This is a genomic window from Collinsella sp. An2, assembly GCF_002160065.1.
In the GTDB taxonomy this organism is placed as follows: domain Bacteria; phylum Actinomycetota; class Coriobacteriia; order Coriobacteriales; family Coriobacteriaceae; genus Limicola.
On the sequence record NZ_NFJW01000014.1, the window covers coordinates 1 to 51,492 of the forward strand.

Annotated in this window: 42 protein-coding genes and 1 tRNA gene; 12 read left to right on the plus strand and 31 right to left on the minus strand. The window is 62.9% G+C overall.

Features of this window, described 5'->3' with window-relative positions:
* Window positions 1–1,189 (minus strand): IS110 family transposase (locus tag B5F33_RS08490; RefSeq protein WP_087411381.1); only part of this gene is annotated, 1,189 nt, incomplete at its 3' end.
* Window positions 1,190–1,461: 272 nt separating this feature from the next.
* Between B5F33_RS08490 and B5F33_RS08495 the strand changes: the two genes are divergently transcribed.
* The 6 genes from B5F33_RS08495 (at window position 1,462) to hypE (ending at window position 7,589) form a co-directional block, all read left to right on the plus strand.
* Window positions 1,462–1,710, plus strand: coding sequence for a hypothetical protein (locus B5F33_RS08495; protein ID WP_087411382.1), 249 nt, complete (start codon window positions 1,462–1,464; stop codon window positions 1,708–1,710).
* 31 nt (window positions 1,711–1,741) lie between these two features.
* On the plus strand, window positions 1,742–2,155 hold the full coding sequence (nikR, locus tag B5F33_RS08500; protein WP_239284979.1) for a nickel-responsive transcriptional regulator NikR: 414 nt from the start codon (window positions 1,742–1,744) through the stop codon (window positions 2,153–2,155).
* A 6-nt stretch (window positions 2,156–2,161) separates the two neighbouring features.
* Complete coding sequence (locus B5F33_RS08505) at window positions 2,162–4,798, plus strand: carbamoyltransferase HypF (RefSeq protein WP_087411384.1); 2,637 nt, start codon at window positions 2,162–2,164, stop codon at window positions 4,796–4,798.
* Window positions 4,799–5,010: 212 nt separating this feature from the next.
* Complete coding sequence (locus B5F33_RS08510) at window positions 5,011–5,343, plus strand: HypC/HybG/HupF family hydrogenase formation chaperone (RefSeq protein ID WP_087411385.1); 333 nt, start codon at window positions 5,011–5,013, stop codon at window positions 5,341–5,343.
* Complete coding sequence (gene hypD, locus B5F33_RS08515; protein ID WP_087411386.1) at window positions 5,340–6,455, plus strand: hydrogenase formation protein HypD; 1,116 nt, start codon at window positions 5,340–5,342, stop codon at window positions 6,453–6,455. The genes B5F33_RS08510 and hypD overlap by 4 nt, the downstream gene beginning before the upstream one ends.
* 108 nt (window positions 6,456–6,563) lie before the next feature.
* Complete coding sequence (hypE, locus tag B5F33_RS08520) at window positions 6,564–7,589, plus strand: hydrogenase expression/formation protein HypE (RefSeq protein WP_087411387.1); 1,026 nt, start codon at window positions 6,564–6,566, stop codon at window positions 7,587–7,589.
* On the opposite strand, the gene B5F33_RS08525 is transcribed toward hypE, so the two are convergent.
* The 7 genes from B5F33_RS08525 to B5F33_RS08555 form a co-directional block, all read right to left on the minus strand.
* On the minus strand, window positions 7,586–8,563 hold the full coding sequence (locus tag B5F33_RS08525; RefSeq protein WP_087411388.1) for an AEC family transporter: 978 nt from the start codon (window positions 8,561–8,563) through the stop codon (window positions 7,586–7,588). The genes hypE and B5F33_RS08525 overlap by 4 nt on opposite strands.
* A 3-nt stretch (window positions 8,564–8,566) precedes the next feature.
* Window positions 8,567–9,013, minus strand: a complete 447-nt coding sequence (locus B5F33_RS08530; protein ID WP_087411389.1) for a hypothetical protein — start codon at window positions 9,011–9,013, stop codon at window positions 8,567–8,569.
* 63 nt (window positions 9,014–9,076) lie between these two features.
* Window positions 9,077–9,349 carry an HPr family phosphocarrier protein gene (locus tag B5F33_RS08535; protein WP_087411390.1) on the minus strand — a complete coding sequence of 91 codons (273 nt, stop codon included), beginning with the start codon at window positions 9,347–9,349 and terminating at the stop codon, window positions 9,077–9,079.
* Between the two features lie 144 nt (window positions 9,350–9,493).
* The gene (locus tag B5F33_RS08540; RefSeq protein WP_087411391.1) at window positions 9,494–11,032 is read right to left on the minus strand and encodes a glycoside hydrolase family 1 protein; all 1,539 of its coding nucleotides are present in this window, start codon (window positions 11,030–11,032) and stop codon (window positions 9,494–9,496) included.
* Window positions 11,033–11,133: 101 nt separating this feature from the next.
* Window positions 11,134–11,460, minus strand: coding sequence for a PTS lactose/cellobiose transporter subunit IIA (locus tag B5F33_RS08545; RefSeq protein WP_239284981.1), 327 nt, complete (start codon window positions 11,458–11,460; stop codon window positions 11,134–11,136).
* 188 nt (window positions 11,461–11,648) lie between these two features.
* A complete protein-coding gene (locus tag B5F33_RS08550; protein WP_087411392.1) occupies window positions 11,649–12,971 on the minus strand; it encodes a PTS transporter subunit EIIC in 1,323 nt (440 codons plus the stop codon).
* A gap of 93 nt (window positions 12,972–13,064) precedes the next feature.
* Window positions 13,065–13,397, minus strand: coding sequence for a PTS sugar transporter subunit IIB (locus tag B5F33_RS08555; protein ID WP_087411393.1), 333 nt, complete (start codon window positions 13,395–13,397; stop codon window positions 13,065–13,067).
* 338 nt (window positions 13,398–13,735) lie between these two features.
* On the opposite strand from B5F33_RS08555, the gene B5F33_RS08560 reads away from it, so the two are divergent.
* Both B5F33_RS08560 and B5F33_RS08570 read left to right on the plus strand, forming a co-directional pair.
* Window positions 13,736–15,727: a PRD domain-containing protein gene (locus B5F33_RS08560; RefSeq protein WP_087411394.1), complete on the plus strand. Its 1,992-nt coding sequence runs from the start codon at window positions 13,736–13,738 to the stop codon at window positions 15,725–15,727.
* 600 nt (window positions 15,728–16,327) lie between these two features.
* Window positions 16,328–16,987, plus strand: coding sequence for an HAD-IA family hydrolase (locus tag B5F33_RS08570; RefSeq protein WP_087411396.1), 660 nt, complete (start codon window positions 16,328–16,330; stop codon window positions 16,985–16,987).
* A 162-nt stretch (window positions 16,988–17,149) separates the two neighbouring features.
* Here B5F33_RS08570 and B5F33_RS08575 read toward each other — a convergent pair whose 3' ends face one another.
* On the minus strand, window positions 17,150–19,918 hold the full coding sequence (locus tag B5F33_RS08575; RefSeq protein WP_239284984.1) for an acyltransferase family protein: 2,769 nt from the start codon (window positions 19,916–19,918) through the stop codon (window positions 17,150–17,152).
* Between the two features lie 280 nt (window positions 19,919–20,198).
* Here B5F33_RS08575 and B5F33_RS08580 point away from each other — a divergent pair, with 280 nt between their 5' ends.
* Entirely contained in the window at window positions 20,199–21,179 is a 981-nt protein-coding gene (locus B5F33_RS08580; protein ID WP_087411398.1) for a ribokinase, read from the plus strand.
* A 289-nt stretch (window positions 21,180–21,468) separates the two neighbouring features.
* Here B5F33_RS08580 and B5F33_RS08585 read toward each other — a convergent pair whose 3' ends face one another.
* From B5F33_RS08585 to B5F33_RS08635, 11 genes are all read right to left on the minus strand, one after another.
* Window positions 21,469–22,023, minus strand: coding sequence for a hypothetical protein (locus tag B5F33_RS08585; protein WP_087411399.1), 555 nt, complete (start codon window positions 22,021–22,023; stop codon window positions 21,469–21,471).
* A gap of 57 nt (window positions 22,024–22,080) precedes the next feature.
* Window positions 22,081–22,764 carry an orotate phosphoribosyltransferase gene (gene pyrE / locus B5F33_RS08590; RefSeq protein WP_087411400.1) on the minus strand — a complete coding sequence of 228 codons (684 nt, stop codon included), beginning with the start codon at window positions 22,762–22,764 and terminating at the stop codon, window positions 22,081–22,083.
* Window positions 22,765–22,872: 108 nt separating this feature from the next.
* Window positions 22,873–24,063: an Nramp family divalent metal transporter gene (locus B5F33_RS08595; protein WP_087411401.1), complete on the minus strand. Its 1,191-nt coding sequence runs from the start codon at window positions 24,061–24,063 to the stop codon at window positions 22,873–22,875.
* Window positions 24,064–24,140: 77 nt separating this feature from the next.
* The gene (locus B5F33_RS08600; protein WP_087411402.1) at window positions 24,141–25,985 is read right to left on the minus strand and encodes a CBS domain-containing protein; all 1,845 of its coding nucleotides are present in this window, start codon (window positions 25,983–25,985) and stop codon (window positions 24,141–24,143) included.
* Window positions 25,986–26,321: 336 nt separating this feature from the next.
* On the minus strand, window positions 26,322–27,704 hold the full coding sequence (locus B5F33_RS08605; protein WP_087411403.1) for a polysaccharide deacetylase family protein: 1,383 nt from the start codon (window positions 27,702–27,704) through the stop codon (window positions 26,322–26,324).
* A gap of 57 nt (window positions 27,705–27,761) precedes the next feature.
* Window positions 27,762–28,523, minus strand: coding sequence for a hypothetical protein (locus B5F33_RS08610; RefSeq protein ID WP_087411404.1), 762 nt, complete (start codon window positions 28,521–28,523; stop codon window positions 27,762–27,764).
* Window positions 28,523–28,906, minus strand: a complete 384-nt coding sequence (locus tag B5F33_RS08615) for a YtxH domain-containing protein (protein ID WP_087411405.1) — start codon at window positions 28,904–28,906, stop codon at window positions 28,523–28,525. The genes B5F33_RS08610 and B5F33_RS08615 overlap by 1 nt, the downstream gene beginning before the upstream one ends.
* 173 nt (window positions 28,907–29,079) lie before the next feature.
* Window positions 29,080–29,778, minus strand: a complete 699-nt coding sequence (locus tag B5F33_RS08620) for a hypothetical protein (RefSeq protein ID WP_239284989.1) — start codon at window positions 29,776–29,778, stop codon at window positions 29,080–29,082.
* A gap of 22 nt (window positions 29,779–29,800) precedes the next feature.
* Window positions 29,801–31,213, minus strand: a complete 1,413-nt coding sequence (locus B5F33_RS08625) for a hemolysin family protein (protein ID WP_087411406.1) — start codon at window positions 31,211–31,213, stop codon at window positions 29,801–29,803.
* Between the two features lie 110 nt (window positions 31,214–31,323).
* Window positions 31,324–31,992, minus strand: a complete 669-nt coding sequence (locus B5F33_RS08630; RefSeq protein ID WP_087411407.1) for a hemolysin III family protein — start codon at window positions 31,990–31,992, stop codon at window positions 31,324–31,326.
* Between the two features lie 550 nt (window positions 31,993–32,542).
* Window positions 32,543–33,730 (minus strand): DUF362 domain-containing protein, encoded by a 1,188-nt coding sequence (locus tag B5F33_RS08635; RefSeq protein WP_087411408.1) that lies wholly within the window; start codon window positions 33,728–33,730, stop codon window positions 32,543–32,545.
* 496 nt (window positions 33,731–34,226) lie between these two features.
* On the opposite strand from B5F33_RS08635, the gene B5F33_RS08640 reads away from it, so the two are divergent.
* Window positions 34,227–35,816: a UDP-N-acetylmuramoyl-L-alanyl-D-glutamate--2,6-diaminopimelate ligase gene (locus tag B5F33_RS08640; protein ID WP_239284991.1), complete on the plus strand. Its 1,590-nt coding sequence runs from the start codon at window positions 34,227–34,229 to the stop codon at window positions 35,814–35,816.
* A gap of 215 nt (window positions 35,817–36,031) precedes the next feature.
* On the opposite strand, the gene asnB is transcribed toward B5F33_RS08640, so the two are convergent.
* The 8 genes from asnB to B5F33_RS08680 all read right to left on the minus strand — a co-directional run bounded on the left by asnB (window position 36,032) and on the right by B5F33_RS08680 (window position 45,967).
* The gene (asnB, locus tag B5F33_RS08645) at window positions 36,032–37,876 is read right to left on the minus strand and encodes an asparagine synthase (glutamine-hydrolyzing) (protein ID WP_087411409.1); all 1,845 of its coding nucleotides are present in this window, start codon (window positions 37,874–37,876) and stop codon (window positions 36,032–36,034) included.
* Between the two features lie 309 nt (window positions 37,877–38,185).
* Window positions 38,186–38,875 (minus strand): 4Fe-4S binding protein, encoded by a 690-nt coding sequence (locus B5F33_RS08650; RefSeq protein ID WP_087411410.1) that lies wholly within the window; start codon window positions 38,873–38,875, stop codon window positions 38,186–38,188.
* A gap of 6 nt (window positions 38,876–38,881) precedes the next feature.
* Complete coding sequence (locus B5F33_RS08655; RefSeq protein ID WP_087411411.1) at window positions 38,882–39,970, minus strand: nickel-dependent hydrogenase large subunit; 1,089 nt, start codon at window positions 39,968–39,970, stop codon at window positions 38,882–38,884.
* A 1-nt stretch (window position 39,971) separates the two neighbouring features.
* The gene (locus tag B5F33_RS08660; protein ID WP_087411412.1) at window positions 39,972–40,652 is read right to left on the minus strand and encodes an NADH-quinone oxidoreductase subunit C; all 681 of its coding nucleotides are present in this window, start codon (window positions 40,650–40,652) and stop codon (window positions 39,972–39,974) included.
* Window positions 40,653–40,662: 10 nt separating this feature from the next.
* Entirely contained in the window at window positions 40,663–41,106 is a 444-nt protein-coding gene (nuoB, locus tag B5F33_RS08665; RefSeq protein ID WP_087411413.1) for an NADH-quinone oxidoreductase subunit NuoB, read from the minus strand.
* Between the two features lie 13 nt (window positions 41,107–41,119).
* Entirely contained in the window at window positions 41,120–43,984 is a 2,865-nt protein-coding gene (locus tag B5F33_RS08670) for a proton-conducting transporter membrane subunit (RefSeq protein WP_087411414.1), read from the minus strand.
* Between the two features lie 279 nt (window positions 43,985–44,263).
* The gene (locus tag B5F33_RS08675) at window positions 44,264–45,457 is read right to left on the minus strand and encodes an FprA family A-type flavoprotein (RefSeq protein WP_087411415.1); all 1,194 of its coding nucleotides are present in this window, start codon (window positions 45,455–45,457) and stop codon (window positions 44,264–44,266) included.
* 117 nt (window positions 45,458–45,574) lie between these two features.
* Window positions 45,575–45,967 carry a helix-turn-helix domain-containing protein gene (locus tag B5F33_RS08680; protein ID WP_143757967.1) on the minus strand — a complete coding sequence of 131 codons (393 nt, stop codon included), beginning with the start codon at window positions 45,965–45,967 and terminating at the stop codon, window positions 45,575–45,577.
* 227 nt (window positions 45,968–46,194) lie between these two features.
* Between B5F33_RS08680 and B5F33_RS08685 the strand changes: the two genes are divergently transcribed.
* On the plus strand, window positions 46,195–47,844 hold the full coding sequence (locus B5F33_RS08685; RefSeq protein ID WP_087411417.1) for an amidohydrolase: 1,650 nt from the start codon (window positions 46,195–46,197) through the stop codon (window positions 47,842–47,844).
* 141 nt (window positions 47,845–47,985) lie between these two features.
* Here the strand turns inward: B5F33_RS08685 and B5F33_RS08690 are convergent, their stop codons facing one another.
* The 3 genes from B5F33_RS08690 to B5F33_RS08700 form a co-directional block, all read right to left on the minus strand.
* On the minus strand, window positions 47,986–49,407 hold the full coding sequence (locus B5F33_RS08690) for a glutamate synthase-related protein (RefSeq protein ID WP_087411418.1): 1,422 nt from the start codon (window positions 49,405–49,407) through the stop codon (window positions 47,986–47,988).
* A gap of 704 nt (window positions 49,408–50,111) precedes the next feature.
* Window positions 50,112–50,198: transfer RNA gene (locus B5F33_RS08695), tRNA-Leu, on the minus strand.
* 69 nt (window positions 50,199–50,267) lie between these two features.
* Entirely contained in the window at window positions 50,268–50,552 is a 285-nt protein-coding gene (locus B5F33_RS08700) for a PTS sugar transporter subunit IIB (protein ID WP_087411419.1), read from the minus strand.
* Between the two features lie 171 nt (window positions 50,553–50,723).
* Between B5F33_RS08700 and B5F33_RS08705 the strand changes: the two genes are divergently transcribed.
* A complete protein-coding gene (locus tag B5F33_RS08705; protein WP_087411420.1) occupies window positions 50,724–51,392 on the plus strand; it encodes a hypothetical protein in 669 nt (222 codons plus the stop codon).
* Window positions 51,393–51,492: the final 100 nt, after the last annotated feature.

Sequence of the window (51,492 nt, forward strand, 5' to 3'; positions counted from 1 at the left end):
CCCTCCCCGGCCTCGCCGGGTCGTACGGGACCCCGTCCCGCATCACCGCGAAGACTATGTGGCAGAGCTTCCGCGCCACGGCGGTCACCGCCACCCGGTGGCACTTGCCCTCGCGCCTCTTCCTCTCGTAGAAGGCCCTGAGCGACGGGTCGTGCTGCCGGGCCCTGTTCGCCGCCAGCCACAGCGCCCTGCGCAGGTACGGCGACCCGTGCTTGGTGATGGGGCCGCCCCCGCTGTCGAACCTGCCCGACTGGTTGACGGAGGGGTTGAGCCCGGCGTAGCCCACGAGCGCGGAGGCGCCGCGGAACCTGCCTATGTCGCCGATCTCGGCGACGATCTGGGCCCCCGTCGTGTACGAGACCCCGGGTATGGTGAGGACGAGCGGCTCCACGAGCTCGAGCAGCTCGCGCACCCTGCGCTCGACCTTCCCGCACTCGCCGTCGAGGAGGTCCATCTGGCGGACGAGCGACTGGATCTGCATCGCCGCGGCGTCCTCGCCGAGCCTGATGCCGACGGACGCGCTCGCGAGCGCCTTGAGCTCGGCGGCCTTGCCGTCCACGCGGCGGCTGCCCCGTGCCGCCGAGGAGATGTCGCGCTGCAGGGAGTCGACCCGCCTCCTGGCGATCCGCGACGGAAGCGGGCTCTTGGAGAGCACGGCGCGCCCGGCGGCGCCGAACATGTCGGAGAACGCGCCGGAGAACTCGGGGAAGTACGAGTCCAGCAGGCACGTGCACTGGGTCTTCACCTCGGCGAGCTCGGCCTTGAGGGACTGCTGGTAGCGCGTGAGGGTGCGCAGCGACTGCACCTCGTCGGTGGCGAGCCCCGTCGGGTCGTACCGCCCGATGCGCAGCGCCTCGGCTATGAGCGCGGCGTCGACGCGGTCGTTCTTGACCCTGTCGAGCCCCTTGAACCTGCGCACGGCGCTCACCTGCACCGGGTCGATCACCGCGACCGAGTAGCCCCTGGAGACGAGGAAGGCGTAGAGCGCCATCCAGTAGTGCCCCGTCGCCTCCATGCCGACGAGCACGTCGCCGGGCGCCTCGGCCACGCCCTCGAGCCAGGCCCCGCACCGCTCGAAGCCGGCGGCGCTGTTCTTGAAGGGCATCCGCTTGCCCTGCTCCTCGCCGCGGTCGTCCACGGCGCCTATCACGTGGTCCGCCTTGGCGACGTCCACACCGGCGTAGATCATCTCCCCGCCCTCCTCTCTGCTGCAGGGCGGCGGGCGCCTGCCCGCGTCACCCGGGACCGCAACCTCCTAGAAGAGATCCGAGGTGGCCTTGCGCCCCTCATCCAGCTAATCCGCGGAAGAGCCCGGGTGGGGCAGGACGCCATCCTCCTTGACGGGGTCGCTCCGCGCGCCCCAGGTCCCATGTCGGCGTCCCTGCCCGCCAGATTCTGCATTGCACCAAAGCATCCGGTATCCGGCTCTCTGATGCAACGACTTAAAGATAGGAGGCACCCATGCACGACGTGGGAATGAACATGGGACAGCTCGCCATGAGCGTCAAACAGGTCGACGACACCATTGCCCTCGCGCGCGACTGGAGCCACAGCCTGCTGCACGCTACCGAGAATTTCGACATGGAGCGCATTGGATCCAAACTCCAGGCGGCCATGAAGGCACTTGACGAGGCACGCGCGGCGCTCGAGGGCTACGAGGACGCAATCGAGGCCGACCACAACTCCGTCGGCTCCGTGCGACTGGTGTAGCGCCATGGGTTCCTGCAACGCAGGAGATCTTGTGCGGTTCTCCATCGCCGTCCCGGAGGATCTGCTGAATGCCTTCGACGCCCAGATCGCGCGTCGCGGCGCCACCTCGAACCGTTCAGAAGCCATTCGCGACCTCATTCGCTCTTCGCTCGTGCGCGAGGAGCTTCGCACGCCCGACGCGCAGGTCATCGGCTCCTTGACCATGATCTACGACCATCACACCGGCGACCTCACCCGGAAGCTGGACGAGGTGCAGCACGATTACACGCACGAAATCGTCTCGACCATGCACGTGCATCTTGACCATAGCAACTGCCTCGAGATCCTCGCGCTGCGCGGCCAGGGCTCGCGCGTCTACGAGCTTGCCGACAAGCTGCTGGGGCTGCGCGGCGTCAAGCACGGCGAGCTCACCTGCGCCGCCACCGACGCAAGCCTCGAACTGTAGACAAGCATGCGTGACGCGCACATCCATATCACCGGCATCGTCCAAGGCGTGGGCATGCGGCCGTTCGTGTATCGCGAGGCGATTCGCCACGGCATTGCGGGCTGGGTGCTCAACGCCGGAGATGGCGTGCACGTGGAGGTACACGCCGCCAGCGACGAGCAACTTGCCTCGTTTGTTGCGGCGCTGCGCGACGAGGCCCCCGCAGCTGCGCGCATCGACACCGTACAGGTAATCGAACTCCCTGCAGAGGCAGCCTCGTCCACCGTGGCCGACGACTCGCCCAGCAAATCCGGCGAGCGCCGGGCGCTGGCGTCGGACTCGAGTCCCGACGGCGCGTTTCGCATCGTCGCCTCGGACGACCAAACCGAGCGCACGACGCTCGTCTCGCCCGATATCGCCACCTGCCCCGACTGCCTGCGCGAGCTCTTTGACCCCGCAGACCGGCGCTACCACTACCCGTTTATCAACTGCACCAACTGCGGGCCGCGCTTCACCATCATCCGGTCGCTTCCCTACGACCGCCCGGCCACATCTATGGACGCGTTTCCCATGTGTGCCACGTGTGCGGCAGAATATGCCGACCCCGCGGACCGGCGTTTCCACGCACAGCCCGACGCCTGCTTTGAATGCGGGCCGCATATCACCTGGCGTGAACGCACCGACTTACCCGACCACCTGGCCGAGTGTATGCGCGAGGTGCCCGCCGCGCCGTCCGTTGGACAGACGCGCACGCAAAGCGACGCCATCATAGATCGCTGCGCCCGAATGCTCGCTGCCGGCGGAATCGTTGCCATCAAAGGGCTGGGAGGATTCCACCTTGCCTGCGATGCCTCGAACGAGCACGCCGCGCAGGAGCTACGCCGGCGCAAGCGCCGCAGCAACAAGCCACTTGCGGTCATGGTCGGGCGCCTTGAAGATGCCTGTGCGCTCTGCCATATCGACGACATTGAACGGGCGCTGCTCGAGGGCACGGTTCGCCCGATCGTCCTGCTGCGCCGTCGCGAGCACGGCGCGCGTGCCAGAGCTGCGGCTGACCAAGCGGCGAGCCCGGAGGCCGCTCCGAATGCGGCGGCGGAACAAATGACGCACGCGGCCGGCGCGACCACGGGCGACACGCTTGCGCCATCGGTCGCCTTCGACCTTCCCGAGCTGGGCATCATGCTGCCCTACACCCCGCTGCAGCACCTCCTGCTTGCGGCATGTTCGCTTGTCGGCGTCTCGGCCTTGGTCATGACAAGCGGCAACGTGAGCGAGGAGCCTATCGAGACCGACGACCGCCTGGCTTGGCAGCATCTCGTCGATGGCGGTTTGGCCGACGCCCTTCTGGGCAATGACCGCGCCATCCTCGCCCGCTATGACGACTCAGTCGTACGCGTTGTCGCAGGCACGCCCATGTTGGTCCGGCGCGCCCGCGGCTATGCGCCGCGTCCGCTGGCGCTGCCTGCCATGCGCTCTCCCTCTTGCGACGGGATCGAGCCCAGCATGCCCACCATCCTGGCCTGCGGATCGGAACAGAAGGCGACGCTCGCCTTTACGCGAGAGCAGGAAGACGGCTCCGCGGCGTGTCTGTTGTCGCAACATATTGGCGACGTGGAGAACGCCGCCACGTTTGACGCCTGGCACGAGGTGCGCCGCCGGTTTGCCACGCTCTTCGACCTTGAGCCGCAGGTCCTTGCCTGCGATTTGCATCCGTCGTACCTGGCAAGCCAGTGGGCGCGCGAAACCGCCCGCGAGCAGCATCTTCCCCTGATCGAGGTGCAGCACCACCATGCGCACCTTGCGGCCGTCATCGCCGAGGCGGCGGCGCGCGGAGAGCTTGCCCCCAACGCCCAGGTCATAGGCGTTGCGTTTGACGGCACCGGCGCAGGAACCGATGGCACCATCTGGGGCGGCGAGTTTCTCGTCGCAGGGCTTTCTGCGTGTAGGCGCGCCGCGCACCTGATGCCATGGCACCTACCGGGCGGAGCCGCCAGCGTGCGCGATGCGCGGCGAAATGCCTTCGCGCTGTTGCACGCTTGCAACCTGCTTGACCATCCCGGCGCGGCGCCACTTCTCGTGCGCCTAACCCCCGAAGAGCGCAGCATTACCGAAACCATGGTCGCACGCGGCATCAACAGCCCCCTCACCAGCAGCATGGGGCGCTTCCTCGATGCCGTATCGGCAATGCTTGGCATATGCGATAGCGCCACCTACGAAGGGGAGCCTGCGATCTTGCTCGAAGCGGCAGCAACGCGCGAGCAGTCGTGCCTCCCAGCCAGTCCCATTATCGACGCGCCATGCATGCGACGCAGGCAAGGTTCACTTGTGCTCGATCCGACCCCCCTGCTTTGCAGCCTGCTGGACAACCTCGCCGCCGGTGCGCGTCCTGAGCAACTCGCGCTCGGCGTGCACGAAGCCGTCGCTCGCATGGCGGCCGAGACTGCCGCGTTGCTGGCTCAACAAACCGGAATCGGCTTCGTTGCGCTATCCGGCGGGGTCTTCATGAATCGCTTGCTGCTGGGCATGACGCGCAGCCTCCTGGAAGACCAGGGATTGCACGTGTTGGTTCCCAGAGACGTCCCGGTCAACGACGGCTGCATCGCCTATGGCCAGGCGGCCGTCGCGCACGCGATTCTGGCGCAGCGGGATATGCGCGCTTCATGAATCCACGGGCTTGAGTGCGCCCTGCTCTCGGCAGGCGCTCCGCACCGCTGAGCGGCGGGCAAGTCGCCGCTCCTGCACAGCACCCCCCCGCAACCGCACGACATACCCACCTCGACGGAAGCGAGCTGCAGATGCCCCGCTTGCGTCATCGTTTGCCGAGCTGCCACCAGAGCGGTACCATCTTGCGCAACAATGCAGAAAAGGAGACCTCCATGTGCCTCGCTGTTCCAGGAAATATCGTTGCGCTTCACGATGATGTCACCGCAACCGTCGACATGCTTGGCGTGCAGCGCGATATCTCGGTCGCGCTGACCCCCGACGCCAAGGTTGGAGACTATGTGCTGGTGCATGCCGGCTTCGGCATCCAGGTCATCGACCCCGAGGAAGCACGTCTTACGCTCGAGATCTTCCAGGAGATTCCCGAGCTGGTAAGCGAAGAGCTCGATGGCGTGGTGCCGTTTGGCGCGGCCGCGGATGCCGCCGCCGAAAACGAGACGGACGAGACGCCGGCCGCTGGCACCGTCGCCGTCGGGGCCGTCGCATGACAGACGGCAGCGCGCGCGACGAGCACCGCATCGACTTCGAGGCCTTCCGCGACCCCGACCTTGCCCGCAGCCTCATTGAGCGCATCGACGAGCTGGCTGGGGACCGCGAGCTCAACTTCATGGAAGTCTGCGGCACACATACCATGAGCATCGGCCGCTACGGTTTTCGCTCCGTCATGCCCCTGGGCATCCACCTGCTTTCGGGTCCTGGATGCCCGGTCTGCGTGACCGCAAACCAGGATATCGACCGCATCATCGCGCTTGCAAAACTCGACGGCCTCACCATCGCCACCTTCGGCGACATGATGCGTGTTCCAGGGTCGACGAGTTCACTCGCCGCACAGAAAGCCGCTGGGCACGACGTGCGCATCGTGTACTCGCCGCTCGATGCCGTCCAGCTTGCTCAACAGCATCCCGAGCTCAACGTGGTGTTCGTCGGCGTGGGATTTGAGACCACCACACCCACCATCGCCGCAAGCATCCTTGACGCCGAGGCGCGCGGGCTCACCAACTTCTCAGTCATGAGCGCTCATAAGATGACGCCGCCCGCGCTGCGCGCCATCGCCGACGACCCGGAGACGCGCATCGACGGCTTCATCCTTCCGGGGCACGTGTCCACCATCACCGGACTTGCTCCCTACCGCTTCCTTGTCGACGAGTTTGGCATCCCTGGTGTGGTAACTGGATTCGAGCCTGTCGATATTCTGGAAAGCATCCTACTGCTAACCGAGATGGCGATTTCGGGCAGGCCGGCCATAGAAAACGCCTATCGCCGCGGTGTGAGCAGCGAAGGGAACGCCGTGGCGCGGGGCGTGGTCGACAAGGTGTTCGAGACCTGTGACGCCACCTGGCGCGGCCTGGGCAAGCTGCCTGCATCGGGCCTCGCTATTCGACCCGAGTACGCCCGCTTTGACGCCCGTCGTCGCCTTGACGTCGATGTCGAGCCGACTCGTGAGCCGCGCGGATGCCGCTGCGGAGACGTCCTGCGCGGAGCAATCGCGCCCACGTCGTGCCCGCTCTTTGGACGCGCATGCACGCCCGAGCATCCCGTTGGCCCATGCATGGTATCGAGCGAGGGCAGCTGCGCCGCCTATTTTCGCTACCACGAATAGTCCGGCCGCCGCGCGATCCCGACCCAAGGGAGAGGCGGCGCGGCGCGCAGTAACCCTTCAAGAACGGTCACCCCAGCAGATTGGACCATCGAGCGTAAGGAGACTTTCATGGCAACCGATACCACCGTCCTGCTTGGCCACGGATCGGGCGGGCAGATGATGAAGCGTCTCATCGACGAGGTCTTCCTTGATGCCTTTGGGTCCCCCGAGCTGCTGGCCGGCAACGACTCCGGCGTGGCAGCGCTGGCACCCACCGGCCGCATCGCCATGTCGACCGACAGTTTTGTAGTAACCCCGCAGTTCTTCCCCGGCGGCGATATCGGGCGCCTTGCCGTCTGCGGCACCGTGAACGATGTCTCCACCTCGGGCGCTCGCGTACACTACCTCTCGTGTGGCTTCATTCTGGAAGAGGGCTACCCGATGGACGACCTGCTGCGCATCTGCCGCAGCATGGCGGATACCGCGGCCGAGGCCGGCGTGCGCATCATCACCGGGGACACGAAGGTCGTCGGTCGCGGCGGGGCCGACGGCGTCTATATCAACACGGCGGGCGTGGGCGAAGTTCCTGAAGGCGTTGAACTTTCGGGCAGCGCCTGTCGGCCCGGAGACGTCGTGCTCGTGTCGGGAACCCTGGGAGACCACGGCATCGCGGTCATGAGCCAGCGCGAGGGGCTATCGTTCTCGACCACCATCGAGAGCGACGCTGCTCCGCTCAACCATCTTGTCGCCGCAGCACTTGAGGCGGCACCTCATACACGCTGCTTCCGTGACCCCACGCGCGGTGGCCTGGCAAGCACGCTCAACGAATTCGCCTCGGCCAGCAAGGTCGAGATCGAGGTCGACGAGCAAAATGTCCCCGTGAATCCGCAGGTCCAGGCAGCCTGCGAGATGCTTGGCTATGACGTGCTGCAGGTGGCAAACGAGGGAAAGATGGTCGCCGTCGTCCCCGCCGATGAAGCCGATGCCGCGCTTGCCGCCATGCGCGCGAGCCGCTACGGAGAGCACGCCGCCATCATCGGGCGTGTCTGCGAGCTGGCCCCTGACGCCAAGCCGCGCGTGCACGTGCGCACGCCCTGGGGCTCGACCCGCATCCTCGACATGCTCGTAGGCGAGCAGCTGCCGCGCATTTGCTAGCAGGCGCCAAGCAGCACCGAAACTACCGGGATGGTAAGGATCGACCCCACCACGCTCAAGAAGGTGATTTGCATCATTGGCGTGGCATCCATACCACTTTGCATGCAATACAGGGTGCCGTTGGTGGCTACTGGCATGGCGCATTCGAGCACAATCACCGAGCGCACCATCCTATCCACCCCGGCAAGCCCCAGCACCGTAAGGCAGGCCAGAGGGATTCCCAACAGCCGAAATGCTGCAGCGAAATAAGCGCGAGGATTGCCGACCATCTCGAGTGGATTATATTGGGCAAGCGAAGACCCGACAATCAACAGTGCCGCCGGCGTGGACATCTGTCCCACCACCGACATCGCGCTCCCTGCGACCCCCAGGTCACGCACGCCGGCTAGGATCAACACGAGCGCAGTCATACTCGCGATAATCGTAGGGGTCTTGAAGCTTGCCAAGGCAGACGCAAGCTTGCGGGCGCGGCCGGTGCCATGTCCCGCCTCGATATCTGGCTGCGCCAGGTCGCGTGCGCGAAACATGCCCGCGCCCACGGTAAACATGAAGATATTTCCTGGAACGCTTGCGATCACCGCAAGGAGCAGTGCTCCATCGCCCAAGACGGATGAGATGACGGGAAAACCGATGAACCCCGCGTTTCCAAACATCATGGCGAACCGATATGCCCCCTCGACCCCGCGCGGGACCCGCATGACGCGCGACGCCGCCACGGCGACCAACCACGACACCACCATAGCCACCGCCATGAGCAGTACGACCCGCAGCGTCTCGCCACGCCCAGGAAGCGCGTCCACCGTCGACAGCGAGGACAGCACGGTGCAAGGAAGGGCGATGTTGAGCACGAGCGTGGTGAGCTTATGGTCGAACTCTCCGCCTAGCACTCCAAGGCGATGCAGGACATACCCCAACACGATCGGAAGCGAGACCACCTCCATCTGAGAGATGACCCCGCCGATATCAAGCGACATATCCTAACGCCCCCGCACCAGATCGTGCAGGCGCAGCCAGCAGAACACCACGAGCACAACGGTTATACCAAGCTGCAAAAACAGCGGCTCCATACCCGTGCTCGACGCCCCCACCATGGCACCGCGCCCAAGGGACACCAGATTCATGGGCAAGCCTCCCGCAAACCACAGCGTCAACGCCAAAAGAACCTTGCCGCTGCCCTCGAAACGCTCTCCCACCCTGTTGCCAGCATCCTGCGCGCATGCGCTCACCGCGCGATACGCGCGCACCTCGAACAACACCACAACCACAAACAGCGCAAGGGCAATGACGGTGGAAACCACCGACACCGCCGTGAGGGCATCTCCCGAGAACGACGCGACCGTAACGTCCATAAGTACCGTAGCTGCCGCATACACAAGCGATGCGGCAAGCAGCTTGAGCAATGCCGACCGAACGAGCGCGTTCATGGCAATGGCACATCCTTTCACCGATTTGCCCCTGCGGTCAGCATGTCCGCAGGGGCCAAACGTCTACTCTCCGCAGCCGCTCTCGACGAGCTCGACCAGGGCCTGAACCGCCTGGGCCTCATCCGGGCCTTCGGCCGAAATCTCGATCTCGTGCCCCTGCTTCATACCGAGCGCCATCATGGTGATGATGGACTTGGCGTTTTTCGGCTCGCTTCCACTGGTAACGTTGCACACGGTCACATCGCTTTCAAACTCCATGGCCTTCTTCACAAAGACCGAAGCCGGACGGGCATGCAGGCCGCTGGGATTCACCACGGTCGTCTTTTGGGAAACCATTGCTGTCCTTTCCGCTCAGGGCCTGAGGCCCAGGCTTGCCGCTAGGGCGATGGGGGGCTAGGATGGCGCGGCGCCGCTGCAGGCGACGCCGCGCCGCGCATTCTCGGGCATGACGAGCCTGCGCAGGAAATGGGGTGGTGCTTCTCACTCAATCACGATATTGTCGGTCGACGTATCGGCACCATTTGAAGCGATGAGCTTCTTGTAGTAGTAGAAGCTCTTCTTCTTGCCGCGCTTACCCGTGCCGTTGCCATGGTCGTCCTGGTCCACCGAGATCTGACCGTAGCGCTTGGTCATCTCGGAAGTGCCGGAGCTAATGAGGTCGATGGGACCCCACCACGCATATCCGAACACGTCCACGCCATCGAGGAGCGCCTGGTGCAGCTGCTCCACATGTTCCTTCATGTAGGCGATGTGCGCATCATCTGCGCAATAACCATTTTCATCGCGCTCTTCGGTGATGCCATTGCCGTTCTCGGAAATGAAGATCGGCAGATGATAGCGGTCATAAATATGGTTGAGCGTGATGCGGAAGCCCACCGGATCGATCGGCCAACCCCACTCGGTCTGATCGAGATACTGATTCTTGATTTCGGTAAGGAGCTTGCCAGAGGGCTCAGGCGAGATCTTTCCCTTGTAGCGCATGATGTAAGTCATGTAATAGCTAATCGAGATGTAGTCGACGGTGCCCTTCTTAAGCGTCTCGAGGTCACCCGGCTCCATCTGAAGCTCCACGCCGTAGTCGCGGAAGAAGCGCTTGATGTAGTACGGGTACTCACCCTTGGCCTGCACGTCGGTGAAGAACCAATTGAAATGATCCTCGAACAGTACCTGAAGCTGGTCCTCGGGCTTGGAGGTCTCAGCGTAATTCTCCAGGCGGCAGAGCATGTTGCCGATGTAGGCATCCGGGTCAATCTCGTGCAGCTTGATGCAAGCCTTCGCTGAGGCGACAAGCTGGTTGTGCGCAACCTGGAACTTCTCGGGCCAACGGCCAGCATAAGGGTTGCCGCCATCTTCCGGCTGGTCCCAAATCACGCCGCAGCAGGTGCACGGGTTGGCATAGACATGGTTGATCTCGTTGAAGGTCATCCAGTACTTGACCTTGCCCTTATAGCGGCGGAATACAGTCTCGGCATAGCGCTCAAAGGCATCGACTACATGACGACTTGCAAAACCGTTGTACTCCTCGGCCAGGTGGAGCGGCATGTCAAAGTGATTAAGGGTCACCATGGGCTCGATGCCATGCTTGTGGCACTCGTCGAACACCGCGTCATAGAAGGCCAGGCCCTCCTCGTTGGGCTGAGCGTCATCGCCGTTCGGGAAAATGCGGCTCCAAGAGATGGACATGCGGAAGACCCCAAAGCCCATCTCGCCAAGCAGTGCAATGTCGTCCTTATAGGTGTGGTAGAAGTCAATGCCACGACGCTTGGGAAAGTCGTAGGCGTCTTCGTTCGCCTTGCGCTCGGCCAGGGACTGGCGCGTCACGGAGTTAAGCGGGCCACCCTCGACGATACCTTCACGGGCACATGTCTCGCGGTCAAGCAGAATCACGTAGTCGGACACGGCAGGACCGCGACCGCCCTCGTTCCAGGCGCCCTCGATCTGGTTGGCTGCCGTAGCGCCGCCCCAAAGGAAACCTTTTGGGAACGCGTCACCGAAGTCATAGGTATCGAGATCAATCATGATAAACATCCCTTTCTGTAGCGTTATCCAAATAAACGGTGATAAGTAGAGAGGTTCAGGCAATACAAGGCCTTGAATCCGGCAAGGCCTAAGACCTCGCGCTATTTCCCAGCAAGGGCACGCACCACTGGGAGCATCTTCTGCGTCATATGGAGCTCAGCGCTAATGGTCATGAGCGTATCCTGGGCATGGGTGAAGAGCAGCGAATACTCGACGTCCTCGCCGGCTGCCTGGCGCTGGATCGTGTCGGTCTGCGCGTTATGCGCCTTCTGAATCTTTGTCTCAGCTTCGGCAAGGTGCGCCTCAACCGCATCGAAATCAAGCTGAGCCATGCTCTCGAGAGCCTGGTCGATACAGGCGCGGCCGTCGCCAGCATTGAGGATAACCTCCATTGCAACCATATTGATATCCACGGTGGCATCTGCCATGACGTGCTCCTTTCTTTGGTGTCCCGGCGGCAGTCGGCCACCGGGACAGTTGAGGTAATCAGGGGCGCCGGTCCGCGGCGCTGCGGGATGCCAGCGCTTCAAACGGTGCGCGGCGACCGGCGGCAAAGCCTAAGCTGAGCCCAGATCACTGAGGGCCATTCCGGACGGCAGGCCATGCCGGCGTGAAGCTATGCTTCGGAAGCCTCCGCCTCGGCGGCAGCGCGACGGGCGGCTTTGCGGGCCTCACGTGCTGCCTTTTTGGCAGCCTTCTCCTCGGCCTGTTTCTCCTCCTGCTTGGCCTGGTAGTTGTCATAAGCCTTGAAGAAGGGGAACCACAGAATTGCAGCAATGACGAGGTTCACGCACACCAGAGCAACGTTGCCCCAGTTACCACCGGACATGAAGAAGGCAGAAATGGCATTGGGCAGGAAATTCATGTCGAAGTTCTCTACGTGCATGCCAGCCCAGCCCATGCTCATCCACAGATAAGCCATAGCGGGAAGGATGATGGCCTGCGCAACCATAGGAATGAACAGGAACGGGTTTGCAACAACGGTCGAGAACACAAGCGGCTCGTTGATGTTGAAGATCGATGGGACAATCGTGGCACGACCGAGCGTGCGGTTCTTCTTGGACTTGGCAAAGAGCATGTAGAACGCAAGCGGGAGCGTGGCGCCCTCGCCGCCAATCATGATGTAGCGGGTAATGCCATAGGCGTTGATGTTCACCGGAGCAAGGCCTGCGGCATAGAGCTCCATGTTCTCCGCAAGTGCAGCCTTCTGGATGGACTGCTGAACCGGCGAGAACACCCAGCCGGAGATGCCGAAGAAGTAGAAGGTATCCATGACAAGCGGGATGGCAATAGTACCTGGCAGGGTCTGCGCGAAGTTGGTCACCGGCGAGAGAATGAGGCCCACCATGGTGAAGACGTCCACCTGCGCAATATAGGTAACAATCCAGCCGATAAGAAGCGACAGCAGCACGGCGATGATGTTGTCGAACCAGTTTTTAACGAAGTCAGGAATGAGGCTGTCCTCGCTAAAGAACGTCATACGAGCCATGCGTTTGTAAATAAAGCCCACTACAAAGCCGACAACCATGGCGGTGAACATGCCGCCCGCGCCGAACTTGCTCATTTCAAAAACCGTTCCGGCATCGGTTGTCTGGGCGTTCATGCACAGCATGTAGGTGCCGATGCCCGTGAAGCCCGCAATCATACTACGGTCTTTGCGATCTTCCTTCACCGCCACGTTGTGCGGAATGATGAAAGCCATGAACAGACCGACAAGGCCGAATGAATAGGTGGTAATAGGTGAGATGTCTGGCAGCCAGGTCACAAATCTGCGAACAATATTCCAAAGACTGGGAATGGCACTCACCATTGAAAACGGAACGATGTAGAGGACAGCATCCGAAATGACGCCAAACCAATACGTCGCCTGCAGCTTGTTCACGACTGGCACGATGTGCTTCTCAATCCATGCCTGAACCGCTTCCATGATATGCTGCATAGAGGCTCCTCCTTCCAAGAGGGGTTAAGCGGTGCGTCCGCGACGCCTGCAAGCCATGCGGGCGCGCCGCGTCTTGCCTTGCTCGGAAGACCGTTACTCGTCTTCCTCAAGCAAATCGAAGGCATCTTCAAGGATGCTCTCACCATCGAGCGCGGCATAATAGTCCGGATCGATAGACATGACCTTTACGCCATAGGGCTTCATGCGCTCCCGCGTAGCCGGAACCTCAGCCGCGAAATGCGGACCCAGCAGCAGCACATCGATCTTGTCGGCGTAATCCATAATCTCGGACTTGCTTACAGCCGAAATCGAGACGTTTAGCCCCTCCTCCTTGGCATACTTGCGCATGTTCGCCGCCATGAATCCAGTCGAGGCGCCGATTCCGCAGGCAAGCAAGATCCGGATAGTCCCATTCGCATCTGCCATGGGATTCACTCCTTTCGTTGCGGACGGCCCATGCCGCCCGGTCGCCGCGACACCCGTGTCGACCCGGGCATCTCTGACCTTGTCTGCACTATACGGGGCCTGGTCACCTCGGCGCGAACACATTTCTTTCCGCCAGGCGGAAAACCTGCCGGGTTGCCGGCTCGCGGAAAACCGATGGGATTTCCGCCACTGCGGCAATCGGTCGGTTTTTCGGCATCCTGTTCGTGGGTTAGGATTGAATTCAAAGTACCAAGCATGCCAGGAAACATCGCACGATTTCGGGGGATCCGAGCCCCATCTCGACAACCCCTGGCCACAGTAAGCGTGAGAGGCGGGGCATGGCATCTGCGAAGCAGGACCGTATCAATCGGTTAATCTATATTCTCGAACATGCCAATTCATGGGTGTCATCCGCCGTGCTTGCCAAAATGCTCAACACGAGCGAGCGAACGGTGCGCAACTACATAGCCGAAATCAATCGTACAGGCAGCCGTCACATCGCCTCGTCGAAAGAGGGATATCGCCTCGATCGCGAGCATGCGGGAGCCACAGGGGAGGTCGCCGAGAATCGCCAACCCATAACGCCGTCCGCGCCTCCATCGCATACCCCGCAGAAGAGCGTCCGCGACACCCGTCGCGACTATGTGCTTTCACGCCTCATCAACGCGCAGGAGCCCGTCTCCATGTTTGACCTCGCAGACGAGCTCTGCATCAGCGAAAGCACGCTCTCTAACACGGTCATGCCCCAGGTGCGCAAACTGCTCTCCCAGTTTGACATCCAGGTAGAGACTCATGGCTTTGCCACGCGGCTCGAAGGCCGCGAGCAGAACAAACGACGCCTGCTGGGCTACATAGCAACCCAAGGCACCAATGGATACTTCACCTCTACCGACACGCTCAAAGAGCTGTTTCCCGGCTTCGATGTAGATGGCATCATGAACAAGCTCGCCGAAATCTGCCAGCACTCGGAGCTTTTCCTGAACAACTACGCCCTAAGCAACCTTTTGCTGCATATCCTGGTCATTATTATTCGACTGAAATCCAACAACGAGCTCGACGAGCGCGATGATGCCATTGATGCCGCCGACCTCGTAAACGCCTTTTCCCAACGCGATGAGATCGTTAAGTGTGCCGATGAGTTTTCGCGCTATTTTGAACGCGCCTTTGGCTGTCCCATCCCCAAAGCCGATTATCAGCAAATCGTACTTCTTATCGCTCTCTCCATTGAACGCTACAGCTATGACGAACTGAGCTTCGAACGTCTTTCCTCCATCATCGAACGGCCTTTTGTGCAAACGGTCTCGCAAATTGCTCGGGAAACATCAGAACGCTATGGCATCACGTCGTTCGATGAGGCCTTTATGCTGCAGTTCACGTTGCATATGTACAACGTCTATCAACGCGCCCTCTATCACGTGCGCTACCCCAATCCGCTCGTTCACCAAATCATGAGTGACTTCGCGCCCGTCTATGACATGGCGGTCTACTTTGCCCATCGCTTCTCCCAGGCACTCAATGTAGAGCTGGGCGAGAACGAAATCGGCTTTATCGCGTTTCACATTGGCGCGTATCTGGAGCGCTGTGCCGCACCCTCGAATAGCGTGACATGCATCGTCATTGTCGAGCAGTACCACGATTTTGCCCGACAGCTTGTATCCGACCTCGAGCACGCGCTGGCCGATGATATCGCAATCATAGGTGTCATGAGCTGCGATGCCTACCTCACAAGCCATCCAGAGAGCGACGTGGTGATAACTACCATCGATGTACCCGTGGCTAACGCGCTCAAGATTCTTATAGGCCCCATACTCACCAAGCAAAACCTGCGCAAGATCCGGGATAACATCGCTGGGGTTCTTGAAGCTAAGCGTCGAGGACAGGCACATCGTTTCCTGCGGCACGTGTTGCGGCCTGAGTTGTTCGCTCGAAATGTACAGCTGCAGGGTGGGCCGGATGCATACATCGACTACCTGGGATCGCTCTGCATGGCCGGAGGCTTTGCCGGCGACGACTTTGTAAGAGACGTCCATCTGCGCGAACGCATTTCCTCAACCGCCTTCACAGAACGATTGGCCATACCACATTCCATCGATACCTATGCCACGCGCTCCTTCATTGCGGCACTTCACAACGACACTGCCATTCCATGGGGCCGTCACGATGTTAACTTCGTGCTGCTCATTGGCATCGCACGTGAGGACATGGGGTATTTCCGCGATGTGTTGGATATCATCATCGAGCTCTTCTCGTCAGTAGACGACACCATGCGCATTATGCAGACAGACACCTTCGAAGAGTTCCTGCATGCATTTACCCAAGATCTAAGCTGAGGCCCCGGTGGCAGAGGGCCGTCAGGAGCGGGCGGCCGCCTTCCTCGACAGGGCGGATACAAGTGACCCCGAGGCCGCCCTCAGCCTCCAGGGGAGCCTGACAGGGGCTTCGGGGCAGGGTGCCGGCCATGACACGGCCGGGCTGAAGGCGCCCCACGGGCTGCAAGGGCCCCAGGTGGGCAAAAATCCCAGAAGTCTGTAGCCATAGGTGCACCCAGACGTACCTGTATAAGCATTTTGAGCTTGAAAGGGTGTTTAAAAATGCTGGATGCCCGCAATTCTTTATTTTCTGACTCCCTGTTGCTACAGACAACTCGAAAATTTGTCCACCACGCCGGCCCAGCAGGCGGCAGAAGCCGGAAACCAGCCCCTGCTGCAGAAAATCCTATCCAGATACACCGCCATTTTATGCATCTTGGGTTCTAGGCCACCTCCCGACAGGTCGACCCGGGACCGGTTCGCAGGCAGAACGGGCATGAAACCGATACGCAACCCCCGCATGACTCCACCGCACTGCAAATTCTTCGTGCAGCGATTGCGCACCAGTCGCAGACGTGGACAATGGATGCGAATCATTGGTACACGCACAAGGGAAGTTCCATGCCCTTTACCCACATCGTTTTCGATCTTGACGGCACACTCCTAGATACGCTGCAGGACCTCGCGCTCGCCTGCAACCACGTATGCGCCGCACACGGTTGGCCCACGTTTGAACTTGATGCCTATCGCTACAAGGTGGGCAACGGCATGCCCAAGCTGGTCGAGCGCATCACACCCGCCGAGTTTGCCGGCGACACCGCGGTCTTTGCACAGGTTTTTGAGGAATTCACCTCGTACTATGCCGCCCATAAGGAAGACCACACGCATCCCTACCCCGGCATCCTGTCCATGCTCGACGAGCTGCGCGCCGCCGGCCTTACCTTGGCCGTACTCTCAAACAAGGACCATGCGGCCGTGGCGCCGCTTGTCGCTCACTACTTTGACGACCGCTTTGCGCTCGTCCAGGGACGCATCGATGCGTATCCGCCCAAACCGGCAGCGCCCATCACGCTTCACGTGCTCGACCAGCTGCAAGCAGACCCTGCGACGACCCTCTATGTAGGCGATAGCAATGTCGACGTGCAGACAGGCCACAACGCCGGCCTCGCGGTAGCGGGTGCCGCTTGGGGCTTTAGGGGCAGCATCGAGCTCGAGGCGGCGGGGGCCGACCTGATTGCACACAGCGCCGAAGAGCTGACGCGTATCATCCTCTCTGAATAGCGGTAGACCCGAGCGCAGCCCCGCCATGCGCGCCACGCACCCCACCTGCCGCATGGCATGCGCGACACACAGCTGGCATACAGCACGGCGGGCGCCTCGCACCTCAGCGAGACGCCCGCCGTTTCATATCCAGTCGTTTCCGGCTGGCTGAGCGACCCCTACCTAGGCGGCCGATCCGGTCTCCTTCGGGTTGACCTCATGCGTCGCGAAGCCGGCAGCAAGCGCCTGAGCGAACTTCTGGACCGCGTTCTGCGCTGCCTGGGGCTGCGGGTCGTCTGCGTGGTCTTCGGGGTGCACCGGCAGGTCGTCCTTCACAGCGTTATAGATGAGGTTGATGTACTCCCGCGCACCCTGATTGTTGAGGTGCGTGCCATCACCGTCGAACAGGTCGTTACGCCCCGCACTATAGCCGTACCAGTCGATGACGCTCGCGTTCGAATAGCGGTCCGCCGCGCGGCCAAGCGCCTCGTTGGTGGCGCCCACCCACGGCTGCGGGCTACGTGTATTGACGAAGACCGCTTTGCGCTTATCGCCGACAAGCCCCATGAGCTCGTCGATCTGATCGTCGGTAACCAGGCCGTTGGTACCCAGCGCGAACACGGCCACCTTGCCGGCGAGGTTCTGGTCCACATAGCTGCGATAGGCTTCGATGCCGGCCGAGAACTGTCGACTCTTCGCAGCGTCGATATGACCATGAGGGAAGGTGCTGTTGAAGGTGTCCACGGCACGCAGCGACACCGAGTCGCCAACCATCACGATGTCATACGAACCCGCGGGGAAATCGCCGTCATCGGTATCCGACGTGTCGTCGGTCGCAGGCGTGGCCTGCTGCCCACCATCCGACTGCGCCGCCTCGTTGCCAGCGTTTCCCGCATCGCCTGCGCCGTCGGTGGCAGTCCCTGCGGTGCCGCCGTCGGTCAGCAGGGCCGCACCCTCCTCACTCAGCGCCGAGGTGTTCGGCACGAAGACAAGGCCGCCTACAGCGATCGCTGCCACAATCGCGGCCGCGATCACGGGCACGGGACGGGTCCGGATGAGTGCCGGGACGCTTACCTGACCAGCGCGCACGCGCGAAACGAGTTTGCCGAAGGCTCCCTTGCGGAAGGGGGTCTCGATGAAGCGATACGAGAACTCGGCGGCGGCAAGCACCACAAGCACCTGCACGATCATGAGCCACCACGGCGTATCGGTAACGTCTGCAACCGGATTCATGAGCAGCAGCAGCGGGTAATGCCACAGATAGATGCTGTACGAGCGCTTGCCCACCCAGACGAGCGGCGAGAACGAGAACACGCGAGCCACGATGCCGTCGGGCTGCACGGCCGCCATGATGAGCATGACCGTGAAGATCGAGCACAGAAGCGTGCCTCCCTGGTACTGGAAGGCGGTATAGCCGTTGGTGAAAACCACCATGAGCGCAAGGCCGATGAAGCCCACGAGTCCGATGATGTCGACCACATGGCGGGAAAGCGGCGACCGCTTAGCAGAGACACTCTCTTGGATGGAAGCGCCCGCAACCGTGGGCGACCCGTTCCCCTCGGCACCGTCCAGGCCCGCGGCCTCCCCTGCCACGCCCGCCGCGTCGTCGCGGCGCAAGAACGGCAGAATCCGATCGAGCCCCACCACATGCGCAAGCTCGCGGGGATGCATAGACCCCTCGGGGATGAACGCCAGCCAGGCGCCCAGCAGCAGCGAGAACACGCGGGTGTCCGTGCCGTAGTACAGACGGCTGGGATCGACCGCAGGATTGTAGAGCAGTGCCATAGCCAGCGCTGACACCGCTGCCAGCACAAGCACGACACGTCGCAGCGGGCGACGCTTGATGCCCAGATGCAGCAGCAGGAACAGCACCGGCGGCCACACCAGGTAGAACTGCTCCTCAATGGCGAGCGACCAGAAATGCGTAAGCGGAGAGGGGTCGCCGAGTGCATCGAAATACGACACGTTCTGAATAATCTGCCACCAATTGTTGAAGAACAGAAGCGACGGCAGGATGTCGGGACGCATCTTGGTGAGCATGACGTGATTGAACAGCGTACAGAGCGCACAGGTCACCACAACCACCGTCACGATGGCGGGCACAAGGCGCCGGACGCGGCGCATCCAGAAGCTCTTTAGGTCGATGCGGCCCGTCTGTTGGAACTCGCCTAGCAGCAAGCGGGTGATGAGGTAGCCCGATAGCACGAAGAAGACGGTGACGCCCAGAAGGCCACCCTGCGCCCAGGTGAGGTTGAGGTGATAGAGCACGACCGCGAGCACGGCAAAGGTGCGGATGCCGTCGAGGGCGGGAATATAGCGCGAGCGAGGCCGCTTGGGGGCAGCCGCCTCTGCTACCGCAGAGCTGCCGCCAGGGCCTGCAGGACCAGCCGGGCCGGCCGGCCTCTGCGCAGCGGACGTTGCTCCGGCGCGCGTGCCCGCAGGAGCGGAGGACGCACGACGAGCCGCAGCCTGGGGCTGCGCCGCCCGAACCCGCTGAGGCTGAGCGGCATGCTCGGGGCGGGCCTGACGGCCACCGGCAGCGCGGCCTGCCGCTGTGCGGGCGGTAAGCGGAACGACCCCGACGGCGTCGTTTCCGACGGCCGGCGTCGCAGCACGCTGCACGGGATGGGAAGCCGTCTGTGCGGGCGTTGGGGCCTGCTGCGCCTGACGGGCAGCCGTCTGTGCATGCGAGGCCTGCGCAGAAGAAACCTGCTCGGAGGACGTCCGCGCAGGCGACGCCGGCCGAGCGGCCGGCACATGCCGAGGCTGCGGTGAGGTCGCGGCATGCGCCGCCCAATGCGGCATCGTGCCACGCTCACCCGGCGCGGCAGAAGGCACAGAGGCGCCGCTCGCCGCTCCCGCAGGACGCGGCGCGGTCGTACCTCCCTCGCTTGCAGGCCGCGCGGCGCGGACTCGACGATCATGTTCATTCATATCGAAAGGAGTGCTCATGCTGCATCCCAAGTGCTACGATTCATTACTGCCATACATGCGCTTATTGTACCTATTGACGAACGGGTTGCGAAGAAGCCCTGCAGGCGCTCGCGGCGTTAACCGAGCCGTGCACATGTCACCAGCGCATTCGTCGCGGCACGCGCTGGCAAATCCTCAACTCCTCCCTGATGCCAGAACAAGTCCTCCATACCTGTCGAAACTGTATCGAGAAACGAGCGACCGCCTCGGCACAGGAGGGGCTACCATGAAGGCACGGAGCGGCCGAAGGGAGGCCATCATGGACGAAGCGGATAAAGAGCTCCTGCGAGACGGGCGAACCGTCGTAGTGTTCGGCAGCATGAATATGGATCTCTCGGTGGCCTGCGACCGCATGCCCCTGGCGGGCGAGACCATCCATGGGTCGGACTTTGTCACGGGCGCGGGCGGTAAAGGCGCCAACCAAGCCGTCGCCGCTGCGCGCATGGGCGCAAAGGTCCACATGATCGCAGCCGTGGGAGCCGATACCTTCGGCGACCAGCTCGTCGCCGGACTGGAACATGACGGCATCGGCACGGGCCAGGTCCGCAGGCTTGCCGACGTGCCCACGGGTGTTGCCGTCATCGTGCGTACGGGCGGCGACAACCGTATCGTGCTTGCCGCCGGCGCCAACACGGCGCTTGACGGCCGCGAGGTGATAGGCTCTATCGATGCACTCTTCGACCAAGGCGACGCCCGCATAGGGAGCATCTTCTTGGCGCAGGGAGAATGCGACCTAAAGGCGACCGCGCAGGCGATCGAGCATGCCCATCGGCGCGGTATGTTTACCATCTTCAATCCCGCCCCTGCCTGCAACCTGCCGCCTCAGACATGGCGCGAGGTCGACCTTGTATGTCTCAACGAAACCGAATGCGAGTCCGTGGTGGGCATTGTGCCAACAGATGAAGACGACTGTCGGCGCGCGCTCGAGGCGCTGTGCCGCCTTACGGAAGGGGCGGCGCTTGTCACCCTGGGCGCTGGCGGGTCCGCTCTGCTGTTCGAGGACGAATACGTGCACCTGCCCGCCCGCACCGTCGACGTCGTGGACACCACCGCCGCGGGCGACACGTATCTGGGCGCACTCGCCGCCATGCGCTCGCAGGGATTTCCGCTGCTGGACTCCGCCGGGGAGGCCACCTGCGCCTCGGCCCTTGCCGTCTCGCGCCTGGGAGCGCAGGCGTCGATTCCCACCGCAGAAGAGGTCATGGCCTGGCTCATCGAGCAATGGGAGAACGACCGGTAGAAGCCCGCCTCTCGGGCTTGAGGCCCGCTCTGGGCCGACCCGGAGCGCCAGCACCCTCGCGGCCGGGCGGCATCGCCTGGTCCCGGGGCGGCGCCTCCTGGTCCCGGTCGGCACCGCCCGCCACGCCCCCTCCAGCACGACCTTCATCCCCCACGGCCAACACCCACGCGGCCCTGCCGGCACAGCGCCGGCTTCGCAGCCTCCCACACAAAAGGGGCGGCGCGCCGTGGGTGTCCCCCGGCGCGCCGCCCCATGCCGCATGCGCGGCCGCATGTTATCTGAAGGTGCGCTACGAGAACAGCGCGTTCATGAGCTCGGTCTCGGCTGCATCGTCCTCAGACCACACGCCCTCGTCGTCGCACGAATAGGGCAGGTTGCAGGTAACGGTGCGCGGCTGCGCCTCCTGAACCACCTGCATGAGCACCTCACCCGCCATCGTATAGAGGCCCTGCTCATCCTCCTGAGCCGACAGGTCGAGCGACCCCAGCTGGTCTGCGAACTGAGTCTGGAAGTTGTTCATGATGTCCTGCAGGGACTTGATGGTGATGTCCACCGTCGCCGTAGCGGTCTTGTCGTCGACCGAGATGTCGCCGATCGAATAGTCAAAGCCGTCGAGATAGGCCTTCGCAAACTCCTTGGCATCGATGCCCAGCGTCTGGAAATCCTCGCCCGAGGCCTCGACGATCTCATCGAGGAAGTCGTCTCCCCCTTCTTTGATCTCGTCGAGCTGCTCGGTCAGGTCCTGGCGAATCAGGTCCTCCACCGACGGGCCGCCGCAGCCGGGCAGCACCGCCAGGCAAAGCGCCGCAAGCATCATGATCGGAACCAGCAGGATCTTCTTCATGGGTCCTCCCCCATACCACGGGCTACACAGCACACGCCGCAACAGCCCCGCTGATAGTTACTGCTTCACGCCATACTGCTCGTAGTAGGCATCGAGCGCCGCCTTCACCGCGTCGTCGATCACCACGCGGCCGTCGACCTCGCGCCCATACAGGTGCTCGACGACCTCGGCCATGCTCACGATGGACGCGACCGGGAACCCGTAGCGCTCGGTGATCTCCTGCTGGGCGGTCACGACGCCGCCCTTGCCGACCTCCATGCGGTTAAGCGACACGATAAGACCCTTGACCTCGACGTTTGCCGCACCGGTCACGATGGGATAGGTCTCGTCGATGGACTTGCCCGAGGTGGTTACGTCCTCGACCATGACCACGCGGTCGCCGTCCTGAAGCTCGTAGCCCAAAAGGTTGCCCGCATCGGCGCCGTGGTCCTTGACCTCCTTGCGGTTGGAGCAGTAGCGAACCTCCTTGCCGTACAGGTCATGCATGGCAATGGCCGTGACCACCGACAGCGGGATGCCCTTATACGCCGGGCCAAACAGCACGTCGAAGTCCAGCCCGAAGTTATCGTGAATGGCGCGGGCATAGTATTCGCCAAGCTTCTTGAGCTGATAGCCCGTCACATACGCGCCGGCGTTCATGAAAAACGGCGACTTGCGCCCGCTTTTGAGCGTGAACTCACCAAACTTGAGCACGTCGCTTTGGACCATGAACTCGATGAACTCCTGCTTGTAAGCCTCCATGAGAACTCCTATCTCGGCTTGACGATGCATATCCTGTCGACAAGCATAGCAGAGCACCCCCGGGGGCGACGCGCACGCATCGGTAGCCGCCGGCACGCGACGGCGCCACTAGAATCCCAAGAACTGAAGCACGAACATGCACACAGTGAGCACCGTGATGAGCACCACGGTCACCCAGGTAAGCAGGTTCCACACGCGCCCGTTGCGGTACTCCCCCATGATGCGTCGGTCGCTTGCGATGAGCACCAAAAACACCAGAAGCGCTGGCAGCAGCACGCCGTTGATGACCTGCGAGACCATCATGATGCCAAACAGGTCGACCCCGGGCAGGATGACGAGCAGCGCAGAGACCACGATCACCGCCGTGATGATGCCGCGATAGGCCGGCGCCTCCTCCCAGGTGCGGTCGGCGCCGCGCTCCCAGCCGAAGGCCTCGCAGATGGCCGAAGACGTCACGCCCGGAAGCACGCACGCGGCCAAAAAGCTCGCCGCCACCAGTCCGGCCGCGAAGAGCACCGTCGACCACTCGCCCACGATGGGTTCGAGCGCGCGGGCCGCATCCGCCGCGTCCGAGATCTGGATGCCTGCGGGAAAGAGCACGGCCCCGGTGGTGACGATAATGAACCACGCCACGATGCACGAGATCACCGAGCCCGAGATGGCATCCACGCGCTGCAGCGGCAGATCGTCGGCGTCGGCGTTCTTGTCCACCACGTTGTTCTGCGCGAGAAAGATCATCCACGGCGCAATGGTGGTGCCGATGGTCGCCACCAGCAGCGAAATATAGCTGGGATCGCTCTCAACCTGGGGGGTCACGGTGGCGCGTAGCACCTGGCCCCAATCGGGCCCCACCATGAAGGCGGCGACCACGTAGGTCAAAAACACGCAGCTCACCAGCAGCAGAATCTTCTCGATACGCTGGAAGCTGCCCGACATGGTGAGCAGCCACACCACAAGCGCCATGAGCGGAACCGAAATCGCAGGCGACACGCCAAAGAGCGACAGGCCGCTCGCGATGCCCGCGAACTCCGAGATGGTGACCGCGGTGTTGGCGATCAGCAGCGCCGCCATGGCGAGCGCACTCCGGCGCACGCCGAAGCGCTCGCGGATGAGCGATGCGAAGCCCTTGCCCGTCACGCAGCCGCAGCGCGTGGCCGTCTCCTGCACCACGATGAGCAGCAGCGCCATCACGGGCAGAATCCACAGCATGCCGAAGCCGTATTTCGCGCCGTCACTCGAGTAGGTCGCGATGCCGCCGGCGTCGTTGCCGGCAAGCGCGGCCAGAAGACCGGGGCCCATCGCCCCTAGGATCGCGGCAAGCGTCAGCTTATCTCTGGTTCCCCGTACCACGAGACCGTCCTCCCTACGATGCCGGGCTATCCCGCGATAAGCGAGACGACGGCGACGGAGGCGGCCGAGTACAGCGCGGCGGCTATGAACACGGCGAGAACGCTCAGCGCGGTGCCCGAGGTGTTGAGGTCGTGGTCATCGCGCCAGAACAGCACCTTGAGATAGCCCACCGAGCTGAAGCAGCTCAGCAGCGAGACGAGCGCCGCGACGCCAAAGCTCCAGGTGAGAAGCTGTGCCGGTACCGACGATGCGTCCGAGAAGGCTGCACCCACCACGAGCTGGCCGCACAGGTACACCACCAGCGCAAGCGCCACGCCCACGCCGGTGGTCTGCAGCCAGAACGCCAGGTACGGACGACCCTCGTCGTCGCGGTCGTTCTCCAGATACCAGTTGCGCACAAACGCGGTGGAGCGGCTCGCTGCAAGCAGCGCCACGGGCATGGCGCACATGGGATAGATGAACGCGTTCTCGAAGCTTGTAAGCCCGGCGGTCACAGAAGCGAGAATGCCCGAGGCGATCGCCCATACCAAAATCCAGTAATGGCGCTTGGAGAACCAGGTGAGCGCATGCAGCGACTCGCCACCGACGCTTCCCTCGCCCGAGCCCATGCCGGCGATCTGCAGGTCTTCCTGATGCTCCTCCGACATGACCTCCATGGCGTCGTCCACCGTGACGATGCCCAGAATGTGGCGGTTCTCGTCGCAGACCGGGATGGCGGCCAGGTTGTACTTGGACATCTCCTCGGCCACGTCCTCCTGGTCCACATCGGGCGCCACCCAAACGACGTCGCGATAGGCAAGGCTGTCCAGGCGCGCATCGTGGTCGGCCACGATGAGCGCGCGCAGCGAGAGCACGCCGGTGAGCGCACCGGCCGGGTCGGTGGTATAGACGTAGTAGACGCTCTCGAAGTCCTCGTCCAGCTTGCGCAGGCCCTCGATGGCGTCGTCCACCGTCGAGGTCGCCGGCAGCGCGACGAACTCCGAGGTCATGATGCGGCCTGCGGTGTCCTCTTCGTAGCCGAGCAGGTTACGAATCGCGCGCTCCTCCTTGACGCCCATGAGGCGCAGAAGCTTCTCGGCCTTCTCGTAATCGAGCTCCTCGATGAGGGCCGCAGCGTCGTCGGGGTCCATGAGGGCGAGCATGGACGAGGCGTCGCGGTCGCTCATGCCCTCGAGCATCTCGGCGACAAGCTCCTCGTCGTCGAACTCGCTGATGGCCTCGGCGGCCTGCGCCGTGTCAAGCTGGGCAAAGACCTCGCCGCGCAGCCGCGGGTCCAGCTGCTCGATGATGTCGGCGATATCCGCAGGGTGCAGCTCGTCGAGCGTCTTGTGCGAGACGGAGAGCTTGATCTGCTGGGTGCTGCGCTCAAGCAGGTCCATGTACGACCAGGCGATGATGTGCTCGGGAAGCGGCTTGCCCATAAGCTTGGCCGCCCGCTCTACGAAGCGTTCCAAGGCCGGATGCAGTGCGCGCAGCAGGCCGCGAATGCCCACCTCGGCGCCGAGCAGGCGAAGCTGGTTTTCGCCCGAGGCCGACAGCTTGAGGTCGTTGACGCGCACGACCTTGAGCCCCTGCGTGTCGACGATCTGCTTGTTCAGGATATCGCGTGCCAACAGCACCTCATCGGGCTGCAGATAGGAAAAGCGCACGTCGGCCTGGGAGGCCTTGAGATAGACGCCCGTGTTGTCGAAATGGTCGACATACTTGCGCCACGAGATCATAAAGGGTGTCTTCGCAGGGCCCTGGAAGGCAAGCGACGTCACATGGGGAAAGACCTCGCCGGTGGCGATGCCCAGGTCGTTCACGACGCCGAGCTCTTCCCCGTCCACATCGATGACGGGCAGCTTGAGCATCTCGGATAGGTAGTTCATGGTGCTCCTTCAGCAGCCGGCCGCAGGCCGTGCGACCAGGCAAAACGGCTTGTATGGAACGCGCACGCAAACGGCGGGTATCCGCATTTGGCGCAACGGACAACCCCGTACGCGCGCTCCAGGAGCACCCGCAGGGGTCAACGACTGTGAGGTCGAGGTTTTGATTTCACCTTGCATCCTTTGGTTGGTTGACCCTAAAAAAGGCGGCTGCCTCGTGGCAACCGCCCATACTATAGCAGGTGTAGGGAGTTTCTATCGGACCAATTTAACTCGTCGAATACGCTTCAAAGGTGTGCGTGAGCGCATCCGCCGTGTCGTAGGGCGCCCCGATGGCCGTCAGGACTCCTCGGCGATAGTGGGAAGCACGGCGTCCTTGGGCATGGACACCTTCGAGAGGTTGAGGGCCTCGGCCAGGCTCTCGTCGGTTTTCACCAGCTCCGAAAGCGTCACGAGCGTATAGCCCTTGTCCTGCAGCTGATCGATGAGGTCAGGCAGCGCTTCCACGGTCTGGGCGCCGGTCTCGGCGTTGTCGGTAAGCAGCACGACGTTGCCGTTGCGCACAGAGTCGCAGACGTCCGACACCACCTGGTCCGCTCCGGGCAGCAGCCAGTCTCCCGAGTCGACGTTCCACGACACGACCGCGCTCACCAGATCCATCGCCTCGGCCCAGTTCTCATCGGAAAAGGCCGCGTACGGCGCACGAAGCAGGCTCACGCTTGAGCCCGTCGCCTCGTCTATGGCGTCGAAGCCGCGCGTAAGCTGATCGCGCAGCTCGTCGCCCGCAAGCTTGGTGAGGTTCGTGTCGCTATAGGAGTTCGAACCCAGCTCGCAGCCGGCGTCGGCTATGGCCTTTGCGGCCGCAGGATTGGCCTCCACGGCGTCACCGGACAAAAAGAAGGTGGCCTTTACACCTTTGTCCTTCAGAATCTGCACGATTTGCTGGGTATAGTCGCTGGGACCCTCGTCAAAGGTGAGCGCGATATAGCTGCCCTCATCGGGCGATACCGAGGAAGCCGCCACCTCGCAGTTGACGACCTCCTTCACCACACCGCGATCGGCCGTGATGCCCGACTGCTTGCCCGTCCAGACCTCCGACCTGCCGGGCACGCCCCATGTCTTCACATATTGGAAGGCGCCCGTACCGCTTACGGTAAGCGTCGGGGCAATAGTCGTGGCCTGTACATCGTGCTCCTCGTAGGTGTCGGGACCGTCCTCGACGGTGACCTCTTCGCCACCTGTGAGCTCGGTCGTGGAGATGTCGTCCAACGACACGGACTTCCCGTTGAGCGTGATCGCATAGCGGTCGCCGCCCTCGCGCTCCAGCACCGAATCGTCAACGGCCAGGAGGTCTCCCGCCTGGGTCGTCTCATCAAGCCCCTGGTCCGAGATCAGCTGTTCTATCGTAGAGTTGATGCGCACAGACGCGCTCTCGCCGTTCAGCGTAATCTCGACCGAACGGTTCACATACCAGATGATGCTGGCGATAAAGAACAGGAACGCGCAGGCAACCGCAATGATGGCATATGGCCTGCGTGAATTGTTGCCGCCGGCCCGAAAGCCCTGACGACGGCGCCCGAATCCTTGCGAGTGATTGAGATATACGGCCCCGCGGCGGCGCGCCGTGCGCTGGCGGGCGCTCGGAAGCTGGTAGCCGGTGCCGCCCCTTCCCCGACGCATATGCGGCTTGGATCTCGAGTAGGAGGTGGTGTAGTTAGGCAATGGTTCTCCTCCTCAACATGCAGGCGGCAAGCCGGCGGAGAGGTCTCGCCGGCTATGCTACCTGTTGTTCTTTTTCTTGGGCGCAGGTCCCGCCGCCTTTTTGAACTCGTCTTTGAAGGCGGTGAACATGCCGCGCGTCTTTCCCAGCTGGCGGCCCAGGGCACGGCTGCCCTTATCGACGGCCGCAGAGCCCTTCTCGTCAAGCGTGCGGGCGCCCTTCTTGACCTTGTCGCCGATGACCACACTCGCCTCGGCGGCCTTGGCGGCCATGCCGCCCGAGACCTCAAGCGAGGCGGCCTCATCGGCCACGATCATGGCGCCGTCGCGGTAGCCGCGCAGGTAGCTCGCCGGCATCTCGACGTTGCCAAGCAGCGTGGTCGCAGCCGCCCCGGCCGTGAGGAAGAAGCTCTTCACGCGGCCCGTCTTGGGATTGAAGTCGGCGTCGGCGCAGTATCCCAGCCGCGTTCCCGACTCGGTGACCACGTCCATGCCGCACCAGATGATGCAGGCGTCCAAATCGATACCCAAACGCTTTGCAGCGGCCTTGTCGTAGGATGCCTTGTCGTCGGCCACCACAAACACGCCCTCGTACACCGAGAACGCGTCGAACGCCACGAAACGGTCCGGCTGCTTGATCATGCCCACCACGTCGGGCGGTGTGACCATGAAGCCAACCATGCGCAGGCCGTCGGGGGTGAACACCGGAAAGTGCACCTTGCCCAGCTTGCGAGGATCGCGCGGGGTTCCGTCCTTGCGCGTCTGCTTGTCCTTCGGTACGGCTCGATAGACCTTGAGGCCCTGGAAGTCCTGAGCGCGCATTAGGCCTCGGCGTTAGCTGCGGCGTCCTTCAGGGGATCGGCGAACTCGACCTCGACGTCGACGGCCGGTGTCACGGCGCCGCCAGACACAGCCTCGTTCAGGGTCTCGCGCAGCTGGTCCATGCGCTCGCGGGCAAGGTCGACCTTGGCACGAAGCTCATCGGTCTTGGCGTCGACCATGGGACCAAAGTCGTTTACAGCGGCGCGAGCCTGCTCGACGCCCTGGTCATACATATCGCGGGCGTTGTCCCACGCGTCGTTGGCCATGTCGGCGGCCATGGCGCGGGTCTCGGCGCCCGAACGCGGGGCGACCAGAATACCGATGATGGTGCCTGCGGCAGCGCCCAACGTGGCGCCCACAACGAAGCTAAAAGTCTTGCCCATGTCTATTCCCTCCCGTGTGAGGATTGGCGTTGATGGCTCCCCATTATACCCGGACGGCATGGAGACGCGCCGGCACCCCTGCAAACGGTGTGAACGGCGCGGTAACGGCCAGGGCTCATCGCGCTCGTCGCGACTTGGCCCGCATGGCCGATCGGCCCGTCACGCTGGCGTTTCTACTCCGTATAGCCTGCGGCAGCGCCGCCAAAGACCGGCTGCTCCCCGTCTTCCCGGTCGTCGGGGTCGAGGCTGGCAGTGCCTTCGACGTCGATGCCGCCCACCACGGGCTCGTCCGCGCCCGCGTCGAAGCCCGCCTCGTCTTCGGAGGTGCCGTCACCGGCTTCGTCGGAAATGCCTTCGCCCTCGTGCTCGTCGGCAGGCGACTCGTCCTCGCCCTCGCCGCGCAGCGAGAGCACCAGCCGACGCAGTGCCTCGACCGTGCCAGGCAGATCGGGTGCCTGCATGTCGGCATGCAGAAACGCCCAGTCCATCATGAAGATCGCCGACGAAAGCGACCCGATGGTCAGGGCGTCGTCAGGACAGGACAGCTCAATCTCGTAGACACGGGGATCGTTCTCGATGGCGCGCGTGCGCCCGCACGAGATGTCGCCCGCCAGGCCCGTCTCGTTCATGATCTCGACCGTCAGGTGCTCCAGCAGGTGCGCGATCTCGGTGTCGCCCATGCAATCCTGGAACTCGCTACCGGCATCGCCCAGGCACACGTGCTTGGCGATAGCAGGCGCCAGGTAGTACACCCGCGCGGTGGCCTCGATATCCTCCGACGTCCGAAGCGGCATGTCAGGGTTCACCAGAACCCGTACGCGAGCCTTGTCCTCGTCCACGGTGATCTTCAAGATGTTGAACAGCTCTGCCATGACTCTCCGTTCCTCGACCGGCTTACTTGTCGGCGCGCGCGTCCTGCGCGTCCTTGGCGCGTGCGTCCGTGCGACCGGACTCCGTGCGCTGCTCGGCCGACGCATCGTCGTCGCTTCCCGCCGGGTCGTCGGCCTTGTGGTCCTCCTCGGCCGGAGCGATCACACGGATGAGCGAGATGCGTTGGCCGCGCATGGACTGCACCTTGAACTTGTACCCCTCGGCTTCGATTATCTCTCCAATATTAGGTACGCCGTCGCAGACTTCCAAAATCCAGCCTGCAATGGTCTCGTAGTCATCGGAAAGTTCAATGGGCCAGCCCAGCTCCTTGGCGTCGTCGCAGGCAAAGCGGCCGTCGACCAGCCATTCGCGGCGCGAGAGGCGGGTGAGGTACTTGTTGTCGGGGTCGAACTCGTCCTCGATCTCGCCCACGATCTCCTCGACGATGTCCTCGATGGTGATAACGCCGGCCGTGCCGCCGTACTCGTCCACCACGACGACCATCTGCTCGTGGGCGGTCTGCATCTCGGAAAGCAGCGGCAGGATGTCCTTGGTATCGGGCACGAAGGTGGCGTCCCTCAGGCAGGACTTCACCGGGCGCTTGCCCTCGCTCGAAAGCGCCAGCTCGATCAGGTCCTTGATATGCGCGATGCCCGTCACGCAGTCCGGGTCTTCATGGAAGACGGGAATGCGCGAATAGCCCGTGCGGCGCATGACGTCAAGCACTTCCTCGATGCTGTCGGTATCCTCTGCCATGGTCACGTCCACGCGCGGCACCATGACCTCGCGCGCCACCGCGTCGCCCAGGTCGAAGATCTCGTGAATCATGCGCTTCTCTTCGTCGAGCAGCGTGTCCTGCTCGGAGACCATGTATTTGATCTCTTCCTCGGAGACGTTCTGGCGGTCGTCGGCGCTCTTGATGCCCAGCACCGCAGAGATGCCGTTGGCACTTGCCTGGGTGAGCCACACGAGCGGCTTGGCGATGCGGCGGAACACCATGATGGTGCCGGCGACCGACTTCGCCATGCCCTCGGCATCGGACAGACCGATGCGCTTGGGCACGAGCTCGCCGATGACGATGGAAAGATAGGATACGATGAGCGTGATGACGATCGGTGACACCACGGGCGCGATCGCCGAGAGCGGAGCTAGGCCGAAGGACTCGAGCCAACGGGTCAGCGGGTCGGAAAGTGTGTTGGAGGAAACGGTGGCCGAGAAGAAGCCCACAAGCGTGATGGCGACCTGGATGGTAGCAAGAAAGTCGGTCGAGTCCGCGGCGAGCTCGAGCGCCTGGGAGGCACGACGGTCGCCCTCCTCGGCATCATGCTCGAGACTGGCGCGTTTGGCCGTGGTGAGGGCCATTTCCGACATGGAGAAAAAGCCGTTCAACACGGTGAGCAGCAAGGTGGCAACAATGGAAAAGACAATCATGCCCATGGCGATGAATCAAACCTCCTGGTAGGTGCGAGATGAGGTCTGCAGATGCAGACCCCGGGGGACGGCGAGGCACCGCGGCCGCCGCAGGCAAGCCGGGTGCGAGGTCTCAGCTAGATCACGTACAGGATCACCGCCATGAATATGAAGACGCTGCCCGCGAGCACCCACAGGTGCCAGACGCTATGCATGTAGCGGATCTTCTTCATGACATAGAACGCCGTGCCGATGGTGTAGCAGATGCCGCCCACGGTGAGCAGCGCGAGCGCCACCGGGTCGAGCGAGACGATGAGCTGCGGCAGACGGAACACCACGAGCCATCCCATGATGAGGTAGATGAGGATGGTCACCCAACGCGGCTGGCGCTGTCGCCCTATGATCTCGAAGGAAATGCCCGCAAAGGCCAAGGTCCACACGAGCACGAAAAGCACGACGCCGCCCTCGTTCACCAGAGTGATGAGGCAAAACGGCGTATAGCTGCCCGCAATGAGCAGATAGATACAGCTGTGGTCGATGATGCGGAAGATACGTTTGGCCGCTGGCACCTGGATGGCGTGGTAGAGCGTTGAAGCGAGATACTCCAAGATGAGCGTGACGCCGAACACGATGGCCGAGGCCAGATGCGTAGGCGCCGCGCCACCAAGCGCTGCCTTCACGATGAGCAAAACCAACCCGGCAATGGCCAGCAAACAGCCGATGCCATGTGTGATGGAATTGGCAATCTCCTCGCCAAGCGTATAGAGCGGAGGTTCGTGCGAAGCGTTGTCGCCACCGTGCGACACGCGCGGGTATTTTGGACAGGATCGACGCCGTTTGTGACAGGTTGCGCAGACGTCATCGGCGACAGGGCATGCAGCATCACCCTGTGAGGGCGCGGACTCGGCATCCGTGCCCGAAATACTTCGGGGTGTGGAACTGTCGCTCGGTGCGGGCATAGACGTGAACGATCCTCCAAACAAATGAATAAACTGCCCAAAACTATAGCAAATCTGCTTGCTGGCACACAAGGCATTGTTACAGAACGGCACCCCACCCCTTGCCATTGGGGACTGCCATTTGCCATTGGGGACGGGTACAAATGACAGATTTTGCCAATGGGGACGGGTACGGTTGGCAGACGTGCCATTGGGGACGGGTACGGTTGGCAGATTTCCCGGCCTACGAGGCCGTCTGTCAAACGTACCCGTCCCCATTGGCACGTCCCCAATGGCACGTCCTAGACCGTCTGTCATTTGTACCCGTCCCCAATGGCAAAAGGAGAGGGCACCGGCGCCTCTTCTCTGAGGAGCCGGCGCCCGGTGTCGTGGCGCAACGCGGTTATGAAAGCAGGGCCTATTTGACCTCGATGAGCTCGTAATCGCTCGTGCCCAGGCCAATCTTCTCGGCGTGCTCGATCATCGAGCGCCAGTTGGTGTCGGGATGGGTCATGTTGAAGTGGTCGTGCTCACAGCGCTCGGGGACGCCGCCCTCGGCCTCCAGCTTGTCGCGCATCTCGGTAAGCTCGGTGTCGGGCATGGCCGGCGCAGCAAGCGCCATATCGATGCAAGCCTTATCGATCGCAACCGGGTCAAAGCTCGCAAACATGCCAAGGTCGGGCACGATAGGCGTGTCGTTCTCGGCGTGGCAGTCGCAGTTGGGCGAGATGTCGATGGCGAGCGAGATGTGGAAGTTGGGACGATCCTGCACCACGGCCTGCGTGTACTCGGCAATCTTGTAGTTGAGCACGTCGACTGCGGCGTCGTAATCCGGCTCGATGGCGTCCTGGTTGCAGGCGCCGATGCAGCGGCCGCAGCCCACGCAACGGTCGTGATCGATCGTGGCCACATGCACGGTACGGGTGGAACCGTTAGCAAGCTCGCGCTCGCGGGTCTCGTCAAAGCTGATGGCACCGTGGGCACAGATGCGCTCGCACGCGCGGCACCCGACGCACTTCGACGTGTCGCAGCTCGGCTTGCCGGCGGCGTGCTGCTCCATCTTGCCGGCGCGGCTGCCGCCACCCATGCCGAGGTTCTTCATGGCACCGCCAAAGCCGGCCTGCTCATGCCCCTTGAAATGCGTAAGGCTGATGACGATGTCGGCGTCCATGAGAGCGTGGCCGATCTTGGCTTCCTTCACGTACTCGCCGTTCTTCACGGGCACGAGCGTCTCGTCGGTGCCCTTGAGGCCGTCGGCGATGATCACGTGACAGCCGGTTGCATACGGCGTGAAGCCGTTCTGGTAGGCGCAGTCGATGTGCTCGAGCGCGTTTTTGCGGCTGCCCACATAGAGCGTGTTGCAGTCGGTGAGGAAGGGCTTGCCACCCAGCTCCTTCACCACATCTGCGACGGCGCGGGCATAGTTAGGACGCAGAAAGCTCAGGTTACCCAGCTCGCCGAAGTGAATCTTGATAGCGACGAACTTGTTCTCGAAATCAATCTGCTCGATACCCGCACGCTTGATGAGCCGCTTGAGTTTATCAAGCTGGCTCTCGCGGCCGTGAGTACGCAGATTGCAGTAGTAGACCTTGGCTTTTTCTGCCATGTGACCCTCCCCAGAATCGATGGCGATTGGATTGCGCGGCCCAGGCGAAGGTCCGCGCCTTACGTTACACGTCCATTATCCCCGATGCCGCCGCAACAAGGCATACGCGTTTTTCATGGCAGCATATACGCAGAACGGATAGAGCGTGCCTGCCAGCAGAATTGTGGCAAAACACACGCTCAGGTTCTATGATGCGGCAATCCACACGCTCGAGGCCCCCTATTCGGGCCCTGAACGTGTAGATTGCCGCAATTCCGCCGACGAGCGTGTATATCGCCGCACAACGCGGCCCGTAGCTCGCCCGCGGCCCGTCGCCTGCCCGCGGCCCGTCGCCAGCCCGCCCGCTGCCGCCACCCACCTGCGGCCCGTCGCCCGCCTGCGGCCCCGCCCGCAGCCCGACATGTGTCTCGACCTCGTGCACGCACACTCGCCGCACGCCCCTAAACGTGGACATAGGTACAATACCCTTCAGTCAACCACCACAAAGGAGCCTATTGTGACGACCTCTCTCACCGCATCCTCCCTCCCCGCCTGCTCAATCGACGAACTTGCCGACATCCTGCGCTCACGCGGCGTCGACACCCGCACTCTGCTGCCCACGGCAAGCCGCCCCACAACCGTCGTCGGCATGTCCATCGACTCGCGCACCGTCGAGGAAGGAAACCTCTTTGTGTGCAAGGGAGCCGCCTTTAAGCCCCAGTTCCTCGCCGATGCCATCGGCCGTGGCGCCGCCGCCTATCTCTGCGAAGCCGCCGACGCCGACCTCGATGCACCGGCCGAGCTCGCCGCTGCCGCCCCCGACACGCCGGCAATCGTCGTCTCGAACGTGCGCCGCGCGATGGCCCTCGTCGCTCCCGCCATCTACAACCACCCCGAGCGCGACCTCACCATCTGCGGCATCACCGGCACCAAAGGAAAGTCGACGGTTGCCTACATGCTACGGTCGATCATGACCGCAGCCGACATCGACACCTCCATCCTGGGCTCGATCGAGACCGATGACGGCGTTCAGCACTTCGAGAGCCACAACACCACACCCGAGTCGCCCGACCTTTGGCGCCACCTGCACAACACCGTTGCTTCCGGCCGCCACCACATGATCATGGAGGTCTCGAGCCAGGGGCTCAAGTACGACCGCGTGCTGGGGCTGCCCCTGTCCATCGGATGCTTCCTCAACATCGGGCGCGACCACATATCCAGCGTTGAGCACCCTACCTTTGAAGACTACTTCGCCAGCAAGCTGCGCATTTTCGAGCAGTGCGACGTGGCCGTGGTGAACCTGGGCACCGATCACGTCGAGGAAGTACTTGCCGCCGCCCGGCAGGCCCGTCGCGTGGTCACGCTGCAGGCCATTCATGCACAAACGTCTACCTCAGAGGCATCGATCCCCGCTGCCGACTTCACAGCCAACAACGTCGAGAGCACGCCGGCAGGCCTATCCTTCGACGTCCTTGAGGGCGAGGAGCGCCACCGCATCACGCTTGGTATGGCGGGCCTGTTCAACGTCGACAACGCCCTTGCTGCCATCGCTTGCGCTCGCCTCATGGGCGTGTCCTACGACGCCATCGCCGCCGGCCTTGCGCACGTACGCGTGCCCGGCCGCATGGAGCTTGTCCCCTCGGCCGACGGGCGCGTGCTCGCGATTGTGGACTATGCCCACAACGAGCTCTCATTCAAGACGCTCTTCGGCTCCGTCAAGGCCGAGTATCCCGAGCGCCGCATCATCGCGGTCTTCGGTGCCCCCGGCGGCAAGGCCCAGGAGCGTCGCGAGGTGCTGCCCCGTGTCGCCGGCGAGTACGCGGACCTCATCATCTACACCGAAGAGGACCCCGCCCACGAGCGCGTCGAAGACATCTGCGCCGAGCTTGCCTCCAACACCCCGGCCGGCGTCGCGCATGCGGTCATCTGCGACCGAGAGGCCGCCGTCCGCCGCGCGCTGGAGGCCGGCATGGACGCGCCCGAGGGGGCGGTCGTGCTGCTGCTCGCCAAGGGTGATGAGACCCGGCAGCATCGCGGGGACGACTATCCCGAGGTCAAGAGCGACCTTGCGCTGGCCCGCGAGTTCCTCGGAGCTTCGGGCCGCTAGACCGGGCCGCCTGGAACGCATGGGCAGGCCCGCCCCAGCAGGATGGCCATCGCGCCAGCAGGATGGGCCGGGCCGCCAGCCAAGCCGCCAGGCAATGGACCCTCGACCGGCCAGGCCGCCAGGCCGCTAAACCACAACCCATCGAACGCAACAGGGCCGGCCCCACATCCTGAGGTCGGCCCTGTGCATACGCAAGCGTTACGCCCGTCTGCGCGCTACTCGTCGATGAAGTAGCGCTTATACCAGATGAGGAACGTGAGCGCCGTATAGATCTTGCGCTGGTTGAGCGCGCGGCCCTCAAAGTGCTCGTCGAGCATGTGCATAAGTTTGTCGGTGTCGAAGAACTCCTCCGCCCACGGCGCCGTGAAATACTCCTTCACGTAGTCGTAGTACTTCTGCTCGCGCAGCCAGAACTTGAAGGGAACCGGGAAACCCTTCTTGGGACGCGTAGCCCACTCGTCGGGAAGGCAGCGGTTCGCAGCGTGACGCAGCACCTGTTTGTTGCCGTGCTCGTTGACGCGATAGCGGGCCGGTACGTGCTCGGCGAACTCCATGACCTTCTTATCCAAGAACGGCACGCGTAGCTCCAGCGAGTGCGCCATGCACATCTTATCCGCCTTGAGCAGAATATCTCCCGGCAGCCACATGTTCATGTCGAGGTACTGCTGCTTCGAAAGCGGGCAGAAGCCCTGCACGCGGTCATAGATGGGACGAGCGACCTCGAAGGCGTCCGGACCGGTCGCGTATTCCGGCTTCAGCACGTCGTCGGCCTCGTCGGTGCGATACACATACGCCTGGCCAACGAACCACTTCTCGGGCATCTCGGCGCCCTTGAGCAGGAAGTTACGACCCTTGAAGTAGTGCTTGTCGGCCACGAAGTTACCCAGTGCACGGCGGATGCCGCGCGGCACGAGGCGCTTGTAGCGCGCGATGGACGGCACGTCTTCGTACCAGGCATAGCCGGCAAAGAGCTCGTCTGCGCCCTCGCCCGAAAGCACGACGGTCACCTGCTCGCGTGCGAGCTTGGCCAAAAACCACAGCGGCACGCTCGAAAGATTCGACTGAGGCTCATCCATGTGGTACTGAATCTGGGGCAGCGCCTCGAAGAACTCATCGGCGGTGATCATCTTGCGGAAGTTCTTGATGCCGAGCTTGTCCGACAGCTCGGCCGCATAGTTCGTCTCGTTGAAGTCCTTGTAGTCGAAGCCAACCGAGAACGTATTGTCGGGCATGAGGCAAGCGGCAATGTAGCTGGAGTCGACGCCGCCGGAAAGGAACGACCCCACCTTGACGTCGGCAATGCGATGGGCCGCGACGCTCTCGTGCACCACGGCATCGCACTCGTCCACGTACTCGTCGAAGGTCTTCGAGTTGTCGTCCGAGAAATCGGCGTCCCAGTAGCGACGCACGTTGAGGGCGCCCGTGGCGATGTCGTAGCTGAAGCAGTGCGCGGCAGGAAGCTTGTACACGCCCGCGAAGAACGTCTCGTCCGTCGCCGGGAACTGCAGTGTCAGATACGGACGCAGCGCCTTCTTGTTCACGGCCTTCACAAAGCCCGGATGCTCCAAGAAGCTCTTGATCTCGCTGCCGAACAGCAAATCGCCCGAGGCGGTGCGATAGTAATAGAACGGCTTGATGCCAAAGATGTCGCGAGCGCCGAAAAGCTTGTGGTTGTGACCGTCGTAGATGACAAAGCCATACATGCCGCGCAGACGGTCGACCAGCTGCTCGCCCCACTCCTCGTAACCATGTACGAGCACCTCGGTATCGGCATTGCAGTGGAACGTGTGGCCGGCGGCCTCAAGCTCGCGGCGAAGCTCCTGGAAGTTGTAGATCTCGCCGTTGAAGGTCACAAAGACGCTGCCGTCCTCGTTGCCCATGGGCTGGGCTCCCGCCTCGGTAAGGTCCAGAATGGACAGACGGCGAAATCCCATGGCCACGTCATCGGTAAGGTGCGTACCGCCCATGTCGGGGCCGCGGTGAACGATGCGGTCCATCATGGCGGTAAGGACGCCCCGCCTGTTATCAAGAGTGCCGGTGAATCCGACGAATCCGCACATACGCGTGTTCCTTTCGACCTGCTTGCGCTGTCGCATCGACGTGCGACGAAGCCACACGCGACGTTAGAACTGTACCACGCACCTATCGAACGGCAGGAACTCGCATGCAATCTCCGCTTGAGCGTAACCTTCTTGCAGCATGGGAGCGGGCATGCGGCACCTTGCACGATCCGCGTGCGTAAAAAGCGGTCGGGCCGCCGCACATGGCGACAGCCCGACCGAATCGTCTCTATCTGAAGGAATGTCCGCGAGCCTCAGGCGCAGGCAGTCACCCCGCACTCGGGCTACGCGACCCCGCAAGCGAACAGCTTACTTGGCGGCATCCTTCGCAGCCTTGGCGGCAAGCGCGGCACGGACCTTGGCAGCCTTCTCCGGGTCCATGTTGGCGAGCTTCTCCTCCATCTTCTTGGCGCGCTCATCGGCGGCGGCATCCGCCTGAGCAGGTGCCGCGGCTGCAGGCGCCTCCGCGGTAGCAGCAGGAGCGGCATCGCCGTCGCCCGCCTTGGCGGCCTTTTTGGCCGCGGCGGCCTTGCGGGCAGCCTCGACGCGAGCCTGCTGCTCGGGCGTGAGCTCACGCTTCGGCTTGGCAGCCGCAGCGCCAGCGCCCTTGGCAGCCCCCGCGGCGCCAGCCTTGGCGGCGGGCTTTGCCGGCATGTCCTTGTGCACGGTGATCACATGCAGCTCGGTCGTGGGCTCCGTGGTGTGCACGTCCATGGACAGGCAGTCCTTCGGGCACTCGTGCGTGCAGCTGGCGCACTGGATGCAGCGATACGGATCGATCGTCCAGTCGCCGCCCTTGCGGTCGACCGTGATGGCGCCTACCGGGCAGGCGCGCTGGCACATGCCGCACAGAATGCACGTGTCGATGTCGTTCACCACGTGTCCGCGCAGGTGCGGGAAAAGCTTCTCGAAATCGCGCTTCTCATACGGATAGCGCACCGTTGCCGGCTTGCTAAACAGCGAGCGCAGCGTCAGTTTTCCCAGTTTGAACGTTCCCATGCTCGCCTACCTTTCCGTGCAGCTGATGCACGGGTCGATCGTCAGGATGATCATCGGCACGTCGGCCAAGTCGACGCCCTGCAGCGCCTTCACGAGACCGCCCAGGTTCTGCGAGGTGGGCGTGCGCAGGCGGAAGCGGTCGAGGTACTTGGTGCCGTTGCCGCGCACGTAGTAGAACGCCTCGCCGCGCGGTTGCTCGATGAGCACGTGGGACTGTCCCTCGGGCACGACCTTGGCCTTCGGCTTGCCGCCGATGCCGTCGTGCGGCATCTTGGAGACGAGCTCCTTGATGATGTCGATGGCCTGGTAGACCTCGGCGCAGCGCACCTTGCAACGCGCATAGCAGTCGCACTCGTTGGAGATGATGGGCTCGAAATGTTCCAGGTCGCCGTAGGCGCTGTAGCCGGTCGTGCGCATGTCGTGCTCGACACCCGAGCCCTTGGCGAAGGGACCAACCATGGACAGCTCGAGCGCGTCCTCGAAGGAGATGTAACCCACGCCGCAGAGCCTGCTTTTGACCGACGTGTCGTTGAGCATGGTCTCCACGATCTCGTGGTAGTCGCGCTTGATGGAGTCGAGCTTGTCGCAGACGCCCTTGAGCACCGAGTCCTCGATGTCGTGGGCCATGCCGCCCACGATCATGATGGACAGGATGATGCGGCCGCCGCAGGTCTCCTGGAAAATGTCGAGCACCGTCTCGCGCAGGCGCCAGCAGTGGTTGAAGAGCGCCTCGAAGCCAAACGCGTCGGCCAGAAGGCCCAGCCACAGCAGGTGGGAGTGAACACGCGAAAGCTCCTCGAGGATGGTGCGCAGGTACTCGACGCGGCGAGGCATCTCAAGGCCAAGCAGCTTCTCGGTCGCGCTTACATAGCCCCAGCCGTGGCCCACGCTGCAGATGCCGCAGGTGCGCTCGGCGACGTATACAAACTGATTGAAGTCACGCTTGCCCACGAGCTTCTCGAGGCCGCGGTGCACGAAGCCGATCTGCGGAATGGCCTCGATGACATGCTCGTCCTCGACAACCAGGTCCAGGTGAACGGGCTCCGGAAGCACCGGGTGCTGCGGACCAAACGGAAGGACCGAACGGGTTGCCATGCTACTCCCCCTCCTTGGCGGACGCCTTCGCAGCCTTGGCGGCCATCGCGGCACGCACCTTGGCGGCCTTCTCGGGGTCCATGTTCGCTAGCTTCTCTTCCATCTTCTTTGCACGCTCGGCCGCAGCTTCGGCAGAAACGGCGGGCTTGGCGACAGGATCGGCCTTGTCGGCCACGGCGCCGGCGTTCTTCCCGGCAGCGGCGGCATCGGCCTTCTGACCGGCCGCGGCGTCTGCCTCGGCAGCCTGCTTGGCCTCGGCGGCCTTGCGCGCCTTTGCGGCGGCGGCAGCCTTCTGCTTGGCCAGCTTGTCGCGCTCCGCCTTCTGCTCGGGCGTGATCACCGTCATGGGAGCGTCGGTGGCAACGTTGAAGAAATTGCCGCCAAAGTCGAGCTCCATGTTGACGAAGTGGACGCCGTACAGGTCGTGCGTCTCGTTCTCATACGAGAACGCCGCGAAGTACAGACCCTGAATCGACGGCACCTCGGAGGTCTCGTCGATGCCATAGATGCACAGGTTGATGGCCTTGTCGCAGGTCTCGTCATAGAACGTGTAGAGCAGGTCGATGCCCGCCTCAGTGGTCTCGGCGCACATCTGCACGAAGCGGATGCCCTCGTGCTTGAGCGACTGCACCGTCGTGAGCAGGTCACGAAGCGGGATGTCGGTGAACTCAGTGGTGTACATCACGCCTCCTTTAAGCGTTCTTCTCGGCGGCCTTGAGCTTCTCGGCCTTCTGGTCAAGGATCTCTACGGCCTTGAGCACCGCGTCGATGATGGTCTCGGGGCGCACCGCGCAGCCCGGGGCGTACACGTCTACGGGAATCGCCTTGTCGGCGCCGCCGATGACGTTGTAGGCATCCTTGAAGACGCCGCCCGTGCAGGCGCAGATGCCGCAGGCCACGACGACCTTCGGCTCGAGCATCTGCTCGTAGATGTGCTTCACCACGTTGACGTTCTGGTGGTTGATGGCCCCCGTGATGAGGAAGATGTCGGCGTGCTTGGGGTTGCCCGTGTTGATGATGCCGAAGCGCTCGATGTCATAGAGCGGCATCATGCTGTCGAGGACCTCGATGTCGCAGCCGTTGCAGCTCGATCCGTCGTAGTGGATGAGCCAAGGTGATTTCGAAGAATATCCCATGACGCTCGCTTCCTTAGATGAACGGGGTGATGAGGACGTAGAAGAGGTTCACGACGCCCGTCACGAGCGCCACGAGCCATGCCATCTTGAGGCAGGACTGCCACTTCATACGCGCGAAGTTATTGTCGATGCACACCTCGAAGAACCAGGCGGCCAGGGCCACGACGATACCCACGACGATGGAGATCGGGTTGTCCCAGATGAAGAACATGGCGACCCACATGAGGAACAGGATGCTCTCGCTCCAGTGCATGATCTCGATCTTGGCGAGCGTACGGCCGCTCATCTCGGTCGTGATGCCCTTGACGATCTCCTGGTGCGCATGGTGGCTGTAGGACAGGTCGAACGGCGACTTGCGCAGCTTGATGGTCAGGATGAACAGCAGACCCAGGAAAATAGGGATGAGCGTCACGATGATCGGCTGCTCGAGGTTCAGCAGGCGCGCGACGTCGAAGGACTGCGTGGCGGTGAAGAAGCCGACCGTCATGATCATGAGCATGGGCTCGTAGGACATGACCTGCAGGCACTCACGATCGGCGCCCGTGTCGGCATAGGGGCTGCGAGCAGAGTAGGCCGCAAGGATCACGAAGAGCGTGCCCAGCGTGACCAGGAAGACGCACATAAGCAGGTTGGAGCCCGAGATGAACAGGCCGCCCGCCAGAATGCAGAAGATGAGGGCGCAGGTGACGTAGGCCTCGTCGATCGCGTTGACCGACGCGTCCTCCTTCACGAGCAGCTTGCGCACGTCATAGTACGGCTGCAGCAGACGCGGACCCACGCGGCCCTGCATGTGTGCGCTCACCTTGCGGTCGAGACCATCGAGCAGGCAGCCAAGAATGGGAGCGGCCACGGCAAAGACCACGACGCCGATGAGGATGCCCAGAAGGTCCGGACCCACCAGCAGCACCTGGCGGTCGACGAAGAACGCGCCGCCGGCCAGGAAGCCGTAGTTGAAGATGAAGCACGCGGCAAAGGCCATGAGGATGAGTGCGATGCACAGGATGAGGCCAACCGTGGTAAGGCGGCTCTCCGTAAAGATATCCTGCATGTACCAGTTGCGCTTGGAGCTCGTCATGGTGCGGCCCATGGAGCCGTGATACTGACGGCCGTCCGGGTCGGTGCAGGTGCCGCCAAGGTAGACGGACACGCGGCGCTTCTTGCTGTCACGGCCCCACGGGGTAAGCAGCACGATGGCGATAAACACCACGATCGCGGCCATGATGAGCATGTTGTCGACGCCGATCAGCTGAGGCATCTGGCCGAAGGCGCCCTCGAGGTACGGCCCCACGACTGTCTGCGAAATCACCGGCAGCAGCACGCAACAGGCGATGAGCAGCGCCGAGATGAATCCGATGGCAAACCACTCGGTCTTGTGAACGCCGCCCTCGACGTTCTCGGCCTTCTGCGCGACGCCGGCGAGCTTGCCGAGCCACTTGGCCCAGAAGAAGAACGTCGCGGCGGAGCCGAAGGCGAGCAGGATCAGGAAGATGACGTTGCCGGTCTCGGCAAAGGAGACGAGCGTCGCCCACTTGGAGATGAGCATGCCAAACGGTGCCACGAACATGCCCATGATGCCGAGCATCATGAAGCGGGTGAGGTGCGGCAGACGGCTGAAGAGGCCGTCCATGTCCTCGATGTTGCGGCTGCCGATGCGATGCTCGACCGTGCCGACGCACAGGAACAGCACGGACTTAGACACGGTATGGAAGATGATAAGGAAGATGGCAGCCCAGACCGCCTCGGCCGTGCCCACGCCCGCGCAGGCAGAGATGAGACCCAGGTTGGCGATCGTGGAGTACGCGAGCACGCGCTTGGCGTTGCTCTGCGTGATGGCCATGAACGAGCACAGCACGAAGGTGATGCCGCCGATGGAGACCACCATGGTGGAGGCCACCGGGTACACGAGGTAGAGCGGAGCGAGCTTCACCAGCAGGAAGACACCGGCCTTGACCATGGTGGAGGAGTGCAGCAGCGCACTCGTGGGGGTCGGCGCGACCATGGCGCCCAGAAGCCAACTCTGGAACGGCATCTGCGCAGCCTTGGTGAGGCCAGCGATCGAGAGCAGCATGATCGGGAAGATGAGCAGCGGGGCGACCATGGAGTTCGCAACCACGGGAAGCGCGGAGAGCGACATGGGCAGCCCGGTCAGGTGAATGATGACGAGCGCCACGAGGAACGCGATGCCGCCGATCATGTTGAGGTTGATCTGACGGAAGGAGTTGTGGATGGCCTCGTCCGTCTTGGTGTAGCCGATCATGAGGAACGAGCACACCGTGGTGATCTCCCAGCCCGTGAACATCCACTCGAGATTGTCGGAGAGCACGATCACAAACATGGCGGCCAGGAACAGGAACATGAGCGCGCTGAAGAAATGGCGGCGATCCGGTGCGCCGGCAGGCTCATGATGCTGGAAGTCCTTCATGTAGCCAAGCGCATACACGCAGATGGCGCTGCCCACGAGGCCGACGATGAGGACCATGATCACCGAGAGCTGATCCACGTAGAGCGGCATCTCGAGCATGTGCTCGGCACCCTCGGGAAGCGTCATGTTGGCAAACCAGATGACGCCCAGCGTCTGGACCAGGCCAAGCACGAACGCCAGACGATTGCGGTAACGCACCGCCGACCACAGGATGACGGCGCACAGGATGATATCCACGCCCGTCATAACCCAGGTGATGATGTAGCTGACCTCCTGGGGCAACTCGAACATCGAGAAGCTCCCAAACAGGTGCTGGACCGCAAACGCCACGGCGCCCAAGCCCGTGGCGGCCGCCGCGACGATGGTGATAACCGAGCGCTGCTGGTCCGAGCGGAACAGCATGAGCAGCGCGGCTGCAACCAACGGTACGGCGACGAGAAATGCTATGAGACCCATATGCTTTCCCCTCTTGTATCCAGGTTACGGAGAACCTGTGACAATAACCCATGGTATTGTAGCCGAAATGGCATGACCTGGACGCATAATTGCCGTCCAGCATGGGTAAAAGGGGGGACCATGTCGCCCAACAGAACCAGGGCGAAGCATACAAAAAGGCGCGCCCCGAAGGGCGCGCCCGCGCTCTCCATCAACCGGGCGGAGGGTCTTCTTTTTCCGTTTGCGGCATGAGCGCGCATCGCCTCGCATGGCAGCGCCCGCACAACCCGAAACAGGCCCTTAGGCTTCGTTTGCCTCCGCGGCCTCGATCATCTTGCAGACCGTATCCTGCAGCTCGGCCAGGTTCTCCTTACTGGGAATCCACTGCTGGGCCACGACGGGCACCGGCAGCTGGAACTTGGCGTTCTCGAGCTCGGCGTAGACCTGCTTGGGGCCAAGGGGTGCCCAGCCGTAGGAGCCGAAGGCCAGACCGATGCGCATGGAGTTGTTCGGCGACAGGCCGCGCATGTAGGTCAGGAAGCTCGCGACCGTCGGCATCATGTTGGAGTTCAGCGTCGGAGAACCCACGGCGACGAACTTGGCGTCACACATCTCGAGCATGATATCGGAGATATGGGTGTGCTTGACGTCGATAAGCTCGGCGGAGACGCCCTCCTTGATGAAGGCATCGGTGATCTCGCGGGCCATGGACTCGGTGGAGTGCCACATGGAGTCGTACACCACGACGGCCTTGTCCTGCATCTGGTAGGTGGTCCAGGCCTCATACTTATCCAGGATGTCAGCGATGTGGCTGCGCCAGATCACGCCGTGGCTCGGGGCGATCATGTTGAGGTCGAGGGTCTTCACCACGTCGAGCGCCTTGTGGGCCTGCATGCCGTAGGGCCACACGATGTTGGCGTAGTACTTCTTGGCCTGCTTGTAGACCTCGCACAGGTCGTTCTCGTCATCGAAGCGCTTGGTCGAGGCAAAGTGCTGGCCGAAAGCGTCGTTGGAGAACAGGATCTTGTCCACGTCGGAGTAGGTGACCATGTTGTCGGGCCAGTGGACCATCGGCGTGGTCACGAAGGTGAGGGTGCGCTCGCCGATGTTCAGGGTCTCGCCGGACTTGACGGGCGTGGCCTCGATGCCGAAGTGCGCGCGGACCTCGTTGACGCCGGCGCCGGCGGACGCATAGATCGTCGCGTTCGGGGCGACCTTGTGGATGGCCGGCAGGGAACCGGAGTGGTCCATCTCCACGTGGTTGGTGATCACGACATCGATCTTGGAGGGGTCGACGACCTGCGAGATACGCTGCAGGAACTCGTCGGTGAAGGTCGCCTTCGCCGTGTCGATCAGGGTGACCTTCTCATCCATGATGAGGTAAGCGTTATAGGTAATGCCCTTCTCGGTGGTATAGCCGTGGAACGAGCGCTCGTTCCAGTCGATGCCGCCAACCCACCAGACCTTGGGCGAAATCTCAATCGCGTTGAGCATGATGCGTCCTTTCTGTCGCTCCAGGCAAACGAGGCCAGGCTTTTTGTCGGCGCCTATCATAGCACGCGTGACTGCCGCTACAGGGCCGTTTGGAGATTGACAGAAAATGCTACGCAATCACTGCTCTTTTTGGCTGCGCGGCTTTCTTCCCCGAGGTTTGTCGACCAACGCCCCGGCGCCTTCCGCTCGATAGAGGCGGCACCACGCCTTGACCGAAGACTCGCTTGGAATGTTGTACTTCACCATGACTTCGCGCACCGTCTTGCCGCGCTCTACGCGGTCTCGTGCAACGGCAAGTTTGACGTCGTAGTCATATACGCGATGGCGGGCGCCTGCGTTCAAAACGGCCTCTTTGCCACCGGCGGCATAGGCGCGCGCCCACTGGCGTGCCGTGGCCTCGGGGATGCCGAGCTTGGCGGCCAGAGCGCGATGTCCGGCCCCCTCCTCCAGGATCTCGATGGCTCGCTCGCGAACCTCTTTGCTGTACATGCTTCGTTTCGCTGCTGTCATATGTCAACCATCTCTAGTGCTGAGGTTCCGAATGAATCGACTCATCCGGTCCTCATGGTATCACGGTAACTGGTCTTATTCCTACATAATCATAGGGAATATGCAAGACGCTTACCATTCTGTCAAGCGTTGGAAATCGAACTGTGACATGCCGCTCAAGGCTTTCGATGTGCCCCGCACAACATTGGCTATCATGAGGTCGATGGCCGCACAGAGAGGGACTCGCCATGGCACACGCATGCACGCGCTTCGTTAACGGTCGCATCTGGACGGGAGACCCTGCGCTCCCCCATGTAGACAGCCTGGTGGTCGCAGACGAGCGGCTGGCGTGGGTCGGCGCACGCGTCGACATGCCGGCGGCGTACGCGCACGCCGAGACCGTCGACCTGCACGGGGCCCGCGTCATGCCCGGCTTCGTCGACGCACACATGCACGCACTCATGCTTGCCGATTACAGCAAGCGCATCTCGGCGCTGCCGCCAAAGATCTCCTCCATCGAGGAGCTCGTCGCCGCGATTCGCGCGCGCCGTGCCCAACAGGAGCCCGATGCCTGGGTGCTAGGCTGGGGCTACGACGAGGGGCTCCTTGCCGAACATCGCTCGCCCACGCGCTGGGACCTCGACCGCGGCTGTGCCGACGCACCGGTGTGCATCATGCGCTCCTGCGGACATATTCGCTGCGTGAACAGCCGAGCTCTCGAGCTTGCCGGCATCACGCGCGACACGCCCGACCCGGAAGGCGGCGAGATCGAACGCGATGCCGCAGGAGAGCCAACCGGCGTGCTTAAGGAGAATGCTCGCGAACTCGTATTTGCCGTCATGCCCAAACGCAGCAAGGACGAGCTGGTGCGCGACATTGTCGACCTGGGAAAGCTGCTCGCCTCGCAGGGCATCGTCGCCGCGACCGACATGTGCATGCTCGACGGTGGAGACGCCTTTCCGCCGCTCGCCGCGGCAGGACGCGCCGGGCTCGAGCAGGATGTCGCCTCATATATGCTGTGGGACTACGTAAAGGATGACCCCACGTACTCCATTGCGCCCGAACTCATGGACCGACGCAACCGGGTGTTCATGGCAGGCATCAAGCTGCTCTGCGATGGCAGCGTGTCGGGGCGCACGGCGTGGTTTGACCTCCCCTACCGGACGCCGGACGGCACGGGCACGGAAGAGTCTTCTCAGAACGCCGGCACCTGCGGCCTTCCCACCTGTACCGAGCAGGACATCGACGATGCCATCGCGTTCTGCCGGCGCACGGGCTGCCAGCTCTCGCTACATGCCATGGGAACGCGCGCCATCGACCGGGCGGCCACGCGGATTGCCGCGCACGGGGCGTGGCCGGTTTCCGCCGGTCGCAACGTCCCCTTCGCGCGCATCGAGCATGCGACCGCGCCGTCATCCGGCGCTGTCGCCACTATGGCGCGCGAGGGCATTGCCGTGGTGACGCAGCCGATCTTCCCCTATGCCGAGATTGGAACGTACCTGGAAAACCTCGGGACCGAACGCACCCGCCGCAGCTATCCGCTGCGGACGCTGCTCGACGCGGGCGTGGACCTCTGCATATCCACCGATGCCCCCGCAACGTCGTGGGCAACGCCCTCCGACCCCTTCCCCAACATCAAGGCAGCTGTGACGCGGCGCGCCTACGACGGCACTGACTTCGGTCAGGAGCAGGCGCTGACCATCTCAGAAGCCCTTACCCTCTACACTCGCTCTGCCGCACACATGGCGGGCTTCGAGGGGCTCGGGATGCTGCGCGCCGGCTATAAGGCGAGCTTCATCGTACTCGACCGCGATGTGCTGCACACGTCGCCCGACGAGCTGGACCGGACGGGCGTCGTCGCCACCTATATCCGCGGACACAAGGTGTTTGAACGCTGAGCTCCCTATCTGACGTGCGGCCGCGGTGCGGGCGCGCGGCCTCGGTCCTAGCGCTTGGCCGCGGTCCCGGCGCGCAGCTGCGTTCCCGGACCCCAGCGCCGGCGCCGGCGCGCGCCTGGGCGGCCAGACGCCGCGGTCAACCTAGGCGCGTGCGACACCGCAACGCTCCGCGATGACGGGGTCGCAGGTCACCAGGTCATCCAAGCTCAGCTCGCCAATGCTTCTGTGTCCCATGACCCTGCAGAACATGCGCAGGTCATCAAAGGTGGCGCGATAGAAGTTTTCGACGCGACGAGCGCCCACCTCCACATCCAGGTTTGCGCGCAGCGCAGGATCCTGCGTGGCGATGCCCATGGGGCAGCGGCCCGTTCCGCAGATGCGATACTGCTGGCAGCCGAGCGCCATGAGCGACGCGGTCGCGAGGGCCACGGCATCGGCGCCCATCGCCAACGCCTTGACGATATCCGAGGCGACGCGCAGGCCGCCCGTGACAACCAGGCTCGCCGAGGACTCCATGCTATCCAGGCAACGCCGGGCGCGGGAAAGCGCGTAGAGGGTCGGCACAGACGAGGCGTCGCGCAGCATGACCGGTGAGGCTCCCGTCGCGCCGCCACGCCCGTCGATGGTCACGAAGTCGGCTCCGGCCGTCACCGCGGCAACGACATCGCGCTCGATGTGGCCGGCAGCCAGCTTGATTCCGATGGGGGCGCCGTCGCTGCGTTCGCGCAGCTCGTCGACGAGCCGCGCAAGGTCGCTCATCCGGTGAACCCCCGGTATAGTCGACGGGGACACGATGTCCTCGCCTGGTTGACGCCCGCGAATGCGCGCGATCTCTTCTGTCACCTTTTCGCCGGGCAGGTGCCCACCCATGCCGGGCTTGGTTCCCTGTCCGATCTTGATCTCGACCGCGCCCGCCGCCTGGAGGTTCTCATCGGTCACCGAGTATGCAAGCGGCGCGTACTCAAATATGTAGCGGCTGCCTGCAGCAGCCTGTTCCTCGGGCAGAATGCCTCCCTCGCCAGAACAGGTCGCTGTTCCAACAGCCGCCGCCCCGCGTGCCAAGGCGATCTTCGCCTCGCGCGACAGGGCCCCAAACGACATATGCGACACGAACGCAGGCCCTTCGAGCACCAGGGGACGATCGGCCGTGGGGCCTATCGTGCAGGAGATGTCGACCTCGGCATCCTCGGCAAGCGGCATGGGGTCGAGCTGGGCACCCAGGATGAGGATGTCTTCCCAGCGTGGCATCGGCAACGTCGTGGCCATAGCGCCCTCGGGCAGCTTTCCCCGCTCGGCGAGCTCGTGGATGGTATCCATGTGCCTGATGGACGGGTCGCGCCGGCGCAGACGCTCGGGGACCGCCAGGGGATTATCGTCGGCACCTGTAGCAACAGAGCTTGTCGGGGCCGCATTCGAATCCGATGCAGCAGGGCCCTCTTCCACCAGGTAGAACTCCGAGGCAGGCGTGCCGCACATGGGGCATGTCTCGAGCTCCGAGAACGGAGCTCCCTCAGCCTCCTCGTCGTATACCCAACCGCACATGGGGCACCGATACTTGGCCATAGCACGCTCCCTTCCTGGGGGTCCTGTTGCCCGCATCGTAGCATGGGCCGGCATCGGTGCCCGGGGGCGCATCGGCGGAACAACCTCCTGCCTGGCCGAGCGGCCCGAAGCGGGGCAAACAGCTCGTACACGGCGAACGTCGTCGAAGCCTCATCTGCGCGCGCTTAGGAAAACGTGCGCCCGGCCCGTCCTCGCCATGAGCGCCCGCCGACGCTTCGTGTACGCGTTGACGATTCGTCAACGCTCAGTAAATCCCCGGAATCTGCCCCGATTCTGGAGCAAAACCGAGCCTCGGCGAAATACGCAGCCGCCGACGCTCAGTTCGGTCCGCCCCGCCCATCTCTTTGGCATGCGGAAATACGTAGCCTCCGGTCTCCGCCGTCGAGAGAAACTCGTTTCGGTTTTATGCAGTTAGTTTGGGAATCCTCGAGTAGACAGCCGATCTCGCCGACAAACCCGCAGGATTCAGGGGCCTGAAAGGGAGGTCTACTCGGGAATTCCGAAAACAACTGCATAAAACCGAAACGAGTTTCTGACGAGCCCCGAGTAACCCACTGTCACTGGTGCCGAGAAGCGCCCTTGGGCCCACTCGCTACGGAGATGCCGCCGGCTTCTCCGCTTCACGCTCGCACCTCCCCAGGTTCAAGTCCCAGGACCGGGCCCGAATACGAAAAGAGCCCCATTGCTGGGGCTCAATCATTCAATGGTGCGGGCGAAAGGACTTGAACCTTCACGGGGTTGCCCCCATATGGACCTGAACCATACGCGTCTGCCAATTCCGCCACGCCCGCGTTGCCAACGACTCATGTCGAAAGCGGAGAATATCTTATCCCACCCGCTTTCAACATGCAAGCACTAATTTACTGGGCCATGATGTCCAGGATCTGCTGCTCGGCAGCGGGGCGGCCAACGCCGGTCAGGAACGGCACGCCGCTCACGTACGGGCAGGTGATGCCCTCGGGGGCAACCGTGGTCGCAATGAGCAGGTCGGCACCCTCGCACTGGGACTTTGCCTCGGCGATGGCGCACTGGACGATATTGAACTTGCCCTCATAACCATTCTTGTTGAGGAGGTCGGTCACCTTTTGCGCAACTGCAGTCGAGGTGGCGATACCCGAACCGCAGGCCAGAACGATCTTCTTCATAACAAAGGTCTCCTTTCGAGAAATCGACAACAGTAGTTTACTTCCTAGGCGGCCCGGATTGAATAGGCAAATACCCGCACTGCGCGAAATCGAAAGACACCACGCCCCGCTGGCACAACACGCCAGCGTGCGGGATAATGGCGCATCAACGCACGTTTGACAGGAGGGACCATGAACTCTTTCAACGGCACGCTTGTGCTCCTCGTCATCCTGGTGATCATTTGGATCGTCACGATTCTGGCCCGCCGCTCCCGCACCCGTAAGCTCGAGCAGTTGCTCGCCCAACAGGAATTCGGCGCGTTCTACAAGCTGCTCGGTGCGATTTCGACGAGATTGCTCTATCCCGAATACGTTCTTACCAGCATGAATATCGATGCCCTCATGCTGCAGGGCGACGACGAGCAGGCGGCCAAGCTGTTCGATCGGCTGCTTCGACGCAAGACGGGACGCAAGCAGCGCATGGGTCTGGTGCTCAAGGCGTTTAATTTCTACGTTGGCACCGACGACACGAAGCGCTCGCGCGAGCTCCTGGCTGAGATTGAGGACTGGGGGCAGCAGTTCGACCCGATCAAGTATGATTGCCGTCGCCTCTACGATGTTCTTGTCGCGGGCAAGACGAACCATATCGAGGAGATGGAGCAGGAGCTCGATTCCGCCGATTCCCTTCAGCGCGGCAGGCTCGAGTATCTTCTTGCCGTGCAGTACGAGCACGCGGGTGACACGGCCAAGCGCGACGACTATCTCGCCCGGGCAAAGCAGGACAGCGGCGTTCCCGACAACATGGTCCCCACCATGGATTCCGACGCGTCGACAAAGAGCCGTCCCTCATATGACCGATAACCCTGTCAAGTGGCAAAAACGACCCGGCCCTCCTGGCCAAAGGAGGGTCGGGCCCTTCCGTCCCCTTACGCGCCGCCGAGACGACGTTCTCCCAACGTCA

Excerpts from the sequence above, each read along its gene's own strand:
- B5F33_RS08555 (WP_087411393.1), bottom strand. The coding sequence starts at position 13,397 with ATGGCAGATGCGAATGGGACTATCCGGATCTTGCTTGCCTGCGGAATC.
- B5F33_RS08660 (WP_087411412.1), bottom strand. The coding sequence starts at position 40,652 with ATGTACACCACTGAGTTCACCGACATCCCGCTTCGTGACCTGCTCACG.
- B5F33_RS08600 (WP_087411402.1), bottom strand. The coding sequence starts at position 25,985 with ATGAACTACCTATCCGAGATGCTCAAGCTGCCCGTCATCGATGTGGAC.
- B5F33_RS08540 (WP_087411391.1), bottom strand. The coding sequence starts at position 11,032 with ATGATTGATCTCGATACCTATGACTTCGGTGACGCGTTCCCAAAAGGT.
- B5F33_RS08530 (WP_087411389.1), bottom strand. The coding sequence starts at position 9,013 with ATGAACGCGCTCGTTCGGTCGGCATTGCTCAAGCTGCTTGCCGCATCG.
- B5F33_RS08560 (WP_087411394.1), top strand. The coding sequence starts at position 13,736 with ATGGCATCTGCGAAGCAGGACCGTATCAATCGGTTAATCTATATTCTC.
- B5F33_RS08510 (WP_087411385.1), top strand. The coding sequence starts at position 5,011 with ATGTGCCTCGCTGTTCCAGGAAATATCGTTGCGCTTCACGATGATGTC.
- nuoB (WP_087411413.1), bottom strand. The coding sequence starts at position 41,106 with ATGGGATATTCTTCGAAATCACCTTGGCTCATCCACTACGACGGATCG.
- asnB (WP_087411409.1), bottom strand. The coding sequence starts at position 37,876 with ATGTGCGGATTCGTCGGATTCACCGGCACTCTTGATAACAGGCGGGGC.
- B5F33_RS08675 (WP_087411415.1), bottom strand. The coding sequence starts at position 45,457 with ATGCTCAACGCGATTGAGATTTCGCCCAAGGTCTGGTGGGTTGGCGGC.
- B5F33_RS08655 (WP_087411411.1), bottom strand. The coding sequence starts at position 39,970 with ATGGCAACCCGTTCGGTCCTTCCGTTTGGTCCGCAGCACCCGGTGCTT.
- B5F33_RS08550 (WP_087411392.1), bottom strand. The coding sequence starts at position 12,971 with ATGCAGCATATCATGGAAGCGGTTCAGGCATGGATTGAGAAGCACATC.
- B5F33_RS08635 (WP_087411408.1), bottom strand. The coding sequence starts at position 33,730 with ATGGCAGAAAAAGCCAAGGTCTACTACTGCAATCTGCGTACTCACGGC.
- B5F33_RS08595 (WP_087411401.1), bottom strand. The coding sequence starts at position 24,063 with ATGGGCCCCGGTCTTCTGGCCGCGCTTGCCGGCAACGACGCCGGCGGC.
- hypE (WP_087411387.1), top strand. The coding sequence starts at position 6,564 with ATGGCAACCGATACCACCGTCCTGCTTGGCCACGGATCGGGCGGGCAG.
- pyrE (WP_087411400.1), bottom strand. The coding sequence starts at position 22,764 with ATGGAGGCTTACAAGCAGGAGTTCATCGAGTTCATGGTCCAAAGCGAC.
- B5F33_RS08570 (WP_087411396.1), top strand. The coding sequence starts at position 16,328 with ATGCCCTTTACCCACATCGTTTTCGATCTTGACGGCACACTCCTAGAT.
- B5F33_RS08685 (WP_087411417.1), top strand. The coding sequence starts at position 46,195 with ATGGCACACGCATGCACGCGCTTCGTTAACGGTCGCATCTGGACGGGA.
- B5F33_RS08670 (WP_087411414.1), bottom strand. The coding sequence starts at position 43,984 with ATGGGTCTCATAGCATTTCTCGTCGCCGTACCGTTGGTTGCAGCCGCG.
- B5F33_RS08610 (WP_087411404.1), bottom strand. The coding sequence starts at position 28,523 with ATGCGCGCTCAGGACTTCCAGGGCCTCAAGGTCTATCGAGCCGTACCG.
- B5F33_RS08505 (WP_087411384.1), top strand. The coding sequence starts at position 2,162 with ATGCGTGACGCGCACATCCATATCACCGGCATCGTCCAAGGCGTGGGC.
- B5F33_RS08690 (WP_087411418.1), bottom strand. The coding sequence starts at position 49,407 with ATGGCCAAGTATCGGTGCCCCATGTGCGGTTGGGTATACGACGAGGAG.
- B5F33_RS08580 (WP_087411398.1), top strand. The coding sequence starts at position 20,199 with ATGGACGAAGCGGATAAAGAGCTCCTGCGAGACGGGCGAACCGTCGTA.
- B5F33_RS08525 (WP_087411388.1), bottom strand. The coding sequence starts at position 8,563 with ATGTCGCTTGATATCGGCGGGGTCATCTCTCAGATGGAGGTGGTCTCG.
- B5F33_RS08700 (WP_087411419.1), bottom strand. The coding sequence starts at position 50,552 with ATGAAGAAGATCGTTCTGGCCTGCGGTTCGGGTATCGCCACCTCGACT.
- B5F33_RS08625 (WP_087411406.1), bottom strand. The coding sequence starts at position 31,213 with ATGGGCATGATTGTCTTTTCCATTGTTGCCACCTTGCTGCTCACCGTG.
- hypD (WP_087411386.1), top strand. The coding sequence starts at position 5,340 with ATGACAGACGGCAGCGCGCGCGACGAGCACCGCATCGACTTCGAGGCC.
- B5F33_RS08545 (WP_239284981.1), bottom strand. The coding sequence starts at position 11,460 with ATGGCAGATGCCACCGTGGATATCAATATGGTTGCAATGGAGGTTATC.
- B5F33_RS08705 (WP_087411420.1), top strand. The coding sequence starts at position 50,724 with ATGAACTCTTTCAACGGCACGCTTGTGCTCCTCGTCATCCTGGTGATC.
- B5F33_RS08680 (WP_143757967.1), bottom strand. The coding sequence starts at position 45,967 with ATGACAGCAGCGAAACGAAGCATGTACAGCAAAGAGGTTCGCGAGCGA.
- B5F33_RS08535 (WP_087411390.1), bottom strand. The coding sequence starts at position 9,349 with ATGGTTTCCCAAAAGACGACCGTGGTGAATCCCAGCGGCCTGCATGCC.
- B5F33_RS08585 (WP_087411399.1), bottom strand. The coding sequence starts at position 22,023 with ATGAAGAAGATCCTGCTGGTTCCGATCATGATGCTTGCGGCGCTTTGC.
- B5F33_RS08615 (WP_087411405.1), bottom strand. The coding sequence starts at position 28,906 with ATGGGCAAGACTTTTAGCTTCGTTGTGGGCGCCACGTTGGGCGCTGCC.
- B5F33_RS08620 (WP_239284989.1), bottom strand. The coding sequence starts at position 29,778 with ATGGCAGAGCTGTTCAACATCTTGAAGATCACCGTGGACGAGGACAAG.
- B5F33_RS08650 (WP_087411410.1), bottom strand. The coding sequence starts at position 38,875 with ATGGGAACGTTCAAACTGGGAAAACTGACGCTGCGCTCGCTGTTTAGC.
- B5F33_RS08495 (WP_087411382.1), top strand. The coding sequence starts at position 1,462 with ATGCACGACGTGGGAATGAACATGGGACAGCTCGCCATGAGCGTCAAA.
- B5F33_RS08575 (WP_239284984.1), bottom strand. The coding sequence starts at position 19,918 with ATGAGCACTCCTTTCGATATGAATGAACATGATCGTCGAGTCCGCGCC.